46 protein-coding genes and 2 tRNA genes (1 of these 48 running past the window's edge) are annotated in these 57,671 nt (G+C 66.4%); 24 read left to right on the top strand and 24 right to left on the bottom strand.

The genetic code is table 11. The annotated features are described in order from the left end of the window. Window positions 1-344: 344 nt before the first annotated feature. The 4 genes from NQ036_RS10420 to NQ036_RS10435 all read right to left on the bottom strand — a co-directional run bounded on the left by NQ036_RS10420 (window position 345) and on the right by NQ036_RS10435 (window position 4,398). On the bottom strand, window positions 345-1,178 hold the full coding sequence (locus NQ036_RS10420) for an L-threonylcarbamoyladenylate synthase (RefSeq protein ID WP_257049266.1): 834 nt from the start codon (window positions 1,176-1,178) through the stop codon (window positions 345-347). A 128-nt stretch (window positions 1,179-1,306) separates the two neighbouring features. Beyond that, entirely contained in the window at window positions 1,307-2,668 is a 1,362-nt protein-coding gene (locus NQ036_RS10425; RefSeq protein WP_257049267.1) for an MFS transporter, read from the bottom strand. Between the two features lie 141 nt (window positions 2,669-2,809). After that, on the bottom strand, window positions 2,810-3,235 hold the full coding sequence (locus NQ036_RS10430; RefSeq protein WP_257049268.1) for a helix-turn-helix domain-containing protein: 426 nt from the start codon (window positions 3,233-3,235) through the stop codon (window positions 2,810-2,812). A 65-nt stretch (window positions 3,236-3,300) separates the two neighbouring features. After that, a complete protein-coding gene (locus tag NQ036_RS10435; RefSeq protein WP_257049270.1) occupies window positions 3,301-4,398 on the bottom strand; it encodes a YeiH family protein in 1,098 nt (365 codons plus the stop codon). Between the two features lie 96 nt (window positions 4,399-4,494). On the opposite strand from NQ036_RS10435, the gene NQ036_RS10440 reads away from it, so the two are divergent. From NQ036_RS10440 to NQ036_RS10470, 7 genes are all read left to right on the top strand, one after another. Further along, on the top strand, window positions 4,495-5,400 hold the full coding sequence (locus NQ036_RS10440) for a LysR family transcriptional regulator (protein WP_257058752.1): 906 nt from the start codon (window positions 4,495-4,497) through the stop codon (window positions 5,398-5,400). A gap of 168 nt (window positions 5,401-5,568) precedes the next feature. Then, complete coding sequence (locus NQ036_RS15825; RefSeq protein ID WP_257058755.1) at window positions 5,569-8,979, top strand: DUF4132 domain-containing protein; 3,411 nt, start codon at window positions 5,569-5,571, stop codon at window positions 8,977-8,979. A 46-nt stretch (window positions 8,980-9,025) separates the two neighbouring features. Next, window positions 9,026-10,123, top strand: a complete 1,098-nt coding sequence (locus NQ036_RS10450) for an AAA family ATPase (RefSeq protein WP_257049275.1) — start codon at window positions 9,026-9,028, stop codon at window positions 10,121-10,123. 12 nt (window positions 10,124-10,135) lie between these two features. Continuing rightward, entirely contained in the window at window positions 10,136-12,559 is a 2,424-nt protein-coding gene (locus NQ036_RS10455; protein ID WP_257058758.1) for a DUF5682 family protein, read from the top strand. Next, window positions 12,549-13,694: a VWA domain-containing protein gene (locus tag NQ036_RS10460; protein WP_257058760.1), complete on the top strand. Its 1,146-nt coding sequence runs from the start codon at window positions 12,549-12,551 to the stop codon at window positions 13,692-13,694. The genes NQ036_RS10455 and NQ036_RS10460 overlap by 11 nt, the downstream gene beginning before the upstream one ends. Continuing rightward, window positions 13,691-15,235, top strand: a complete 1,545-nt coding sequence (locus NQ036_RS10465) for a hypothetical protein (protein ID WP_257058762.1) — start codon at window positions 13,691-13,693, stop codon at window positions 15,233-15,235. The genes NQ036_RS10460 and NQ036_RS10465 overlap by 4 nt, the downstream gene beginning before the upstream one ends. Next, window positions 15,172-15,738 (top strand): hypothetical protein, encoded by a 567-nt coding sequence (locus NQ036_RS10470; RefSeq protein WP_257049280.1) that lies wholly within the window; start codon window positions 15,172-15,174, stop codon window positions 15,736-15,738. Before NQ036_RS10465 ends, NQ036_RS10470 begins: the two co-directional genes overlap by 64 nt. An 8-nt stretch (window positions 15,739-15,746) precedes the next feature. Here the strand turns inward: NQ036_RS10470 and NQ036_RS10475 are convergent, their stop codons facing one another. Continuing rightward, window positions 15,747-16,187: a hypothetical protein gene (locus tag NQ036_RS10475; protein ID WP_257049282.1), complete on the bottom strand. Its 441-nt coding sequence runs from the start codon at window positions 16,185-16,187 to the stop codon at window positions 15,747-15,749. A gap of 156 nt (window positions 16,188-16,343) precedes the next feature. Between NQ036_RS10475 and NQ036_RS10480 the strand changes: the two genes are divergently transcribed. From NQ036_RS10480 to NQ036_RS10510, 7 genes are all read left to right on the top strand, one after another. After that, window positions 16,344-17,582: a sensor histidine kinase gene (locus NQ036_RS10480; RefSeq protein ID WP_257049284.1), complete on the top strand. Its 1,239-nt coding sequence runs from the start codon at window positions 16,344-16,346 to the stop codon at window positions 17,580-17,582. After that, window positions 17,579-18,238 carry a response regulator transcription factor gene (locus NQ036_RS10485; RefSeq protein WP_257058764.1) on the top strand — a complete coding sequence of 220 codons (660 nt, stop codon included), beginning with the start codon at window positions 17,579-17,581 and terminating at the stop codon, window positions 18,236-18,238. Before NQ036_RS10480 ends, NQ036_RS10485 begins: the two co-directional genes overlap by 4 nt. Window positions 18,239-18,367: 129 nt before the next feature. Then, window positions 18,368-19,885 (top strand): AbgT family transporter, encoded by a 1,518-nt coding sequence (locus NQ036_RS10490; protein ID WP_257058767.1) that lies wholly within the window; start codon window positions 18,368-18,370, stop codon window positions 19,883-19,885. A gap of 217 nt (window positions 19,886-20,102) precedes the next feature. Beyond that, a complete protein-coding gene (locus NQ036_RS10495; RefSeq protein WP_257058771.1) occupies window positions 20,103-20,594 on the top strand; it encodes a DUF3592 domain-containing protein in 492 nt (163 codons plus the stop codon). A gap of 4 nt (window positions 20,595-20,598) precedes the next feature. Further along, entirely contained in the window at window positions 20,599-21,534 is a 936-nt protein-coding gene (locus NQ036_RS10500) for an AEC family transporter (RefSeq protein WP_257058775.1), read from the top strand. Window positions 21,535-21,846: 312 nt separating this feature from the next. After that, window positions 21,847-22,410 (top strand): hypothetical protein, encoded by a 564-nt coding sequence (locus tag NQ036_RS10505; protein ID WP_257058777.1) that lies wholly within the window; start codon window positions 21,847-21,849, stop codon window positions 22,408-22,410. A 137-nt stretch (window positions 22,411-22,547) separates the two neighbouring features. Beyond that, window positions 22,548-22,697: a hypothetical protein gene (locus tag NQ036_RS10510; protein WP_257058779.1), complete on the top strand. Its 150-nt coding sequence runs from the start codon at window positions 22,548-22,550 to the stop codon at window positions 22,695-22,697. A 247-nt stretch (window positions 22,698-22,944) separates the two neighbouring features. On the opposite strand, the gene NQ036_RS10515 is transcribed toward NQ036_RS10510, so the two are convergent. From NQ036_RS10515 to dnaA, 12 genes are all read right to left on the bottom strand, one after another. Then, entirely contained in the window at window positions 22,945-23,469 is a 525-nt protein-coding gene (locus NQ036_RS10515; RefSeq protein ID WP_257058781.1) for a DUF3592 domain-containing protein, read from the bottom strand. A 50-nt stretch (window positions 23,470-23,519) separates the two neighbouring features. Next, entirely contained in the window at window positions 23,520-24,539 is a 1,020-nt protein-coding gene (locus NQ036_RS10520) for a hypothetical protein (protein WP_257058784.1), read from the bottom strand. 157 nt (window positions 24,540-24,696) lie between these two features. Beyond that, window positions 24,697-24,769, bottom strand: a tRNA-Ala gene (locus NQ036_RS10525). A gap of 159 nt (window positions 24,770-24,928) precedes the next feature. Beyond that, a tRNA-Ile gene (locus NQ036_RS10530) sits at window positions 24,929-25,002 on the bottom strand. A 190-nt stretch (window positions 25,003-25,192) separates the two neighbouring features. Continuing rightward, window positions 25,193-26,350, bottom strand: coding sequence for a DUF3566 domain-containing protein (locus tag NQ036_RS10535; protein WP_257049308.1), 1,158 nt, complete (start codon window positions 26,348-26,350; stop codon window positions 25,193-25,195). Then, on the bottom strand, window positions 26,347-29,052 hold the full coding sequence (gene gyrA, locus NQ036_RS10540) for a DNA gyrase subunit A (protein ID WP_373456824.1): 2,706 nt from the start codon (window positions 29,050-29,052) through the stop codon (window positions 26,347-26,349). The genes NQ036_RS10535 and gyrA overlap by 4 nt, the downstream gene beginning before the upstream one ends. 52 nt (window positions 29,053-29,104) lie before the next feature. Further along, window positions 29,105-31,105, bottom strand: a complete 2,001-nt coding sequence (gene gyrB / locus NQ036_RS10545; protein ID WP_257049309.1) for a DNA topoisomerase (ATP-hydrolyzing) subunit B — start codon at window positions 31,103-31,105, stop codon at window positions 29,105-29,107. Window positions 31,106-31,302: 197 nt separating this feature from the next. After that, entirely contained in the window at window positions 31,303-32,019 is a 717-nt protein-coding gene (locus NQ036_RS10550; protein ID WP_257049310.1) for a M50 family metallopeptidase, read from the bottom strand. Window positions 32,020-32,089: 70 nt separating this feature from the next. Then, on the bottom strand, window positions 32,090-32,599 hold the full coding sequence (locus NQ036_RS10555) for a DUF721 domain-containing protein (RefSeq protein WP_257049311.1): 510 nt from the start codon (window positions 32,597-32,599) through the stop codon (window positions 32,090-32,092). Beyond that, entirely contained in the window at window positions 32,596-33,729 is a 1,134-nt protein-coding gene (gene recF / locus NQ036_RS10560) for a DNA replication/repair protein RecF (protein ID WP_257049313.1), read from the bottom strand. The genes NQ036_RS10555 and recF overlap by 4 nt, the downstream gene beginning before the upstream one ends. A gap of 33 nt (window positions 33,730-33,762) precedes the next feature. Beyond that, window positions 33,763-34,926 (bottom strand): DNA polymerase III subunit beta, encoded by a 1,164-nt coding sequence (gene dnaN, locus NQ036_RS10565; RefSeq protein WP_257058786.1) that lies wholly within the window; start codon window positions 34,924-34,926, stop codon window positions 33,763-33,765. 623 nt (window positions 34,927-35,549) lie between these two features. Further along, window positions 35,550-37,070 (bottom strand): chromosomal replication initiator protein DnaA, encoded by a 1,521-nt coding sequence (gene dnaA / locus NQ036_RS10570; protein WP_257058790.1) that lies wholly within the window; start codon window positions 37,068-37,070, stop codon window positions 35,550-35,552. Between the two features lie 809 nt (window positions 37,071-37,879). Between dnaA and rpmH the strand changes: the two genes are divergently transcribed. The 8 genes from rpmH (at window position 37,880) to NQ036_RS10610 (ending at window position 43,334) form a co-directional block, all read left to right on the top strand. After that, window positions 37,880-38,017 carry a 50S ribosomal protein L34 gene (gene rpmH / locus NQ036_RS10575; RefSeq protein WP_257049317.1) on the top strand — a complete coding sequence of 46 codons (138 nt, stop codon included), beginning with the start codon at window positions 37,880-37,882 and terminating at the stop codon, window positions 38,015-38,017. Between the two features lie 6 nt (window positions 38,018-38,023). Continuing rightward, the gene (rnpA, locus tag NQ036_RS10580) at window positions 38,024-38,368 is read left to right on the top strand and encodes a ribonuclease P protein component (protein ID WP_257049318.1); all 345 of its coding nucleotides are present in this window, start codon (window positions 38,024-38,026) and stop codon (window positions 38,366-38,368) included. A gap of 9 nt (window positions 38,369-38,377) precedes the next feature. Beyond that, the gene (yidD, locus tag NQ036_RS10585) at window positions 38,378-38,728 is read left to right on the top strand and encodes a membrane protein insertion efficiency factor YidD (RefSeq protein ID WP_257049319.1); all 351 of its coding nucleotides are present in this window, start codon (window positions 38,378-38,380) and stop codon (window positions 38,726-38,728) included. Between the two features lie 66 nt (window positions 38,729-38,794). Continuing rightward, window positions 38,795-39,760 carry a membrane protein insertase YidC gene (yidC, locus tag NQ036_RS10590; RefSeq protein WP_257049320.1) on the top strand — a complete coding sequence of 322 codons (966 nt, stop codon included), beginning with the start codon at window positions 38,795-38,797 and terminating at the stop codon, window positions 39,758-39,760. A 13-nt stretch (window positions 39,761-39,773) separates the two neighbouring features. Beyond that, window positions 39,774-40,337, top strand: coding sequence for a R3H domain-containing nucleic acid-binding protein (locus NQ036_RS10595; protein ID WP_257049321.1), 564 nt, complete (start codon window positions 39,774-39,776; stop codon window positions 40,335-40,337). Further along, entirely contained in the window at window positions 40,334-40,996 is a 663-nt protein-coding gene (gene rsmG, locus NQ036_RS10600; RefSeq protein ID WP_257049323.1) for a 16S rRNA (guanine(527)-N(7))-methyltransferase RsmG, read from the top strand. The genes NQ036_RS10595 and rsmG overlap by 4 nt, the downstream gene beginning before the upstream one ends. Window positions 40,997-41,163: 167 nt before the next feature. Continuing rightward, a complete protein-coding gene (locus NQ036_RS10605) occupies window positions 41,164-42,057 on the top strand; it encodes a ParA family protein (protein ID WP_257049324.1) in 894 nt (297 codons plus the stop codon). Next, entirely contained in the window at window positions 42,057-43,334 is a 1,278-nt protein-coding gene (locus NQ036_RS10610) for a ParB/RepB/Spo0J family partition protein (protein WP_257049325.1), read from the top strand. The genes NQ036_RS10605 and NQ036_RS10610 overlap by 1 nt, the downstream gene beginning before the upstream one ends. Window positions 43,335-43,494: 160 nt before the next feature. Here the strand turns inward: NQ036_RS10610 and NQ036_RS10615 are convergent, their stop codons facing one another. The 7 genes from NQ036_RS10615 to NQ036_RS10645 form a co-directional block, all read right to left on the bottom strand. Further along, entirely contained in the window at window positions 43,495-44,643 is a 1,149-nt protein-coding gene (locus NQ036_RS10615) for an N-acetylmuramoyl-L-alanine amidase (RefSeq protein WP_257049326.1), read from the bottom strand. Between the two features lie 114 nt (window positions 44,644-44,757). After that, window positions 44,758-45,078, bottom strand: coding sequence for a thioredoxin (gene trxA / locus NQ036_RS10620; protein WP_257049327.1), 321 nt, complete (start codon window positions 45,076-45,078; stop codon window positions 44,758-44,760). Window positions 45,079-45,119: 41 nt separating this feature from the next. After that, window positions 45,120-46,052, bottom strand: a complete 933-nt coding sequence (gene trxB, locus NQ036_RS10625) for a thioredoxin-disulfide reductase (protein ID WP_257049328.1) — start codon at window positions 46,050-46,052, stop codon at window positions 45,120-45,122. An 81-nt stretch (window positions 46,053-46,133) separates the two neighbouring features. After that, window positions 46,134-48,833, bottom strand: a complete 2,700-nt coding sequence (locus NQ036_RS10630) for a hypothetical protein (protein ID WP_257049329.1) — start codon at window positions 48,831-48,833, stop codon at window positions 46,134-46,136. Window positions 48,834-48,968: 135 nt separating this feature from the next. Continuing rightward, a complete protein-coding gene (gene murJ, locus NQ036_RS10635; protein WP_257058795.1) occupies window positions 48,969-50,852 on the bottom strand; it encodes a murein biosynthesis integral membrane protein MurJ in 1,884 nt (627 codons plus the stop codon). A gap of 14 nt (window positions 50,853-50,866) precedes the next feature. Further along, on the bottom strand, window positions 50,867-53,539 hold the full coding sequence (locus tag NQ036_RS10640; RefSeq protein ID WP_257058799.1) for a DUF6049 family protein: 2,673 nt from the start codon (window positions 53,537-53,539) through the stop codon (window positions 50,867-50,869). A gap of 1 nt (window position 53,540) precedes the next feature. After that, window positions 53,541-54,041, bottom strand: a complete 501-nt coding sequence (locus NQ036_RS10645; protein ID WP_257049332.1) for an NUDIX hydrolase — start codon at window positions 54,039-54,041, stop codon at window positions 53,541-53,543. A gap of 230 nt (window positions 54,042-54,271) precedes the next feature. Between NQ036_RS10645 and NQ036_RS10650 the strand changes: the two genes are divergently transcribed. Together NQ036_RS10650 and NQ036_RS10655 are read left to right on the top strand one after the other, a co-directional pair. Continuing rightward, window positions 54,272-55,834 carry a CCA tRNA nucleotidyltransferase gene (locus NQ036_RS10650; protein WP_257058801.1) on the top strand — a complete coding sequence of 521 codons (1,563 nt, stop codon included), beginning with the start codon at window positions 54,272-54,274 and terminating at the stop codon, window positions 55,832-55,834. A 133-nt stretch (window positions 55,835-55,967) separates the two neighbouring features. Continuing rightward, on the top strand, window positions 55,968-57,671 hold the 5' portion of the coding sequence (locus tag NQ036_RS10655; RefSeq protein WP_257049334.1) for an AMP-binding protein. Its footprint extends 72 nt past the window's final position; only the first 1,704 of its 1,776 coding nucleotides appear in the window; its start codon is at window positions 55,968-55,970; the stop codon falls past the right edge of the window.

Here is a 57,671-nt window from a genome sequence, read left to right on the forward strand (position 1 = left end):
ATTGTTCTTCGTATCATCCATCATTATTATTTTCAGCCAGAAAATATGTACTACTTAGTTCTGGCATCACGAAAAAAACTATTCAAGTACGCTATTGAGTTCTCAAACAACAGGCACACACCCACACAAGTAATCCCAACCGCCTGCACAAGACAGACAATGATAGGGACACCGCGAAGGGATGCTCAATCTGATTGTATCACCAGGCCGCGGTTCTAAAACCTAACCCTCAACAGTCCGGGAAGGACTGGCGGTTACTTCAGTGTTTTCCGCCTGGCAACACAGTTAACTATACACACGCTTGGTGGGGCCCACAAACCGAACAGACATGACACGCACCACAGTCAGTAGTACTGCCCCTGCCGGTAGTCCCAGCTGGGGAATGCGGCGGCCAGATTGGCCATGATCGAGCCCAAGTCCAGCCCCTTGCGGATCAGGGTGGGCACAGGCTCCACTCCCCTCTGACCGTGTTGCTCAGGAACCAGCTGGCCGGCCTCGTCGACGAAGGACACCATGACCCCCTGTTCATACCGGGTATCCGCTGTTTCATTCGGCTGGATCGAACGGACATAGTCATCGGCCTCGATCACCAGATCGGCCTTTTCCGCGATCGCCGGCCCGATCCCCTCGATCCGCCCACGGTTGCCCTTGCCGGACGGATTGGCACTGCTGGCGAACACCAGCCGGCCATCCTTCTCCCACAGGGTCCGCACGATGTTCTCCGCGGGCCGGCCGAACCGGACGACGAAGCAGCTGGTCGCGCGCTCATCCGTGACGAACTCGCCGACCCGCCCCAGGTGGCGTTCTGCGGCTTCGGGACGCCAGGGCAGAATGCAGCCCATCAGAACATCCTGATCCCAGTGGGTCCGATAGAAGGCCTCTGCCTCCCCGGTCAGCTGCGCCAGCTCGCGCAGCTGGTCCATGGATGAGCACAGAACGACGCCCGGCTTGTTCCGGGCCCGGTTCTTCACCGTGAACTTCCGTTCCAAGCCGATCCTGTCGCTGGTCAAAATGATGTATCCGACCTTGGTCGGGCTGACCACGATGCACCCTTCCCGGCGCAGTAGCTCAACGGCCAGAGCCTCGGCCGCCGCGTCCCAGTGGACCGGCACCCCGGTATCCGCATCCGGAACCTCTGCACTCTGCGAATCCGACCTCGGCGCGCTTGTCTGCGTCATCTCACCCTCACTCAATCATTAGGTTACCGTTACCTTATTTGCCTGAGAAGGTGTGTCTCAAGGCCTGTCCACTTAGTGGACGCCTGATGCCGCCGGGCATTGGGCCGCGGCGCGCCGAGCGCAGCGATTCAGGGTCTGAGCGCCACGTTCCGACCACGCAGTGCCGCGACCAGCAGGAGCCCGCACATCAGAACGGCCAAGAGCAGAATTCCCATGAGGATCTGCGACAGGGCGATGTACTGTCCCAGCATCGCAATCGGCAGGGGAGCCAGGAATCCCACATAGCTCAGGGCCTGGAACACCGCGGTATTGCGGCCCAGCCGAGTCTGCTGACTGATCTGGGCCACGATGCGCAGTCCGGCGGTCTGGCACAAGCCGTGAGCCAGACCGAAGACGAAACAGGTAACCAGGAGCAGCGACAGGGATTGCGCACGGACGGCCAGAACGGCAAGTCCCAGGGCACAGGCCGCGATGGCCAGTGCCACCGGTGCCTGCACGCGCGGTGAGACCTTCGCATGTCCAGCCACGGGCTGCACACACAATCCACCCAGGGCCGGTAACGGGGTGAGGAATGCGCTGAACAACAGAGGATCGATCCCGGCACCGCCTCCCACCGCGCTGGGCAGGACGGCCAGGGGGACGCCGGTGCACAGCAGTGTCCATGGGGCCAGCGGGACGACGATCCGCCAGAACCGGCCATCGCGCAGCCCCCGCTGCCCCTCCGCGCCGGCGAGTGCGCCGGCGACCGCACCGGTTGGCGGCCCGGGAACCGACCCACCCGGACCAGCCCCCGGCGCCGTTCCGCCGGACATCTGCACTGCGCCAGGTGCGGCCTCGGCCACGGCGTCCCCGACCGGCAGGGTCACCATGGCTCCGCGGAGCCGACGCCGATGCCACACGAGCAGAGCCAGCGCCACCAGGGCCAGGCACAGGTGGGGGAGCATGACCCAGATCTGCGGGCCGGGCACGTGGGCGGCCAGCAGCCGGGAGGCCAGGATGCCGATGAACAGCGGTCCCACACCCATTCCGGAGGTCATGAGGATCATCGACAGGCGGGAACCGCGCGGCGCCGGCAGAAGCTCGGTGGCCCAGGCAGTCGCCGAGCTGAAACCAATCCCACAGCCGACACCGGTCAGGATGCGTGCACAGACGATCGCAGCCGGCCCTGTGCCGCCGGCCAGCAGCACTGCGGAGGACAGCGCGCACAGCAACACCGCGATGGTGAGGACTCCCGCGCGGCCCAGCCGGTCCGACAGCCACCCGCCCACCACCAGCATCGGGATGAGGCTGAGGCCGTAGAGGACGAAGAGGATCTGCACCTCGACGGGCCCCAACGGCATGATCCGCGGGTAGAACAGGAGGAGCGGTGCGAACTGGTTCGAGCCCCAGCCCAGGATGAACAAACAGAACAGTGGAACGAACGCCCGGGCGTCGGACGAGGTGGCGCTGGGTAGGGCGGCGTCGGACAGGGGCCGGGGGACTTCACTCACCCGACAATTCTGGCTGCTTTTCCGGATGGGTCGAGATACCGGAAACGATGAATATCACCAGTCCAGTATTCACTGGGTGCGTCGATTGCCCGGGGCCATCGCCACGAAGACATCCCAGAGAGAGTCCGCCGGCCAGGCGGATCATGTGCCGGGAATGAGAATGAGCAGTGCCAGAAAATGCGCGGCGGCCACTGCGATGAACTGTTCCACTGTGCTCCCGGCTCCGTGGCATTCGCTCGATGCCCGCCACACTGGCGGGACCGGAAACGAGTATTCACCCCGGGGGTGGAATCGGCCTTGTATGTTTGTGCAGCGGAAGCGGGGGAGCGGGCCGAGGCGGCTCGAAGTGGGCATACCGTGGTCCAGCATGTGCCGAGCGCGCACGATCCGGGCGTTCTGCCGCCATGCCAGCTGGCTGAGCCCAGTGGCGCGTTTGACCGCCCGACTCAGGCCGTACCCGTCCATTCCCACCAGCGCGGCGAGGTCCGCCGCGGGGGCCGCGGCGAAGAACAGATCACCCAGGTCCGCGATCGAACGGGTCAGATCCGGCCGGAATGACGATGACATCGCCTTCGCACAGCTCGATCGGGCCACTCAAGGGACCGGTGAGGACAGAAACGCCACGACCTTGCCTACACCAGCACCCAGATGCCCAGTGCGGCCACGCCGGCGACCAGGCAGGTCGCCAGGGCTGCCAGGGCCACCGGTTTCAACCCCAGGCCGATGAGCGACTTGATGTGCACCCCGCAGCCCAGACCGAACATCGCTGCGGTCAGCAGAACCGTCTGGCCTGTGGCGGCGCCGTGCTGGAACCAGACCGGTAGCAGGCCGGTGGTGGCGATGAGCGCCGCGACGATGAAGCCGACCACCCACATGGGCACCAGAGGCGGCCGCTTGCCGGGGGCCTCGGCCCCGAGGCCATCGCCGGCCGGCGACTGGGCGCGGGCCCTGGCTGCGGCGCGGGCGACCACGGTGCCCAGCACCATCATCAGCGGGGCGAGCAGGACCACGCGGCCCAGTTTCATCAGCGTCGCGGTGGTCAGGGCCTCGGGGCCGAGGATGCCGCCGATCGCGGCGACCTGTGCGACCTCATGGGTCGAGGCCCCCGCCCACATGCCAGCGGTGTGCTGGTCCAGGTGCAGCAGCCCGGTGACGCTGGGCACGATCGCGATCATCAGGGTGCCGAACAGGACGACCAGGGCGACGGCCGCCGTGACGTGTTCCTTCTTCGCCTTGATCGTGGATTCCGCGCCGGCCACGGCCGCGGCCCCGCAGATCGAGAAGCCGGCGGCGATGAGCATGCCCAGTTCGTTGTTCACACCCAGCAGACGGCCCATCGCCACGGTGCCGGTGAAGCCGATCGCGACGACGGCCACGATGACGATGATCGCACCCCAGCCCAGGCCCAGCACATCGCCGAGGACCAGGCGGAAGCCCAGCAGCACGATACCCAGGCGCAGCAGGGTCTTGGCGGTGAAGTCGATGCCGGGCTGGAGCACCGCGGGGATCGCCGGCAGCACATTGCGCACCAGCACGCCCAGCACGATCGCGATGAGCACCGCGCCCACATAGGGGATGAGGGTGGCGAGCCACATGGCCACGCCCATCGCCGCTGCACACACCACCAGTCCGGGGATGCGCGATCCGTAGAGCCGCATGCGGGCGGCGAGCGCGGACGTGGTCTGTGGGTTCGACCCGGGTGCGGGCGGGGGAGTGGTCTGCGTACTCATAGGGTTCAGTCTGCGCCGCCCGTGCTCACTCCGCTAGCCGGGTATCACGCATTGGGACATGCGCAATTGATATGGGGCATATGAGACGATGGGCGCGTGCACGATCCCGATCCCGCAGTTCTGCGCATCCTGGTCGACTTGGCCCGCCAGGAGGACGAGTCCGGGCATGCCTCTCTGGGTACCGCCGCCCGGAATCTGCAGATGGCCCAGCCCAATGTGAGCAGGGCGGTGAAGGCCTTCGAAGCCGAATGGGGTGTGCACATCGTGCAGCGTTCACCCAGCGGCTCGCGGCTGGGACCCGATGGCCGGGTCGTCGCCGGCCTGGCGGCCCAGGTGCTGGCCGATTACCGCAACCTCACCGAGACCCTGTCCGCCCTGCACCGGCGGACCAGTTCCACGTTGCGGATCAGTGCGTCCCTGACCATCGCCGAATACGTCCTGCCGCCCATTCTGCTGCGGTTCCGGCAGCACCATCCCACCACCCGCCCGACGCTGCGCATGCAGAACTCCCGCCAGGTGCTGGACGCGGTGCGCGGGGAGCGGGCCGATCTGGGCTTCGTGGAGACCAGGACGCGCCCGCGCGGGGTGCACTACCGGTCCTTCGACCGGGACGATCTGGTCATCGTGGCGCTGCCGGACCACCCCCTGGCCATGGGTCCCGCGCTCAGCGCTGCGGATCTGGCCGGGCTGCCGCTGATCGTGCGGGAGAGGGGTTCTGGCACACGCGAGGTGATCGATGCCGCGGTGCCGGGCGGGGCCTCGGTCGCGGCGGAACTGACGAGTTCTTCGGCGGTGAAGACGGCCGCGGCCACGGGAGCCGCGCCGGCGGCCATTTCACGCCGGGCGGTGGCCGAACAGCTGCGCACCGGCGCGCTGGTGGTGGTGCCGACCGCGCCCGAGGTCGCGCTCACCCGGCCGCTGCGCGTCGTGTGGGCGCGCGGGCGGCGACCGACGGAGGCCGCGCAGGCCTTCCTGCAGGAGGTGCTGGGCGTGCCCGTCTAAGGGCCCGGGGTCCGCACTCGCGCGGCCGACCCCGGTGCGGTTCTGTGACCGTGCGCTTCGGGCCGAACCTGTTGGCCGACAGGCCATGTCAGGGCCTACCGGTAGTGTGGATCACACCTGCTGCACAGCTCGCAGCAGTCGCCAGTCGTCTACCCCATAGGAGCCATCGTGGACACCATCGGTTCGGACTCCCCCGTAGCGTCTTCGAGCAAGTCGCAGGCACAGCCGGCGCCCACCTCACCGCGTCTTGAACTCCCGGATTCCTGGGTCAAGCGCATGCCCCGGGACCGCACCCTCCACCGGCCGGCGCGGGCCATGACCATCAAACGGGAACACGTCGACGCAACCCTGAATACCTTCGCACATATGGCCGACCAGGTCTCCGACGACATCGCGGCCAGCCCGGATCCGGACATTGTGTCGTCCGACCCGGATTCCGCTCTGGGAATCGCAGCGCGGATCATCTCATTGGACTCCCATCTGGGCTATTCCCTGCGAGGCCGCTTCCCCACGTACTTCGTCGAATACCTGGTCGGCGAATATCCCCTGCCCCTGGCCACCGCCGCATTGGTCGAAACGCTGAGCATGTACGAGAGCTACGGCACTCAGTTCGGGGTACCGGCGGGACTTATCCGGGAGTCGCCCGGCACGGGCTTCTTCCAGTCTCAACAGGACCTGAGAGCAGAGTTGTTGAAGGGCTTCCGCACGTACGTGGCCGGCGTATCGGAGGAGGACCATGCGGTCATCATCGCGGCACTGGCACCCTATATCGAATCGCCCAGGTTCCTCCAGGTGCTCGTCGCCGCCTATTTGGTTCCCGAACGCACCGATTGGGCGGATGTGGCCCTGACCCGCTCGCACGACTGCAAACATCTGGCTCCCCATGCCCTGCAGTTCGCGGACACCGGTGCCCGGCTGATAGAGCTGATCGAACACATACCGGTCTGGCAGTTCAAACATCAGCCGGAGGAATTGGCCGCCGCAGTCGAACGACTGGGGGAGGACGCACTGCCCGCACTCCTGCGGGTCATCGATGCCGAGCACGGCTGGGCCGAAGTCATCAAGACCTGCTGCGACCTTGTGGCACTCATTCCGACGGAAGCCGCAGCGCTCGCACTGCTGGACCGCAGGTCGGGGGAGAACACCGCCAGAGCCGCCACTGCTGCGCTCTTGGACTTCGCCGCTCGTTTCCCCACCCTGGCACTGGGGGCCTTGGCACGGCGGGCTGGACAGGACTCGTTCGCAGCCCAGCTCCTGGGGGTCAGGGTCCCGGCGGATCCCGAGGTCGCGGCCCAGGTGGCGGCCGAACTCACCGATGATTCCTCCGCCGCACGCATCCGGGCGATCTTGGAACGCCCACGGCTCCCGGAGGCGGACCCCGCGGACCTGCCGCGTGTCCTGGCCGCCCCACCGTGGACGGTCAAGCGCAAACGCGTCAAGGCCACGGTCATCAAGGATCTACACGTTCCCCAGGACATGCACCTGGACTGGCTCCCGGGTGAACAGGAGGACTGGCTCCGCTCCAGCCACTACCTGGTCGGTCAGGACTATGACGAAAGCTGGCAGCATCTACTGGACGACTGCATGTCCGGGAGCGGTTGGTACGATGCCATTCCCATGTTCCTGCTCAACGGGCCGGTCGAACTACTGTTGCCGGTCATCGACTCCCTGCCCCAGCCCCGGAACCTGTCCTATGCGGCGGACTATATGGGTGTCGCACTGTCACGTTTCGGGGATCCGATCGTGCCCTTCGTCTTCACCGCGGCACAGGACACACCCACAACACTGGCGCAGGTGCTCATGCCGGTCGGTGGCGCGCGCATCGCCTCGTTCATGGTCACCACCGCGGCCCGGGCGAAATCGGTTCGGCCGGTGGCCGCCGCCTGGTTCGCCCGGCACCCACAGGATGCGGCCGCAGGCCTCATCCCCCATGCTCTGGAAAAGGCGGGAAAAGTCCGCAAACAGGCAGAGGATTCCCTACTCCGGCTGCTGCGGGACACTGCACCTACCGACTCCGCCACCACAGACACCCAGGAGAACCGCCGGGCCATCATCCTGGCCGCCGCGGACTCCTACGGTCCGGAGGCCAGGGCCGCGATCGAAACCCTGTTGGACTCCGACCCCTTGGAGGCTCTACCGACCCGGATGCCGGAACTGCCGGATTGGTTGGCACCGGCTTCGCTGCCACAGCTGACGACCCGCGCCGGGACCTCTATCCCACTAGATCTGATCCCTCATGTGTTCACGATTTTCGCCCTGTCCACTCTGGACGAACCCTATGTGGGCCTGGGCGATCTGCGGGAGACCACCGACCCCGCGTCCCTGGCGGCTTTCGCCCGCGGCATGTTCGAGCTGTGGAAACTGGCCGGGTATCCGTCCAAACAGGGGTGGATCCTCGATGCTCAGGGTCTGGCCGGCGACGATGAGACGGTCCACATGTTGTCCCCGCTGATCCGTGCCTGGCCGGGGGAGTCCGCCCACAAACGAGCGGTGACGGGCCTCCGGGTGCTCACCGCGATCGGCACCGACACCGCTCTGACCCATCTGAATAGGATCGCGCAGAAGGTCAAGTTCAAGGCGCTGCGGGAGACCGCGCGGGACATGATCGACCAGATCGCCGATCGTCTGGGGCTGAGCACGGATGAGCTGGCTGACAGGCTGGTGCCCGACTTCGATCTGGGCCCCGATGGTTCCCGTGTCCTGGACTACGGGCCCCGGCAGTTCACCGTGGGCTTCGACGAGGCGCTCAAGCCCTTCGTCTCCCAGGACGGACAGCGCCGCAAGACCCTGCCCAAACCCGGTGTCAAGGATGACGAGGAGCTGGCCGAACCGGCCTATGAGTGGTTCAAGACCCTGAAGAAGGAGGTGCGTGCCACGGCCGGGGAACAAATCGAACGCCTGGAGCGCGCCATGGTCGAACAGCGCTCATGGACTGCCGAACTGTTCACCACCCTGTTCCTCGAACATCCCTTCATGGTCCATCTGGCCCGCCGTCTGGTGTGGGTCACCGCTGCGGACCCGCAGGATGCCGCCCACACGGCATTCCGCGTCGCCGAGGACGGCACCCTGGCCGACGCCGAGGACGATGAGTTCGTCCTCCCCGAGCAGGCCACTGTGCGGCTGGCCCATCCGCTGACCCTGGACTCCGGGACGCAGGATCAGATGGCCGAACTCTTCGCCGACTATGAGATCCTCCAGCCCTTCGAACAGCTGGGCCGCGAAGTCTACGAACTCACCGCACAGAACAAGTCGACCGGCATCATCGAGGCCTTCGCCGGCTCCACCGTGGCGACGACGAAGATTCTGGCCATGGAGAAGCGGGGCTGGGCCAGGGTCGCACCGGAAGACGGTGGCATCCAGCCCGCATTCCTCCGGGACCTGCCCGACGGCTCCTCGCTCTATGTGAACTTGGACCCGGGCATCGTCGTGGGGGAGCCCTTAGCAGACGGTTTCAACGAACAGCCCTGGCACCGGCAGTCGCCACCGGGTCCACCCAGTCCTGGTACAAACCGGAACCGCGCCCGGCGGCCCTGGCGGGCCTGGACCCGGTGTTCGCCTCGGAAATGCTGCGCGACCTGAGCTGGTTGATTTCATGACCGGCGGCGGAAGGACAGACGAGACAGACGTGGCGGGGAAGACGGCGGCCGACATCCAGCGGCCACCCGCCGAGGTGCGCTTCGCGGACGAACTGGCACAGCTGCGCGCAGAGGACTCCGCTCCCAGACCACCGGGCTGGACGATGAGCCTGGCCGCGGCCAGGGACTTCATCTGCGGGGACACCGCACGCGGGATCTCACCCAAGTTCGTCGGCGATGTGGCCCTGGTCGAACGCTGCCTGGTGACGCTGGCGACCAGTCGCGGACTGTTGTTGGTGGGGGAGCCGGGCACCGCCAAGTCCCTGTTGAGCGAACTCATCGCGGCCGCCGTCAGTGGGGACTCGACCCTGACCATCCAGGGTGGGGCGGCGACCACGGAGGACCAGATCTCCTATTCCTGGAACTACGCCCTGTTGGTCTCCGAAGGGCCCACCGACCGTGCCCTGGTCCCCGGCCCGGTGCTGCGCGGTATGCGCACCGGTGCCCTGGTCCGGTTCGAGGAGATCACCCGCTGTCCCCTGGAAGTACAGGATTCGCTGCTGTCCTTACTGTCGGAGCGGGTCGTGGCGATTCCGGAGCTGGTGGGCGCTCCCACGATGACCTATGCACACGAGGGCTTCAACATCATCGCCACCGCCAATACCCGCGATCGGGGCGTCAACGAGATGTCGGCGGCGCTCAAACGCCGGTTCACCTTCGAAACGGTTTTCCCGATCGCCGATCCGGCCGTGGAATTGGCCCTGGTCGAACAAGAGGCCGGGCGGCTGCTGGCCGAATCAGGGGTACCCCAGGTACCCGATCACGATGTGCTCGACGTGCTGGTCACGGCATTTCGCGAACTGCGCACGGGTTTGAGCGAACGCGGCGAGGCGATGGAACCGATGTCCACAGTACTCAGCACCGCGGAGGCCGTGTCGGTGGCCCATGCTGCCGGCGTCAGTGCCTGGTATCTGCACGGACGCACCCCGAACGCCTCCGATGTCGTGGTGTCCCTGGCCGGTGCCGCGGTCAAGGACGAGCCCGAGGACATGGCCCGGTTGCGCCGTTATCTGGAACAGCAGGTGCCCCGGAAGTCCGGGCCGCAGTGGAAGGCACTCCACGCGGCCCGGGGCCTGCTGCCGGGCTGAGCCGGAGGACTTATGGGCGTCGTCTTCGTGCCGGTCCGCCATCATTCCCCGGCTTGTGCCGGGGAAGCCGAGGCCGTGATCCGCCGGCTGCGGCCTCGCCACGTCCTGGTGGAGGGCCCAGCGGACTTCAACGACCGGATCGACGAGTTGTTCCTCGACCACGAACTGCCGATCGCCGTCTACACGGGTTTTCACACCGCGGACCGGCTGCACGCCAGCTGGGCGCCGCTGTGCGAGTACTCCCCGGAATGGGTGGCGTTGAACACCGGACGTGCGTGCGGGGCACAGCTGCGCTTCATCGACCTACCGGTGTGGCACCCGGCGCTCTTCGAGGAAACGGAGGCACACGATTCCGAACCGGCGCCGGCCGATCGACGCTACGCGCGGGTCCGGCAACACCTGGCCGAACGCTTCCACACCGATGACGTCGACGCCCTGTGGGACCACGTCTTCGAACTGCCGGACTTCACCGCTCCCGAAGCCGCTCCCGATACCGCTTCCGAAGCCGGCGCCGATTCCCTGGCTCTGCGGCTGGACACGTGGTTCACCGGGCTGCGCGGCGATACCGCGGCAGACCCCGCCGATACCGCGCGCGAGGCCTATATGGCCGAATGGATCCGCGCCGCCCGGGCCGAAGCTGCCCAGGCGAAGGATGCCCAGGGGCAATCCGCCACAGGCGATGACATCGTCGTCGTCACCGGGGGCTTCCACATGCCGGCCCTGCGCCGTCTCATCGCCGAACCGGCGCCGCAAGCCGAAGGGGAGCTCGCCTGGCCCGAAATCCCATCCCCGCCGGCGGATGTCGATCCGCCGCGCAGTTACCTGGTGCCCTTCTCCTTCCGCCGGCTGGACTCCCTGGCCGGATACCGGTCCGGCATGCCGTCGCCCGCGTACTATCAGCGGCTCTTCGAATCGGGACCCCGGGCCGCCGCCGAATACCTGCAGATCCAGGTGGCCGCGCGGCTGCGCGAGAGGCATCAGGCCGTGTCCACCCCGGATCTGACAGCGGCCAGGGTAATGGCGGAATCCCTGGCCCGGCTGCGCGGCAATCCGGTGCCGGCGCGTGTCGACGTGCTCGACGGACTGGCCTCGGCCCTGCTCAAGACGGCCTTGGACGCACCTCTGCCCTGGGCACGCAGGTCCTCCCTGGCCCCGGCCACGGATCCTGTGGTCGTGGAGATGGTGGCCGCACTCAGCGGGGACCGGGTGGGCCGGCTGGATCCGCATACGCCTCTGCCCCCTCTCTGGCATGATGTCGAGGCTCAACTGCAGGCTCTGCATCTATCGCCCGGCACTCATTCACTGTCCCTGGTGGATTCGGATGATCTGGAGCGCTCCCGCCTGCTGCACCGCCTGCGGATTCTGCACATCGCGCAGATCGACCGCGTCGACGGCCCGCTAACGGCCCTGGATCCAGAACTCACGGAGGTCTGGGAGCTGGGCGAACGGGTGTTGGCGGGACCGTCCGTGATCGAGGCCTCGGGCTTCGGTCCCAGCGTGGCCGACGCCTCGCTGGCCGCTCTGAGCGCGCGACTCGGCGAGGCCTCGGCGGAGGCCGGCCCCGACCTGAGCCGCACCGCCGAGGTGCTGTTCGACGCGGTGCCGTGCGGACACGCCGGACTCACCGATGAACTCCTCGAACTGGTCTCCCGTGCCATCGGGACCAGCGCGGACCTGCAGGGGCTCGCCCGAATGCTGGAAACGGCCCTGGGCCTGTGGCGCAACGGCGGGTACCTGGGCGCGGCAGGCTCCGTGCGCCTGGCCGGCACCGCTCGGGCGTGCGTGCCGCGGATCCTGTGGCTGGCCGAGGCCGTGCGAGGTGACGATGGTGCGGAACCCGCCGTGCGCGCCCTGGCCGGCGTCCGCGATGTTGTGCTGACCGCAGGACGGCTGAACCATGGGGCGCAGGAGGAGCAGGCCGCGAGCAGGGAGGCCGTCTTGGCGGTCGCCCACCGTTTGGCGGCCTCGCCCGCAGCCCCCATCCGCGTGCGCGGTGCCGGACTGGGCCTGGCCTGGGCGCTGGGCCAGGCGCCGGAGGACCCGGCACGGATGATTCGCGGCGCCGGGCTGCCGCAGGAACTGGGCGATTTCCTGTCCGGCCTGTTCGCTCTGGCCCGTGATGAGTCCCTGGCCTCGCCGGAGGTGGTGAGGGTGGTCGACCAGGTGGTCTGCGGCTTCGATGCGCAGGCCTTCCTGATCGCCCTGCCCGCCCTGCGAGAGGCCTTCGCCCTGTTCCCGCCCCGCGAGCGCGAGCGCATCGGCCGACTGGCCGCACGCCTGCACGGCCGCGACGATCCCCGGGCGGTAGCGCTCGGCGCGGACAGTGGGATCTCACCGGAACTACGGGCGCGGGCCGCTGCCGTGCAGGAACGCGCCCGCGCCTTGCTGGGCGCGGCGGGGCTGCTGGGCGAAGGGGAGGCCGGCGATGGACGCTGAGTTGGAGCGCTGGCGACTGATCCTGGGCGAGGCCGCATCCGAGTTGGGGGACTTGGGGGAGCGGGCGGCCGCGCGCGATGCCGCCCTGGACTGGCTCTACGGCCGCGACGAGTCCCTGGGCCGGCGCGGGATCAGACGCGCGGGCAGTAGAACCCACGGCGGTGCGGGCCGGACCGGGGGAGCCGGCGCATCCACCCTGTCCACCCCGGAGTGGATCGGTGCGGTCCATCGCCTGTTCCCCACCCCCACGATCGAACGCCTGGAGCGCGACGCGGTGGAGCGCTTCCGAATCGACGACCTGGTGACGAATCCGGAGGTGCTGCGGCGCATCGAGCCCAATCAGGCGATGCTGCGTGCCGTGCTGACCACCAAGCACCTGATGAACCAGGAGGTGCTGGCCCTGGCCAGGCAGCTGGTCAACCGGGTGATCCGGGATCTGATGGAGCGTCTGGCCACCGAGGTGCGACAGGCCTTCACAGGACCGCGCAGCAGAACGCCCACCCGGGTCCCGAACTCGCGGAATCTGGACATCCGCAGGACGCTGCGGGCGAATCTGCGCCATTTTCAGCCCGATACCGGCAAGGTCGTGATCGAGCGCCCCTACTTCACCACACGCTCGGCCAAGCGGATGCGGCCCTGGCAGGTGGTGCTGTTGGTCGATCAGTCCGGCTCCATGCTCGATTCCGTCATCCATTCGGCCGTCACGGCCGCCTGCCTGTGGGGTCTGCCGGGCATCCGCACCCACCTGGTCGCCTTCGACACGACGGTCGTCGACCTGACCCGCGACGTCGAGGACCCCGTCGAGCTGCTCATGAAGGTCCAGTTGGGCGGGGGCACGGACATCGCCCAGGCGGTGCAGTACGCAGCAGGGCTGATCGACAATCCGCGGCAGGCCATCGTCGTGCTCATCAGCGATCTCTACGAGGGCGGCAACGACTTCACACTGCGCCGCGAGGTCGCCTCCCTGGTGGGGCAGGGCACCGAGGTGGTGGCCCTGGCAGCCCTGAACGACGAATCCGGGGCCGTCTTCAATCCGTTCATGGGGCAGCAGTTGGCGGATCTGGGCGCCCACGTCGGCGCGATGACTCCCGGGGAGCTCGCCGGTTTCCTGGCCGATACGATCGGACGCTCATGAGCCCGGACGCACAGGCAGGCTCCCCGGCGCGGGAATCTCCGGCGGGGCAGCCGGCAGCACGGCTGACAGCACGCCGTCCCGATCTCCTGGCGCTGACCGATGACGCCCTGGCCGCCCTGGCCAACCGCGGCCTGGTCAAACGCGCGGCCAAGGACCTTGCCAAGTCGGCCCCACAGGTGGCCATCGACGAGGCGGACACGGTCACCGCGGACTTCGCCGACGGCACCCACACGGTCTTGGGCTCCGGCGGGCTGGAGGCCGGCACCTGCTCGTGCTCGGCATCCGGGGTGTGCCGTCACCTGGTGGGCACCGTGCTGGCAGTGCGCGCCCTGGCCGCGGAGGCCTCGGACGAGCAGGCCCCGCAGTGGTCGCCCGCGGACGTCGACGATGCCGAACTGCTCCGTGTCCTGGGCAAGCCCGCGGTGGACGCCGCACACCGTCGGGTGCGCGCGGGGCTGCGCGCCACAGTCCTCGTCCCCGATCCCGCCAGGCCTGCCACCGGGGACAACGCCGCCGCGGTGGATCTGCCGACGACCACCGTGCGCTTCCTGGTGCCCGGCGCCCTGGGCTATGCGCATACGGATGTGGTCGCGACCGAGCGCGGTGAACAGGTGGCGCTCGCGGTCCTGGCCTTCCGGGCGGCCCAGGCCGAAACACAGGCCGATGCCCCACCCGGCCCGGGCAAGCGCGAGGTGGTCCTGGGAACCCCACAGGTGGCCACCGATCTGCGCACCCCCTTCGAACCCGCCCTGGAGTTCGTGACCGAACTGGTGGATCAGGGCGTGCGGATGCTGGCCGGGCACGTGGGCCCGCGGATCGCCGCGGCCCGTGCACCCCTGGCCGCCCGCGGTTTCCAGTGGCCACTCGACGTGCTCGACGAACTCGCCGAACAGCTCGAGGCCTATGCCGGCGACCATGCCGGATACGCGCCGGGGAGGATCGCGGAGCTGACGGCCGAGCTGGTCGCCAGGGCCACTGCCGGCCCAGCCAGGCCCACCGAGGCCGACCGGATCCTGGGCACCCGGCAGCCCGCGCGCACCGCCATGCGCCGCGCCCGGTTCTTAGGACTCGGTGCCAGGGTGAGCCGCACAGACGACCCGGCGGGGACCTCGGCGAGCATCACCACCCGGGTGTATCTGGCCGATGCGGACGCCGGTGCCGTGCTGGTGCTCAGCACCTCCTCGACCCATCAGACGGACCAGGTGCCGGCCCCTGATGTCCTGGCCCGGCGCCGGGTCGGCGGGCTGCGATTGGGGGAGGTCTCCCGCGGCTCCCTGACCACCGAATCGGCTACCCGCACGGCGGGGCTGCGCCTGCAGTTGTCTGCCGGGCGGGCCGGCAGATCCACGGTGACGACGGGGCCTCGGCCTGGGATGCCATGCCGGGCGGGCTCGTGGTGGAGCGCGCCGAGGACGCCGCCCGGGAGCTGGCGGACCGCCCCTTCCGACTGGTCGCGCCCCGCTTCGCGGCTCCCGCCGTGCGCCTGCTGCGCGTGGCCCGCGTGGTGGATCTGGGTTACCGACCCGGTGTCCAACTGTTGACCGCACAGCTGGAAGACGTAACGGGCGCCCCGATTGAACTATCGTGCCCCTATCGCGCGGCCGCACCCGGCGCCCTGGACGCCGTCGCCTCCGCGCTGACGGAAGCCGCCGAGGCCGAACGCGGTTTGGAGATCAGCGGGGTCCTCGGGTTCGTGGGAGGGCGACTGCGCATCGATCCCCTGGCCCTGCGCACCCCGCAGGGGATCGTGGTCCCGGATCTGCAAGGGGTTTCAGGGGCGGACCCCGGGCGGGGGAGTGCGGTGGCCGGCGATGCCCTGGACCGGGTGCTCGATGCCGTGGGGGATTTCCTCGCCGAAATACTGCACGCCGGTCTGCACCGGATGACAGGGAGCCACGTGGCACGGATCGACCGGCTGGCCGGGGACCTGGACCAGGTGGGGCTGAGCGATCTGGCGCGGGCATTGCGGATCCTGCAGGCGCCCCGCGCGCGGGCCTGGTTGGATGCGCAGCTGCTGTACCTGGCGACGGTGGCCGCACTATAGGGGATGTCTCAGCGCGCCCGCCGCACCAGCAGGGCCAGTGCACCGGCGAGCAGACCCCAGATCGCATTGGTCGCCAGCATCGGCACGATCGCCAGTGGATTGGCCAGCGGCCCCTGCAGCCTGCCGTCGAGGATCGGGGAGAGCACCCCGCTGAGCACAATCGCGAAGACCGCATAGGCCAGCCCGGTGAACACCAGGGTGAGCAGGGGATGGGCCACCCGGCTCAGGCCCACCACCGCGATCCACACCGCGGAGATCACCAGGGTCGCAAGGATCGGGACCACGGGGGTGACGGAAACGCCGAGCTGTTCGGCGACGATCCGCAGGACCGGCCTGAGCAGGGCCAGGGCCCCGAGTCCGATGATGAGCGGCCAGTGCAGGGAGGCGATGACATTGTTCGAGCTGGTGGCATTCGAACCGTTGGCATTCGAACCATTGGCAGTGTTCATGCCACCGACTCTAGGAACACCGCACCGGCGAGCGCATCGGCCCTGCAGCTCGATTCCGCACGTCCGGCCGCGCACCCGCTATACGTCACGAAGCGACCCTGATCGTCGCCTCTGGGCCCATGCCGATACGCGCCCGAAGTCCCTATGCTGGACAGCATGGGCAGAAGAACCGGTGATGCGCTGCTGGGAGCGGCAACGGCCATTGCGCTGGCACTTATCATCGCACTCGGTCCCGGTGGCACCCGTTCGCCGGACGTCCTGGCCTATCTGTTCGCCGGCGGCCTCGGCGCCCTCCTGCTGTGCCGCCGCCAGTACCCACGAACCGTGCTGGTGCTCAGCATCCTGGGCATGTTCGGCTATTACATCCTGGATTATCCACCGATCGGCGTAGCGGTGCCCGTGGTGGCCGCGCTGTTCTCCGTGGCCGAGGCCGGACGGCCGGGCTGGGCCTGTGGCGCGGCCGCGCTGGTCTTCGCCGTCTCCCTGTACTTCCGCATCCGTGACGGGGGAGAGGCCCTCGGGTTCCTCCTCGGCTACGAATCGGTATCGAACCTGGCCCTGTTCGCTGCAGCGATTGCACTGGGATCGGGGCTGCGCTCCGCGCGGATTCGCGCTACCCAGCAGGAGCAGATCGCCCGGCTGACCCGGGAACGGGTCCTGCGCGAGTCGCAGCTGCGGATGCGCACGGAACGCGAGGACATCTCGCGCGAACTGCACGACACCGTGGGCCACAGCCTGTCCATCATCTCCCTGCACACCGGCGTTGCCGCCGAGGCGATCGGCCACGACGATACCGCCGCGGCACGCGCACTCGAACAGGTCCGGGCCACCTGCCGCCGCTCCCTGCAGGAACTGCGCGCCATGGTCCGCATTCTGCGCACCGACGAGGCCGAGGCCAGGAGCCCCCGATCGCTGTCGAACATCGCCGAGTTGATGGAGACCGCCAGGGCATCCGGCCTGCAGGTGACGGCCGACATCGAAGTCACCCCCGCCGAGCTATCCGAATCGGTGGATGCCGCCGCCTTTCGAGTCATTCAGGAGTCGATCACGAATATCATCCGCCACGCCCATGCCTCCCGGGCGCACATCGGCGCCGCACTCAACGGGCCCGCACTGTGCCTGAGCATCACCGACGACGGCCGCGGAAGGTCGGGGGCCTCGGCCGCTGCCGGGCTGGGCGGTGCCGTGGCCAACGATGCTGTGTCCGGCGATGCTGAGTCGGGCAGTGCCCGGCCCGCGGACGGTCGTCCCGCCGATACTCAACCGGAGCCTCGGCCGGGCTATGGCATCGCCGGGATGACCGAGCGGGTCGAACTACTCGGTGGGACCCTGTCCGCGAGCGCCACAGCCACGGGTTTCTCGGTCGCGGCTACGATTCCCGCGCGGCTGCCATGATCGATCTGGTACTGGTCGACGATCAGGAACTCGTCCGGATGGGGCTGCGCGCCCTGGCCGAGCACGACGGTGACATCCGCATCGTCGCCGAGGCCGCCGATGGGCGCGCCGGGCTGAGGGCGGTCAAGGAGTATCGGCCCGATGTCGTGCTCATGGACATCCGGATGCCGGGGCTCGACGGGATCAGTGCCACCGCGCAGATCATGGCCGATCCGGAACTGGCCGGGGTCCATGTGGTCGTGTTGACCACCTTCGACGAGGACGAGAACGTGCTCGCGGCGATTCGCGCGGGGGCCGGCGGATACCTGCTCAAGGACATCGCGCCGGCCGAACTGCGCGCGGCCGTCCGCGCGGCCGCCCAGGGCGATGCACTGCTGTCGCCTTCGATCACCGGGAAGGTCATGGGGATGCTGGCCGCACGACCGGATGTTGTGAACCGCCCGGACCTGCTGGCCGAGCTGACCGAGCGCGAGCGCCAGGTCCTCCTGCACGTGGGGATGGGCGAGTCCAATGCCGAGATCGGCGCGAGCCTGTACATCAGCCCGGCCACCGCGCGCACCTATGTCAGTCGGCTGTTGAACAAGCTGGCCGCCCGCGATCGCGCACAGCTGGTCATTCGCGCCTACGAGTCCGGCCTCATCACCCCGGGACGCTGAGGGGCCCGGTGAGGGGCATTTCATATGAGCCCGCTCCCGTGATCTAGGGTTGTTTCGACCCCTCCTCAACTTTTTTGGAAGTAGGCAGTAGTGAGCAGCGCGAACGCGTCAGCCCCCGAAACATCGCGGATGAAGGGGATGTTGAAGACCTTCGACGTGATCGAACGCGTCGGCAACAAGATCCCCCACCCGTTCTGGCTGTTCTGGATCCTGGCCGCCTGCGTCATCGTGCTCAGCGCGATCCTGGCCGGCATCGGGGTCTCCGCGGTCAATCCGGCCACCGGTAAGACCGTGGCCGTGCAGTCCCTGATCAGTGCCGACGGTCTGCAGACGATCATCGGCGATGCGGTGACGAACTATGCCACGTTCCCGCCCCTGGCCACCATCATCACCGTGCTGTTGGGCATTTCGGTGGCGCAGCGCTCCGGTCTGATCGACTCCCTGCTCCACCGCATGGTCGCCCGGGTCCCCGCCCGCTTCCTGACGTTCGCACTGGTCATTGCGGCGATGGTCAGCCACGTGGCCGGTGATGCCGCCTACGTCACGATGATCCCGTTAGGCGCGTTGATCTTCCGGGCAGCCGGGCGCAGTCCGCTGTTGGGCATCGTCGTCACCTATGTCGCCATCTCCGCCGGCTATGACGCATCGCCGTCACTGACCTCGACCGATGTGCTGCTCTCGGGCATTTCCACGGCCGCGGCGCATACGATCGACCCGGACTACTTCGTTTCGCCGGTCTCGAACTACTTCTTCGGGCTCGCATCCTCGATCCTCATCGCCGTGGTCATCACACTCGTCACCGAAACCGTCCTGGCCCGGCACCCACACCTGACCACCGACGATGATCTGGCCGAACTGAGCTCCGACGACCGGGCCAAGCTGGAGGGCACGGCCAAGGACCGGAAGGCGCTGAACGTGACGGGGATCGTCGCCGTGCTGTTCATCCTGGGTCTGATCGCGGCTCTGATCCCGCACACCTCGCCCCTGCGCGGCGAGGACGCGGGCATCCTCAATTCCGTGGTGTTCACCGGTATGGCGTTCATTCTGGGCTTCTTCTTCGCCCTGTTGGGTGCCGTCTACGGGTTCGTCAGCGGCAACTTCACCAAGCCCACGGAAATCATCACCGGCATGATCGAGGGCGTGAAGTCCCTCGCCCCGATCCTGGTGTTGTTCTTCGCCATCTCACAGTTCCTGGCCTACTTCAAGTGGACCAAGATGGGCGAGGTCCTGGCCATTTCGGGTTCCGACATGTTGGCCAAGATCAACGCTCCGGCCTGGGCGATCCTGCTGGGCATCATCGTGATCGTCACGATTATGAACTTCTTCATCACCAGCGGTTCGGCACTGTGGGCATTGGCCGCTCCCGTGTTCATCCCGATGCTCATGCTGCTGCACATCAGTCCCGAGGTCACGCAGGCCGCCTACCGCATCGCGGATTCGGTGACGAACTGTGTGACTCCGATGAGCCCGTACTTCGTCATGGCCCTGGGCTTCATGCAGCAGTACAAGAAGAAGGCGGGAATCGGCACCCTGGCGTCCTTCACGATCCCCCTGTCGGTCGTCATCTGGGTCGTCTGGGTCGCGTTCTTCCTCATCTGGTACCTCATCGGAATCCCGGTGGGCCCCGGCGCCCCGGCCGCGGTCTGAAAACCGACGAACCGATAGGCCGACACATGTAGGAGTCCGTTCACTCGCGGGGTCGAGGCCACCGCGAGTGAGCGCCCACCGCACGAAATCGTGCCCCGGGGCCCCGTGAGGTTACACTCGCGGGGCCCTTCTTCGCGCAACTGGACAAACACCTACATGTGTACCAGCATGAGCACTGACCCGAATTGCATAAACAGGTAATCCAAAAGGGGTGTCGATGTCTCCAAAGGCCGCAGGTCTGGGGTTGCCGATCATGTGGCTGTGTGTGGGCTTGGCACTGCTGCTACCCGGACTGTTGATGCAATCCATAGCCCGGCAGGACGCATCGCACCGCAACACCCAGACCACCGCCATTGTCCTGGACGGGGCGCAGGAGGAGAAAACAACCAGTGGACACTGCAAACGGGGTTCGTGCAATACCAAGTACGAGTGCCATTTCGACTATCAGTTCACACCCATCGGGTCCGATGACGTCATAACCGGCAATGCCTCCGACCGCAATGAATGCGATACCGCAGATGTGGCGGGCGCCCAACGGACCATCTTCTACGATCCACACGATCCCGGCGACAACGGCATCAATGATCCCAATGCCGGTTCCAACCGCTGGCTGGGCCTGTGGATGTTCGTCATTCCGGGTGCAGCGCTGAGCATCTACGGCCTGGTCACCGGAGCCATCGCACTGCGTCGCCGGCGGGGGAGAGGATGAACCCATGAATGGTGTTCTCACAGGGTTCGCGATCGTCGGCAGCATTATCGCGGCCGGCTATATCGTGGATCGGATCGGCTTCCTGGGCGAACAGGGCGAGCGGGTCCTGTCCCGCACCGCCTTCAACCTGGCCTTCCCCGCCTTCATGTTCTCCACCCTGGCCACCTCCCACTTAGCCGAGCTGGTGAGGCCCGATGTGCTGGTCGTCGTCATCGCCTCGCTGACGGTGATGACGATCTTCATTCTGGTGTCGGCCCTCGCCCGCTGGGGAGTGCAGCGGGCCCTGATCGGCGCACTGGCCTCCAGCTACGTCAACGCCGCCAATCTGGGACTGCCAATCGCGACCTATGTATTGGGCAGCGCGGACATCATCCCGCCCGTTCTGCTGTTCCAGCTGGTCTTTGTCGCCCCACTGACTCTGGCGGTCCTCGACGTGTGCACCGGCACCGGCCGGGGCCTGTGGGGCAGGGTGCTGCGGCCATTGCGCAATCCGGTGGTCGTCGCCTCGCTGGCGGGAGTGGTGGTCAGTGCCACCGGGCTCGGAGCCCGCCTGCCGGACCCTGTGCTGGAACCGTTCCACCTGGTGGGGCAGGCGACGGTACCGCTCATGCTGCTGGCCTTCGGCATGTCCCTGCGCGGGAACGGTCGGCCCTTCACCGGGGGCGACACCGCCGGGATCCTGACCGCGGTGATACTCAAGGCTGTGATCGCACCGACGGTGGCGGCGCTGACCGCCCTGTTCGTCTTCGGCCTGTCCGGGCCCGAAGCCCTGGCCCCGGTGCTCTGTTCGGCCCTGCCGACGGCGCAGAACGTCTACGTCTACTCCCAGCGCTACCCGCAGGCCACGGTGTTGGCCCGTGACACCGTCTTCCTCACCCTGTTGGTGGCCGTGCCGGTGTTGGTGGTGCTGTCCTTGGTGTTGGCGGTTCGGCCCGGATGACCCGGGATCATCGTTCCCATCATAGGGCTGTAGGCGATCCGGACCCGAGCCGCGACCGGCGATACGATGATGGTGCCGGCCAATGAAGATATGCCGGCTGAGTCGCCACGGTGTCATCTCCTCCCACACTGCAACCTGAGGCCCATTGTGCCCAGGGCCCGGCGACCGAGTGCCGAACCGGAGTCAAAAGGGAAGAAGATAGCGACCACCATGAGGAACCGATTCGTTTTAGGTCCGGCCCTGGTAGTGGCGTTGTCCACTCTGTCGACCTCCTGCACGGGTGCCGATCATGAGGCGGAATCGAAAACCATCGTGGCAACAGACGCGCCGTCGCCGTACCCGGGGCGGTGTCCGGGGGCTCAGGCCGAGGACCTTAAAACTGCCGATGCTGGGGATGTCAACGTAGCGCTCATCCCCACATTCCAAGGCAACCCCGATATGGACACCGTGGCTCATCCCAACTACAACGTGCCCTTCGATACGAAGCGCGCACTGCTTGTACTGACGACGAACAAAACCGGCTACCACTTCAGCGCACAGGACGTCTCCGATGTCACCGTCCTAGCTCAGAAGATCGAGGACGTTGATTCCGGCCAAAGCAATGCGTGTTCGACTGTGAAAACCATGGTGTCCTTCATCGGCACTGTGCCTGGCGACGCAGTGCACGATCCGGCAGGTCTATGGGAAGTCCGGGCCGTGGGCAAACCTCTTTACAAACCTTCAGCCAGCCGCTTGGTCCGGCTGAAGGTGCTGCAGACCTATACGAACCGTGCCGCTGATTTCTACTATGCCGCTACAGTTGCGAAAGTCGGCGACGATAGGGTCCAGAACACTGCCGGTTTCCGCCTCCTCGACTACTACTACGCGCATCGGTGAGTGTGTCCCTGGCGCTATTATCCCGGTCCTGATCTGGGTTGGGCACGGCGGAAATGGTCCCTGCCGTGGTCAAGTCCATACTCACAGGTGTAGGACGATAGACGAACGCCATTGCCCCTGTCGATGAGACGATTCGTTTGAAGCTGGTCGACGGTGCAGACAAGGTGCGGTATAAGAGTGCCGTGGAAGCGTTCCGTCTCACGAAGAACAACGGGGAAATCAAGTATCTCGGCGCAGCCTCCTCCGCCAAGCCGGCGATCTTCGAGCTCACGCGCGAAAGATCATGAACCTGGCTGACGAGAATTCGGCACGATGCCGCACGGGGGCTTTTTATGCCGGATTCAGCTTGGTTAGGCTGGATCGTATGACAGATGCAACGAACAATCCCACCCGGTTCCATCTCGACGTCGATCTGTCCGAGTAGGCCACCGCCCGGTCATAACACCACGTGTCCGCGTCCTCGGGCGAGTACACCCGACACCGGTCGTCGACCCGTTCCACCAGGCCACGGGAGCATCGTCATGAAGCCACGGTCTATTTGGACTCATCGGTTTTCCGGCGCCTCGGGAGGCTCTTCACCCCCACGCCAAGAACAAAGATCCCGAGGAAGACGAAGAGGATCCACCCATACCTGTCCATCAGGGAACTCGGGTCACGCAACGAGGATTCGGTTATATCCTCCGGGTTGAAGAAGACCTGGCGCTGCGCTCCGTTGGCCTGTTCATCCCCGCATTCGTCGTCATCCTCGTACTCTCCGTGGCCTTCTCCACCCATCGGCGCAGGGAAGACGTACTGGAACGAGCAGTAGTATTTCCTACTGCAGCTGTGCCCACTACCATTGCAGTCCGACACAGACCTTTCGTGCGGATCGCCCTTCACCGTAGCGGTGGCCGTGGCGGTCAGGGTCGCGGCATCATGTTGGCCGTAGTAGCCGAAAAGCGCCCCGAACACGAACATGATGGCGCTGAAGCCAAACGCGATGATCGGCAGAATCCACTTACCGCCGGGGGACTCCTCTTCGAAGTCCGACATCTTCCCGAACGGATTCTCATCAGCCATCCGCGATGTCCCCGAGCAGCACACTACTTAACTTGATCATGTAATTTACGCTACCATCCGGACGTACCGTGGTCACGGGCAAATTGTTCAAGTTCATCAACAGCGTCGCTGAAAGCGTTCGCCTGATCGGACAGCTTGGTGAAGAACACGAACGTCGTGAAGATGGTGCGCCGGTCCAGCACCGCCAGTCGGTCATGTGCCGTGTTCAGAAGCCGCTCACGCTGTGTCGGCAGCTCATGATCGGATGGTTCAGCGCGGGATAGTTGTAACTCGATACTCCGCAGTCTTTGGCGATCGCCTCGGACGGATTTACCCAGGGTAGCCAGGAGCAGCAGGGGGAGTGCCCCGAGAATCGGCCAGATGATGCCCACCGTCAAGAACGGAGTGGCAACGTGATCTCTAAACGTCTGCAGTTTCGGCCTGTCGATCAGCCACGATGCCGCCTCGACGATGCCGGCGACACCATCACCCCATTCGCCCTTGTCCAGCCGTTCAAGAGACCCAGCATACGGCGCAGAACTCCTCGAACCGGACTTCCCCGAATGTGCGGACGTCTCATGGAGGATCGAACTCTGGTGATACGCCAGCTGGTTGTAGTCCAGATTGCCACCGAACACGGTGCCGGCAGCATACCGCGTATGTTTCGAATCCATTGAACCCTCTTTGCCCTTCTGCGCAGAGAGGCTCACGAGTATGAAGTCATCGGCCCAGCGCGGCTCTGCCGATTCGTCCGCTCTATCCGTCAGATGGAGTTCGGGATGTGCCTGCGCCCATTTCCAGGTCTCGTCGAGAAGCCGATCATCCTTGACACCATGCTGGTCCCAGTGTGTCCAGACCACCAGACGAAGCCCCGGATGGTAGAAGCGAGCAGTGGCCAACTCTTTGGAGAGATCCTCGTGATTCAGGATCTCTGCTTCGTCGTGTAGTTCAATGGAGGCTGCAGCATGCGGCGGTGGATGCGGACGGAGTGCGCCCCAGATTCCTCCGGCAAGCAGCACCACCACCATGACGATCGTCAAGGCGATATGGCACCGGATCGTCCACTCCAACCGAACCCTGAAGACATTCATATAAATAAGCTATCATTTTCAAATCACCACACCCCGGGTTATCGGCAGGAACGTGTGTACACGATCAGCCCCGGCCGCTCATACTGGACAGCGAAGAGGCCCGGAATCTCAATGATTCCGGGCCTCTTCTTACGAGTGCTGTCTCAATGTACTCGAGTGGAGGTAAGGGGACTCGAACCCCTAACCCCCTGCTTGCAAAGCAGGTGCGCTACCAATTGCGCCATACCCCCAGGGATGTCCATTCTACACAGAATCAGTGTAGTCGGACCATCTTCGATGATCGCGTTGCCGGCGATTTCTCAAACCGAGCACCGTTCCGACGACGACTGTCAGAACTCCTGCAATCGAAAACCACTTCTTCAACGAGACTCCGTTCACCGTGGTTTCCGTGGGCCTTGGAGGACTTGAACCTCCGACCTCTTCGTTATCAGCGAAGCGCTCTAACCGCCTGAGCTAAAGGCCCTTATCGGGTCAACCGAGATATAACTCTATACGACAGGACAGCACATGCAAAATCGACTCGATGAGTCTTCCATCACACGATGGAACGCCGCTTCAGAAGCCGCTCCGCGACTGCGCACACGACTCGACAGCACCCCACCCTAATGCGCCGCGGGCCCCGATCCACGATCGGGGCCCTCGGCGGAATGGAATCAGTCGTCGGTCAGCGTCAAATGGAAGCCGCCCACGATCGATGCCGCAAGGTTGTACAGGAAGGCGAACAGCGTCGCCAGCGCGGTCAACAGCACGATGTTGATCACGGAGATGATCACGGCGAACGACATCACGCGCCCCAGCCCGAACAGTGCGATGAGCGAATCGGCCGATTCTGAACCGGCGATCTCGCTCAGTGCGCCCTGCAGACTGTCCAGCGTGCCGGTGGCCGACAGGACGAACCACAGCACCAACGACGCCACGACGACCACGATGCCGATCGCCAGCGACAGCAGGAAGCTCATCTTCATGACCGACCACGGATCGACGTTCGCCACCGTCAGTCGCACGGTCCGCGGGCCCTTGCGCTTCTTGCCCTTCTTCCCCGATCCCTTGCCGGAGTCCCGCGCGGGTGCGCCGGTGCCAACCGTCGAAGACGGGGTCCCGGCACCGGTTGCGAACACATCCTCACGGGGGCTGCTGGTCTGGGTCGCGCTGCTCGTCGCAGCCCCGGGCGAGGCCACCGCGGGGGCCGCGACCGTAGCCGTTGCCGGCGCGGCACTTCCCGTGGCGGGGAGCACCGAGGTCGCGTCGGCCCCGCCGGCCGCCTGCGGTGCCGAGCCCTGCCCGTTCCCGGTCTGGCCGTATCCGGCGGAATTCGCCGGCGTCCCGCTCGCGGAACCACCGGTGCTCTGCCCGGGGCGCGCCTTATCAGGGCTGCCCAGGCGCACACCGGAGCTGGCCTTCCTACCCGTTGCCGAATCGGATGCCGAGGCCCCGGAATTCCCCTGCGCTTGGCTGCCGGCGGCTTGTCCTCCCGCGGTCTGGGCGCCGGAGGCCGCGCCCCCGGATGACTGTGCATCGGACGTTGAGGCCCCTGACGACTGCGAGGTGGCCGCCTGCGCCGTGGGTGCATTGCCTGTTGATGCCGCGGCGGCGCCGGCGGAACCGGCCGCGGAGCCAGGGGCCGTAGAGCCGGAGGCGGCAGGAGCCCCGGACTTGGACTCGGACTTCGCGCCGTCAGGGGCGGCGGGGGAGGCACCTGCAGAGGCGTCCGGTGCGGGCTTGTCCGAATCTCCGGAGCCCGCGGTCAATCGCGTCCCCTTGCCGGACGAGGTCCGGATGATCTTGCCCGGTTTGGTTTCGCCTTCGCTCACTGCTCTTCACCCTCCGCGGTCTCGTCGGCGGTCTCTCCGCTGGTCGGGTCCAAGGCTACCCGATCGGCCTGGACCGCTTCGGGAGCCTCCTCGGACACTGCTGCGGAGCCCTCGACACCGGCTGCGGCCTCGGCCCCTTCGACTTCTTCGGCCCCTTCGACTTCGCCGTCGACCTCGGGCCCACGGGTGACTGCCAGGATCCGGTCCTTCTTGCCCGGCTTGGCGAAGACCACGCCCATCGTGTTGCGGCCCTTGGCGGGGACCTCGTCGATGGACGAGCGCACGACCTTGCCGCGCTCCATCACGACCAGAACCTCCTCGCCGTCCTCGACGATCAGACCGCCGGCCAGGCCGCCGCGTTCGTCGTTGAGCTTGGCGACCTTGATGCCGTAACCGCCGCGGCCCTGCACCCGGTACTCCTCGACCGGGGTGCGCTTGGCGTATCCGCCCTCGGTCACCACGAACACATAGGTGCCCGGCGTGATGACGTCCATCGCCAACAGCGCATCGTCGTCCTTGAACTTCATACCCGTCACGCCCGAGGTGGCACGGCCGGTGGGCCGGATCGCCTCGTCGTCTGCGGCGAAGCGGATCGACATCCCGCCACGGCTGATCAACAGCAGGTGGTCGGTGGGTTCGACGATCCGCGCGGAGACCAGCTCGTCGGGATTGCCGTCGGCGTCCTCGCGCAGATTGATGCCGATCACACCGCCGGAGCGGTTCGAATCGTATTCGCTCAGGCGCGTCTTCTTCACCAGGCCGGACTTGGTGGCCAGCACCAGATAGGCCGCGGCCTCGTAGTCCGGGATGGACAGCACCTGGGCGATCGTCTCGCCGGGCTGCAGTGCCAACAGATTAGCCACGTGCTGGCCCTTGGCGTCGCGCGAGCCCTCCGGCAGCTCATAGGCCTTGGCACGGTAGACCCGGCCGGTGTTGGTGAAGAACAGCAGCCAGTTGTGCGTGCTGGTGACGAAGAAGTGCTCGATCACATCGTCACCGCGCAGCTTGGCGCCCGTGATGCCCTTGCCGCCGCGGTGCTGGGCGCGGTAGAGCGCCGACTGCGTGCGCTTGGCGTAGCCACCGCGGGAGATCGTGACGACGACCTCCTCCTCAGGGATCAGGTCCTCCATCGACATATCACCGTCGAAGCCCGCGATGATGCGGGTGCGGCGGTCGTCGCCGTACTTGTCGACGATCGTGGCGAGCTCTTCGGAGACGATCTCGCGCTGCCGGGCGGGGGTGCCCAGAATGTAGTTGTACTCGCGGATCTGCTCCTCGATCCGGGCGGCCTCCTCCTCGATCTTCTGACGCTCGAGGGCCGCCAGGCGGCGCAGCTGCAGGTCCAGGATCGCATTGGCCTGGACCTCGTCGACCTCCAGCAGCTCCATCAGGCCGGTGCGCGCCTCCTCGGACGACGGCGAGCGCCTGATCAGGGCGATCACCGCGTCCAGGGCGGACAGCGCCTTGAGGTAGCCGCGCAGGATGTGGGCGCGTTCCTCTGCCTTGCGCAGGCGGAACCGGGTGCGGCGCACGATGACGTCGATCTGGTGCTTGACCCACAGGCGCAGGAAGGCGTCGATCGACAGGGTGCGCGGCACATTGTCGACCAGGGCCAGCATGTTCGCGGAGAAGTTCTGCTGCAGATCGGTGTGCTTGTACAGGTTGTTCAGCACGACCTTGGCCACGGCGTCGCGCTTGAGCACGATGACCAGGCGCTGGCCGGTGCGGCCGGAGGACTCATCGCGCAGATCGGCGATCCCGCCGACCTTGCCGTCCTTGACGTAGCCGGCGATCTTCGCGGCCAGCCGGTCGGGGTTGACCATATACGGCAGCTCGGTCACGACCAGGCAGGTCCGCCCCTGGATCTCCTCGACGTTGACCACCGCGCGCTGGGTGATGGAGCCGCGGCCGGTCCGGTAGGCGTCCTCGATGCCCTTGCGGCCCAGAATGGTCGCGCCGCCGGGGAAGTCGGGGCCCTTGATGATGCCCAACAGGGCCTCGAGCGTTTCGTCCTTCGTGGCCTCGGGGTGGCTCAGCAGCCACTGCGCACCGGCGGAGACCTCCCGCAGATTGTGCGGCGGGATGTTCGTTGCCATGCCCACGGCGATGCCGTTGGAGCCGTTGACCAGCAGGTTCGGGAACCGGCTGGGCAGGTAGACGGGCTCCTGGTTGCGCCCGTCGTAGTTGTCCTGGAAGTCGACGGTCTCCTCTTCGATGTCCCTGACCATCTCCAGGGCCAGGGGCGCCATCTTGCACTCTGTGTACCGGGGTGCGGCAGCGCCGTCGTCGCCGGCGGAACCGAAGTTGCCCTGCCCGGACACCAGCGGGTAGCGCATGGTCCACGGCTGGACCAGGCGGACCAGGGCGTCGTAGATCGCCGAGTCGCCGTGCGGGTGGTACTGGCCCATCACATCGCCGACCACGCGCGAGCACTTGTTGAAGCTGCGGTCGGGGCGGTAGCCGCCGTCGTACATCGCGTAGAGCACGCGCCGGTGCACGGGCTTGAGACCGTCGCGCACGTCCGGCAGCGCACGGCCCACGATGACGCTCATCGCATAGTCCAGATAGGACCGCTGCATCTCCAGGTTCAGATCGACCTGGTCGATCCGCTGGGCGATGGCGCCGGCCGCCACCTCCTCCGCGGTCGGTTCGGCCGCGCCGTCGAGCGGATCGGTCTGATTGTTATCGGTTTCGTCAGCCACGTGTGCCTGGTCCCCTTCGTGAAGTAGGAAAGTCTAAGAAGTCGGATATCCGTCAGATGTCCAGGAAGCGGACGTCCTTCGCGTTCTGCTGGATGAAGCGCTTGCGCGAATCCACGTCGTCGCCCATGAGCACGGTGAAGATCTCGTCGGCGGCCATCGCATCGTCCAGGGTGACCTGTTTGAGCAGCCGGTGTTCGGGATCCATCGTCGTCTCCCACAGTTCGTGGTAGTTCATCTCGCCCAGACCCTTGTAGCGCTGGATCGCCTGGTCCTTCGGCAGCCGCTTGCCCGCCGCGCGGCCCTCGGCCAGCATCCGGTCGCGTTCGGCATCGGTGTAGGCGTAGTCGTGCGGGGCATTCGACCACTTCAGGCGGTACAGCGGCGGGGTCGCCAGGTAGACGTAGCCGTGTTCGATCAGCGGCTTCATGTACCGGAAGATCAGCGTCAGCAGCAGGGTCGTGATGTGCTGGCCGTCGACATCGGCATCGGCCATCAGCACGATCTTGTGGTAGCGCAGCTTGGATTCGTCGTATTCCTCGCCGATCCCCGTGCCGAAGGCCGTGATCATCGACTGGACCTCCATATTGGACAGGGCCCGGTCCAGGCGCGCCTTCTCCACGTTGAGGATCTTGCCGCGCAGCGGCAGGATCGCCTGCGTGATCGGATTGCGGCCCTGCACGGCCGAACCACCGGCCGAGTCGCCCTCGACCATGAAGATCTCGGAGATCGTCGGGTCCTTGGACTGGCAGTCCTTGAGCTTGCCCGGCATGCCCGAGGACTCCAGCAGGCCCTTGCGGCGGGTCGCCTCGCGCGCCTTGCGGGCCGCCATCCTGGCCTGCGAGGCCTGGATCGCCTTGCGCACGACCTCCTTGGCCTGGTTCGGATTGGATTCCAGCCAGTGGCCCAGTTCGTCGCGCACGACCTTCTGCACATAGCCCTTGGCCTCGGAGTTGCCCAGCTTGGTCTTCGTCTGGCCCTCGAACTGGGGTTCGCCCAGTTTGATGGAGATGACGGCGGTCAGGCCCTCGCGCACGTCCTCGCCCGTGAGGTTCTGGTCCTTCTCCCGCAGCAGCTTCTGATCGCGGGCGTAGGAGTTCAGCAGGCTGGTCAGCGCGGTGCGGAAGCCCTCCTCGTGGGTGCCGCCCTCGTGCGTGTTGACCGAGTTGGCGTAGCTGTGCACGGACTCGCTGTAGGAGGTGGTCCACTGCATCGCGACTTCCAGCGCGATCATCTGGTCGGTGTCCTCGGCCTCGAAGGCGATGATGTCGTCGTTGACGATCTCCGTCTTCTTGGTGCTGTTGAGGTACTTGACGTAGTCCAGCAGGCCGTTCTCGTAGTGGTACTTGACCTCGCGCGGTTTGAACGGCGCGTCCTCGTCCGCATCGGTCACCTGCACGTCGTCGTCGTCGATCTCCGGCTTGCGCTCATCGCGCAGGGTGATCATCAGGCCCTTGTTCAGGAAGGCCGTCTGCTGCATCCGCTGGCGCACGGTCTCGAAGTTGAAGACGACCGTTTCGAAGATCTCCGGGTCCGGCCAGAAGGTGATGACGGTACCCGAGGTGTCCGTCGCCTCGCCCTTTTCAACCGGTGCCGTGGGTGCGCCGCGGCGGTAGCTCTGCCGCCACACATAGCCGTCGCGGTGGATCTCCGCGTCCAGGCGTTCGGACAGGGCGTTGACCACGGAGGAACCGACACCGTGCAGACCACCGGAGACCGCATAGCCGCCACCGCCGAACTTGCCACCGGCGTGCAGCACGGTCAGCACGACCTCCAGGGTGGACTTGCCCTCCTTCGGGTGCATCTCCACGGGGATGCCACGGCCGTGGTCGACCACCCGCAGGCCACCGTCGGCCAGGATCGTCACCTCGATGGTGTCGTTGTAGCCGGCGAGTGCCTCGTCGACCGAGTTGTCGACGATCTCGTAGACCAGGTGGTGCAGACCGCGTTCGGAGGTCGAACCGATGTACATGCCGGGGCGTTTGCGGACCGCCTCCAGTCCTTCCAGGACGGTGATATCACTGGCGTCGTAATGCTGGGATTCCTCGGCAGCCATGGAACTCCTCGTTAGAATGCGGACAAACTGGCACAATCACGTTCAATTCTACCAAGTCCTGCCCTGGAATTCGCCTTCAGCACGCCCTGGAAGCCGTTTTTCGCGACTTTTCCGTCCTCGGACGTACCCCAGCTCATCCGACGGGAGGAAAATGGCGCCTGTGGCGGTTTCCGCAGTTCCGACTCCCGGGCTCGGAATCAGATGGTGAGCATATTCCACACGAGTCGGGCCGAAACCGAGGTCGCCGCCAGCAGGACCAGGGCCATGAGCACGATCCACAGCCAGGCGGGCACCCCGGTGGCCTGTGCCAGGATCGCCGCGTCCGAGGATGCCAGGTCCCGGCGCCGGTGCGCTGCCAGCAGGTTCCCCAGTCCCCGGTAGGCGCCCACCAACAGGAACAGTCCCAGGCCTCCCACCACGTACCCCAGCAGGACGCCGGGCACGTAAAGCGCTGCCAGACAGGCCGCGGCCACGACCAGCACGTCGAGCGCGATGGCCAGGAAGCCGCGCATGAACACCAGGCAGACCAGGAGCAGTGCGCCGCCGAGCACCAGGGCCAGGCCGGCACGCCCGAAGCAGGCGGCGGTGATGAACAGCGCGCCCACCACGGCCGGCGCCGGATAGCCCCAGAAGGTGGAGAACGGTGCGCTGGCCGCGGTGCCGCGCGAGCTGGTCAGGCCCGAATGGTCACCGGAGACCCGGATCGCCACCCGGCGCCGCCCGCGCAGCAGGCCCGTGAGCCCGTGGCCCAGTTCGTGGACCACCGTGACCACGAGCCCCGCATAGCGCCACAGCGGGGGCACCACCACCAGCGCCAGGACTATCCCGGCGGTCACCAGGAGCGCCTGCGGAGCGGCCGGGGCGGGGGTGGGGGAGGTCAGGACGGTCAGCAGACGGCCGGGGATCTCTTCCATGAACACCATCTTCACAGCCGGGCCTGGCAGGAGGCCGAGGAGGCCACCCGGGGGAGTTGGGTGCAGGGGACTAGCCATAGGTGTCGCGGGGCCCCCGGCCCTTGATGGAACGGCGCCCATGACTCCACGACTTCTGCTTCGGCCCCAGGATCTCGATATCGTCGATCACCCGGTGTCCCAGTTCGCGTTCGAGGCGGTCCAACAGGGAGAACGTCATGATCTTCAGCTGGGTGGCCCAGGTCGTCGAGCTCGCGCGCACCGTCAGCTTGGGCGGGTCGATCTTCACCGGTTCGCAGTGCTCGGCCACCTCGGGGCCCACCAGGCGCGGCCAGGAGCCCAGCAGCATCCCCACATCCAACTGGGTCCGCCAACCGTAATCGCGGGTCAGCACGGCCAGGTCGTCCGCCAGTTTCCGCGGATCCCTGGCATCGGCGCCCGCCCCGGAGTACTGGGGTTCGCGGATGCCGCGCGGAGTCCGGCGGAAACTGCCGGAGTAACCGGGGCGCGAACCCTCACCCATCCGCCTGACCCGGTCGAGGGCCTCGAGCGCGGCCAGGGGCGGTTCGTCCTGTGCGGTCATGCCGTCCCCGCATCCGCGGCGGACAGGTCGATCCGGGCGCCGGCCAGGTTCTCCGGGATGTCGGCGGCCACCGCGGCGGTGATGAGCACCTGCTGGGCACCGGCGACCATCTGGGCCAGCCGGGTGCGCCGACCCGCATCCAGTTCGGCGAACACATCGTCGAGCACCAGCACCGGTTGCCCGTCCTCGTCGCCGGCGTCATCGCGCAGCACCTGCCACCCGGCCAGCCGCAGGGCCAGGGCCAGGGACCAGCTCTCGCCGTGGCTGGCATAGCCCTTGGCCGGCACGCCGCCGATGAGTAGTTCGACATCGTCGCGCTGCGGTCCCACCAGAGTCAGGCCCCGGTCGATCTCCTTGCTCCGCCGGGAGGCCACGGCCTCGACGATCGCGTCCTCGTACCCGGCGGTGGTGTCCAGCCCCGTGTAGTCGATCCGGCTGGTGTAGCGCGCCGCAGCGTCCTGGCGCTCGGGCCGGGCGTCCAGGGCCACGGCCTTGAAGTCCCTGGTCAGGGGCGCAGCCAGGCGCTCCACCAGGTTCCGCCGCCCCATCACCAATTGTGCGGCGGCCTGGGCGAAGGCCCTATCCCAGATGTCCAGGGTCGATTCCAGTGCGGGGTCGGGCCGGTTCTTCAGGCTTTTGAGCAGGGCGTTGCGCTGTTTGAGGGCCCGGTCGAAATCGCTGAGCACAGCGGCATAGCGCGGCGCTCCCTGGACCAGCAGGGTGTCGAGGAAGTCGCGCCGCCCTGCCGGATCCCCCTTGACCAGGTCCAGATCCTCCGGGGCGAAGACGACGGTGGGCAGCAGGCCCAGGACGTCGCGGGTGCGCACGGGCTGCCGGTTGATCCTGGCCCGGTTGGCGCCCTTGGCCTTGATCGTGATGTCGAGGGTGACCGAACGCGGGCCGCGGTGGGCCAGCAGCGACACGACACCGGATTCGCATCCGACGCGCACCAGCGGCACATCATTGGCCACCCGATGGGAGCGCAGGGTCGAGACATAGCCCAGCGCCTCGACGAGATTGGTCTTGCCCCAGCCGTTGGGCGCGACGAACGTCGTCACGCCGGGGCGCAGATCGAGTTCGAGGTGCTCATACGACCGGAAGTCGTGCAGGGCCAGTTTGGATACCCACATAGCGCTAGCGACCCTACCCGGGTCAGTGCCCGGTCAGAAGCGGATGATCGGCATGAGCAGGTACCGATAGGTGGAATCGTATTCGCCGTCGAGCTCCTGCTGGCCGGTGATGACGACGGGCTTCTTCGGTTCCGTCAACGAGAACCGCACGAAGGGCGTATCGATCTGGGCCAGTCCGTCGGCGATGAAGTGCGGGTTGAAGCCTGTGGTGATGTTCTCCCCGTCGATCGTCGCCGGCAGCGCCTCCGAGGCCTGGGCGTCATCGCCCTGGCCGGCCCGCAGGGTCAGCGCGCCGTCGGCGAATTCGAAGCGGATGGGGGTGTTGCGCTCGGCGACCAGGGAGACGCGCCGCACGGCCTCGCGCAGGGCGGAGGTCTCCAGGATCGCGGAGATCGAGGCCTCTTTGGGGAACAGTGAGCGCACCTTCGGGTAATCGCCCTCGACCAGCAGTGAGGTCATGACCCGGCCGTTCGAGGAAATCGCCAGCATGTCCTTGCCACCGGATTCCGCCAGCGCGATCTGGATGTCCCCGCCCATGGCCTTGGCGGCATCCGTCAGCGTCTTCCCGCGCACCAGGGCGTTGGCCTCGAAATCAGCGGCCTTGGGATTCCACATGAATTCGCGGACCGCCAGGCGGTAGCGGTCGGTCGCCAGCAGGGTCACGGTGTTGCCGGTGATCTCCATCCGCACGCTGGTCAGGATCGGCAGGGTGTCGTCCTTGCTCGTGGCCACGCCGACCTGGTTGACCGCGTGCTGGAAGGCCTCGGCGCCGACCACGCCGGTGGTCGCGGGGACCTGTGGCAGAGCCGGGTACTCGTCGACGGGCATCGTCATCAGGGTGAAGCGGGAGGAGCCGCAGTTGACCGTGACCTTGTTCTCCTGCAGTTCCAGGGTCACCGGCTGTGCCGGCAGCGCTCGGGAGATCTCGGCGAGCAACTTGCCGGAGACCAGGAAGGTACCCGGCACCTCGACCTCGGCGGCGATTTCGGCGCGGGCCGATACTTCGTAGTCGAAAACGGCCAGGTGCACGGAACCCGCGGGATCGGCGGTGATGAGGATGCCGGTGAGCACGGGAACGGCGGGACGCTGGGGGAGTGTCTTGGTGGTCCAGGTGACCGCTTCGGCCAGAATGTCCCGTTCCACCTTGAACTTCACAGTCGGTGCGGCCTCAGCGTTCACGTCTCTCCCGAAATCCATCGTCTACAGGGTTGTGCGCCGCCCATGCGCTGCAGCGGCAGACGCACTCATGCGCGCGGACTCCCCATCCTATCGCACCGGGGAATCGGCAAAAGCCCTGGTTTCTCAGGTGCGTGCAAAAACGCACACCCTATTTCGCTCCAGCCGACAGTACGACGATTCCCGACCCCCTAGTCATCGGACAACTTTCGGGTTGGTTTGCGGAGGTCATCCGATGAATCTCCCTGATTCATCCAAAGACTCACAGGTGGATACACATGTGCAAAACTGCGCATTCCTGCTCCTCAGAGCTTTTCACTCTCCTCGAGGAGCCCTGGTGGCCTTGGCTCCCGGGGCAATGCGCGGCGGGCCCTCTTGAATGTCGAGTTGGAATATCAGTAGTAGTCGTAGCCGGTGTGGAACTTGTGGAGAAGAGCTCTCCTGCCCAGTAATGACGCGGGATAGCGGCCTTCTTCCCACGGTGGGAAACCTGTGGAGGATCTCAGGACGGGGTGTGGACGCCTGTGGACGGTTGAATCGTTCTTCCACAGTCATCCACAGGCCGGTCTGGAACTGTTCATTCACCCCTACCCAGGCTTGGACGGGTTAACCACAGGTTTATCCACACCTGTTGACTACCGGTTCTACAGATGATGATGCTGTTTGAGGCGGTTTGTCAGTTCCGTGACCTGCGTGTAGATGGCCCTCCGTTCCGTCATCTGTGTGCGGATCTTCTTGTTCGCGTGCATCACCGTCGTGTGGTCGCGGCCTCCGAATTCCTGGCCGATCTTCGGCAGGGACAGGTCGGTCAGTTCCCGGCACAGGTACATGGCGATCTGCCTGGCGGTGGTCAGGGTGCGTGAGCGGCTGCTGCCCTTGAGATCGTCGATCGTCAGGTGGAAGTAACCCGCCACCTGGCCCATGATGTCCGCCGGGGTGATCTCCGGAGTGTCGTCCTGGCTGATGAAGTCCTTGAGCACCGTTTCGGCCAGGCTCACGTCGATCGTCTGCGAATTGAGGTTCGCGAAGGCGGTGACGCGGATCAGGGCGCCCTCGAGCTCGCGGATGTTCGAGGAGATCCGCGATGCGATGTACTCCAGCACGTCGTCGGGCACCTTGAGGTTCTCGCCCAGGGCCTTGTTGCGCAGGATGGCGAAGCGGGTCTCCAAGTCCGGCGGCTGCACATCCGTCAGCAGACCCCATTCGAAGCGGGACCGCAGACGCTCCTCGAAGCCCTTGAGCATCTTGGGCGGCTGATCCGAGGAGATCACGACCTGTTTGTGTTCGTTGTGCAGTGCATTGAACGTATGGAAGAACTCCTCGACCGTGGCGTCCTTGCCCTGTAGGAACTGAATGTCGTCGATCATCAGGATGTCGACTTCACGGTAGCGGCGCTGGAAGGCCGGGCGCAGCGAGTTCGAGGTCGTCGACGAGCCGATCGTGTTGATGAAGTCGTTGACGAATTCCTCGCTGGACACGTAGCGGACCCGGATATTGGGGTACAGCTGGGCTGCGTAATGGCCGATCGCATGCAGCAGGTGGGTCTTGCCCAGTCCCGAATCGCCGTAGATGAACAGCGGGTTGTATGCCTTGGCCGGCTGTTCTGCCACCGCGAAGGCCGCAGCATGGGCGAACCGGTTGGACGCGCCGATGACGAAGGAGTCGAAGGTGTACTTGGGGTTGAGCTGGTCAACCCCGTTCCCGTCGATGGCGGGTGCCCGCCCCAGAGCGGGATCGCGGGCCGGTGCCGGCTCCGGGACCGTTGCGGTGGCGGGACCCCCGTATTCGTCACCGTGGATCTCCACCTGCCAGTAGTCCTCGGGACGGCCGGGGAAGGCGGGGGAGGGCGCCTGGCGACCCCCGTAGGAGCCGGGGCCGAACTGGGCCGGCTGCACGTGTTCCACGGTGTGGCTGCCCGAGGCGGATTCCGGGACATTCAGATCGGGTTCGACCGCGATCGCGAACGACACCTGGTGGCCCAGCACCCGTTCGAACTCGCGGGCCAGAGGTTCGCGCAGGCTGGTCTCCAGGGTGGTCCTGGTCAGGTCGTTGCGCACCGCCAGAACCACCAGTTGGTCACCCGCGAAGGCCTTGGGCTGTGCCAGGGACAGGAATCCCTTCTGGTGTGCGGTGATCGATTCGTCCTTGAAGAGGTTGCTGCGCACCTCCTGCCAGACGGCCGCTAGGTCGGGTTCGGACGGTGGGACGGACAAAGGACCTCCAAGTGGAATAGGGTTGTGCAGATCCTGTGGACAACTGCGTGGACGTTCTTCCACATAGTTTTCCACACTTTGTGGAGAGATCCACACCCGGAACCGGATTTCCACACCGGTGGACAAGTCTGTGGAAATCACATCCATGTGATTGTTCCCCTCACTGCGGAACTAGCCCGGAAAACCGGGGCTCTGCGGCTTGGCCATCGGTGAACAGGGTGTTGACCGGTTCGGATCATGGTTGTGGACGATGGTCCCGGAGGGGCTGAATCCACAGGTGAGATGCCTCTCGTGTGGACAAGACAATCACAGCATGGACACTCCGCTGTGTACGGTTTGTGGGTAACCCGTCCCGGTTTCCCCAGACGGGGAAGTTTTTCTCCACAATCTGGGGATAAACCGGTGGAAGAACGGCTGTAACCCGCTTTCCACAAGGGAATGCGACGTGTGGACAGGATGCCGGGGAAGTCCTCGCAGTGGCAGCAAAAGGACCCGAAAAGGGTGCGATCGGCGCGGATCCGTGTGGAAAACCCGGTTGGAAGGTGAATCACATGGCAGCCGACCCTGTGGGAATTGACCGGCCCCCGCGCTACCGCCTAATATGGAGTGTCCTGTGTTGCGGGCCCGTTGAGTGTTGTCATCTTCCTTTTGGCCCTTCCTGCGCAGGGATGGAACCAGGTGGCCGACCTCGTGTCGGTCCCGCGGATCCTATCGAACCTGTGCGCCGCGCAGGGCAGACGTTCATACCACAAGGGAGAATCATGACGAAGCGTACTTTCCAGCCGAACAACCGCAAGCGCTCCAAGACGCACGGCTTCCGCCTGCGCATGCGCACGCGTGCCGGCCGTTCGATCCTGGCCGCGCGCCGCCGTAAGGGCCGCAACAGCCTGTCGGCCTGACCGGCTTTGCTGCCCGCCGCGAATCGCGTCAGGTCCGGTGAGGATTTCCGCCGGACCTTCAAGCGCGGGACCGCCTCCGGTTCCCCGTTCGTGGTGCTGCACTATCTAGCAGACGAATCCCACGCTGTGCGCGTGGGATTCGTCGTATCCAAGGCCGTGGGAAACGCGGTGGTCCGCAACCGGACCAAGCGCCGCCTGCGGGAGATCATGCACGCCCGCCTGGACTCCCTACCCGCGGGCCTGTACGTCCTCCGGGTCAAACCGGCGGCCGCCGGCGCGGGCTTCGCGCAGCTCGATGCCACGGTCGACGGGCTGCTGGCCCGTGCCCGGCGCAAGAACCGGCGTGACTGAGGTCCTTCTATGAAGGCATACGAGTCCACCCCATCGTCCTTGCCACCCTATCCGCGGGGCGCCGCGGGCCCGGTCCGGTTGGGCTATGTCCTGCGGATCGCACCGCGGATGCCCTTCGTCTGGTTCATGCGGGCCTACCGCCGCCTCGTATCGCCGTTGTACGGGGATGTGTGCAAGTACTACCCCAGCTGTTCCAAATACGCCCTGGACGCGTTCGAGGTGACCGGCGCGATCCGCGGTACCGGGCTGACCGTCTGGCGTCTGCTGCGCTGCAATCCGTTCTCGCACGGCGGGGTCGACCATGTGCACGGTTCCTATGCGGACCGGCAGAGCGCCCGAATATGGGGTGGCGGCGCGTGATGGCAGAATATAGCGAGATGTTCGAGCACAAGACCCCGGCACCACCGGTGGTTAAGGAGAGAATGAATGGATAAGATCCTCTTCCCCATCGAGTGGGTGGTGGCATGGATCATGACGATCTTCCACCAGATCTTCACCGCCATGGGCATGCCGGCCGATGGTGGCTGGACCTGGGTGTTGGCGATCGCCTTCCTGACGATCGTCGTGCGCGCGATCCTCATCCCGCTGTTCGTCTATCAGATCAAGGCCCAGCGCAAAATGCAGCTGATGCAGCCGGAGATCCAGAAGCTGCAGGCGAAGTACAAGGGCAAGAAGGACCAGTTCTCCCGCCAGCAGATGGCGGAGGAACAGCAGGCCCTGTTCAAGAAGCACGGGACCAATCCCTTCGCCTCCTGTCTGCCCCTGCTAGTGCAGATGCCGATCTTCTTCTCGCTGTTCCGCGTCATCCGCTATACCAAGGACATCGCCGAGGGCCACCACGCCCCGATCGGCGGTCTGACCCACGAACTGGCGCAGCAGGCGGAGAACTCCACCCTGTTCGGCATCTTCCACCTGTCGGACACCTTCATGTCCGATGGCGTGCTGATCAAGATCTTCACCGCCATCCTCATCGTCGCGATGTCGGCCATGCAGTTCTTCACGCAGAAGCAGATGATGTCGAAGAACATGTCCGAGGCCGCGCTGAACAATCCGTTCATGCAGCAGCAGAAGATGCTGCTGTATTTGATGCCCGTCATCTTCGCAGTGGGCGGCATCTACTTCCCGCTGGGTGTGCTGGTCTACTGGGTCGTGTCCAACGGTTGGACGATGGGTCAGCAGATGATGGTGCTGCGCACCATGCCGACCCCCGGGTCCAAAGCGGAGAAGGAACTGCTGGCCCGCCGTGCCAAGAAGGGCAAGGGAATCGTCCCCGGTGTCACCTCGGGCGATGCTGCCACGGGTGGGGACCAGGACGCAGAGGACAGTCACAAGCCATCGGGTCAGCGGCAACAGCCCATGAGCAAGGCCCGTCAGAAGAAGAACAAGAAGTGAGGGGTCGTTCGTCATGACCGAGGATCAGAGCACCCAGGACAAGAACATCGACCGGGATCCGGCGGCGGATACGACCGCTGCTGAGTCAAAGCCGGCCCGGCCCACCCGCTCCCAGCTGTTGGTGGAGGAGGGGGACATCGCCGCGGACTACTTGGAGGAGTTCCTCGATATCGCCGATATCGACGGCGATATCGACATCGATGTGGCCGACAACCGGCCCGAGGTCGCGATCGTGTGCGAGGACGACGATCACAATCTGTCCACCCTGGTGGGCCGGAACGGCCAGGTGCTCTCCGCCCTGCAGGAACTGACCAGGCTGGCCGTGCAGGCCTCGACCGGTCAGCGTTCGTGGCTGATGCTCGACATCGACGGCTACCGTGATTCGCGTAAGGTCGAATTGCGCCGTCGGGCCGATGAGGTCATCGAACAGGTCAGGGAATCGGGGGAGTCCTACAGCTTCCAGCCGATGAACTCCTTCGAGCGCAAGATCATCCACGACCGGGTGTCCAAGGCCGGTCTGGCCTCGGACTCGGCGGGCGAGGGCGATGCCCGCCACGTCGTGGTGAGCCTGCCGTGAGCGATTCCGGATCTCTTCCAACAGGGCCCGACCAGGTCCTCGAGGCCGAACCCGAGGCGGCGCGCGCGGTCTTCGGCGATCGTCTGCCGTTGGCCAGCGCCTATGCCGAACACCTGGCGACCACGGGGGTGGAATGGGGCCTGATCGGTCCCCGCGAACTGCCCCGGCTGTGGAGCCGGCATATCCTCAACTGCGCTGTTGCAGCCGAGCTGCTCGACGATGACGATGTGGTCGGCGATATCGGCACCGGTGCCGGGCTGCCCGGGATCCCGCTGGCGATCGCCCGGCCCGCCACCCGGTTCGTGCTGGTCGATGCGATGGAGCGCCGAGTCGATTGGCTGCACATGGTGATCGACGATCTGGGCCTGGACAATGTGCGGATCGTGCGCTCGCGGGTCGAGGACCTCGTCGATGAGGAGATCTTCACCGTCGCGACATCGCGGGCGGTCAAGGCCCTGCCCGTGCTCTTGGAATGGTGTGTTCCCGTGCTCGGCCCCGAGGGCAGGGTGCTGGCCCTGAAGGGGGAGCGGGCCGAGGAGGAGATCCTCAAGGCCAAGAAGCAGCTCAAGCGCTTCAAAATGCGCGAACCGGTCATCCACACGGTGGGCGATGGGCTGCTGGCCACGCCGACCCGAGTGGTCGAGGTGCAGCGTCGCTGATCGGGCGCATCGGCTGTGCCAAATAATACGTGAATCGTATATAAATATCCGCAAGCCCCCGTTTACACATGTGTTTCACGTGAAACGGGGGTTTCGCGCGTCCCGTGGATTTTTTCGGACACGCATTCGGATACCATTGACATAACGACTATTTGGACGGAGTGAGTATGCCGATTCTGGACGAGTCGACTCCACTCGGCGCTGAGATCATCCGGGACAACCGGCGCGCCGAACGCTTGGAATCGACTATCTTCCCGGCTCCGCGTGAGACCCGAATCTTTACCGTGGCCAACCAGAAGGGTGGCGTGGGGAAGACCACCACCACGGTGAATATCGCGGCGGCCATGGCCAGGCAGGGGCTGCATGTGCTGGTCATCGACATCGATCCGCAGGGCAATGCCTCCACGGCCCTGGGGATCGATCATTCGACCGATGTGGCCAGTATCTACGATGTCCTCATCGAGGACATGCCGATGCGCGAGACCATCGCCCAGTGCCCGGATCTGGAGAATCTCAGCGTGGTGCCCGCGACCATCGATCTGGCCGGTGCCGAAATCGAATTGGTATCCCTGGTGGCGCGCGAACAGCGTCTGACCGGCGCCCTGCAGACCTATCTGCGGGAGTGCGAGGATGCCGGGCGACGTGTCGACTACGTCTTCATCGACTGCCCTCCGTCGCTGGGCCTGCTGACCGTCAACGCCTTCGTGGCCGCCAATGAGGTCCTCATTCCGATTCAGTGCGAGTACTATGCACTGGAGGGCCTGAGCCAGCTGTTGAGCAACATTCAGCTGATCCAGAAGCATCTGAACCCGCGCCTGCGGGTCTCCACCATCCTGTTGACGATGTACGATGCGCGGACCAATCTGTCCGCGCAGGTGGCCGAGGATGTGCGCGCACACTTCCCGACCCAGGTCATCGGCCACCCGATTCCCCGGAATGTCCGCATCTCCGAGGCTCCCAGTTACCGGCAGACGGTCATCACCTATGACCCCAATTCGTCCGGAGCGCTGTCCTACCGTGAGGCAGCCGAAGAGATCGCCATCCGAGGAGGCGCCAGATAATGGCCGAACGCAAGCGTGGACTGGGCAGAGGGCTGGGGGCCCTCATTCCCGATGTGGTCACAGAGGAGCGTCCAGTCGATGTCTTCTTCCCGGAGTCCCGTGAGGTTTCACGTGAAACCAAGCACAAGGAACACCTCGACCCCGCCGCCAGCATGGCCAAATCCCGACGCGCCAAGCGTGCCGGCCGGGGGCGCGGGAACGGACTTGTGGGTGAGGACGGAAAGCTCAACGTCCCCGCCGAGGTGCTGGGTGGTCCGGCGCCGATCGAGCGCCTGAGCGAGGAGGGCCGGTCTCTGGAGCCGTCCCCGGCTCCGGCCGCCAAGCGGCGCCATGCTGCGAAGACTCCGGTGGAACGCGCAGTGGAGTCCGCCTATGAGGAGGGCTCCAAACCGGAAACGGGTTCCGCTGCGCAGACCTCCGCGGGTGATTCGACTCCGGCGGAGGATGCCACCGAGTCCGAACTTCTGACGGTGCCCGGAACGGCTTTCGGCCTGCTGCCCGTCACTCAGATCAAGCCCAATCCACGGCAGCCGCGTACGGTCTTCGACGAGGACGCACTGGCCGAACTGGTCGAATCGATCAAGGCGGTCGGAGTCCTGCAGCCCGTGGTGGTCCGCGTGGTCGACAAGCAGGCTCCATCCTATGAGCTCATCATGGGTGAGCGGCGTTTCCGCGCATCGCAGGAGGCGGGACTCACGGAGATCCCCGCGATCATCCGCGAGGTCAAGGAAGACGATCTACTGCGCGATGCCCTGCTGGAGAACCTGCATCGTTCGGATCTGAACCCGTTGGAAGAGGCCGCGGCATACCAGCAGTTGCTGGAGGACTTCAAATGCACGCAGGAGGAATTGTCGGTCCGGATCGGTCGTTCCCGTCCGCAGATCTCGAATACCCTGCGCCTGCTCAAGTTGCCCTCGCTGGTCCAGCGCCGGGTGGCCGCCGGGGTCATCTCGCAGGGTCATGCCAGGGCCTTGCTGGGCCTGGCCGACGGTGCCGGAATGGAGGCGCTGGCGCAGCGCATCGTGGCCGAGGGGCTGTCGGTGCGCGCCACGGAGGAAGCTGTGGTGCTGCTCAACCGTGGAGAGAAGCCCAAGGCGAAGCGTTCCGTGCAGCAGGAACATCCGGAACTGGATTCGCTGGCCGCCAGCCTGGGGGACCGCCTGGACACGCGCGTGAATATCTCGATGGGTAAGCGCAAGGGCAAGCTCAGCGTGGAATTCGCCAACCAGGATGACCTGGAACGGATCCTCAAGGCCCTGGGGATCACTCAGGACTGACCGCGCAGCGCAGTACCGACCGCGCAGCGCACCCGGACGTTCCGTGGGCGAACAGGGGCGGTCGCCATCGTGTACGAAACACGATGGCGACCGCCCCTGTGGCGTTGGAGTGGGGTCGCCCCTGCAGGGGCGACCCGGGTGGGTCCGGGAGACCGGCGGGTCAGGACCTGTGCGGATCCAATAGCCGGTGGATGTCTGCCACGCGCAGTGTGCCGGTGGTCGGATCCGATTCCTGCTTGAGGTAGATGCGCTGCAGGGCGATGACGACGCCCTCGGCAATCGCGTCGCGGAAGGCCGCCGTCTCCAAATCCGCCCGGTCCTTCGGATTGGTCAGATAGCCGGCCATCAGGAAGACCTTGGGTGTGCGTGTGACACGCAGGGTCTGCCAGGTCTTGGCATGTGTATGGCAGTCGGTCATCCCCGTCCTGGCCACGACTTCCTTCTGGACCAGATCGGCGGCGAGTTCGCCCACCGGCGAACTGTGGGTCGGATCCCCGTCGACCCCGAAGTAGTAGGTGGCCACACCATTGGGATCCGGCGTGGGATAGAAGTCCTGGTTGACCGTGATGATCAACGAGGCCCCGAGTTCATCGGCCAGGGTCGCGGAGGAATCCGCCCGGGCGAACACCACGGCGGCGCCCAGGGCGGATAAACGGCCCTCGATGCGGCGGGCGATGTCCTGGGAGATCTCCTGTTCCAGTTGTGCGTGGGTTGCGCTGAGCGGAATGGCACGGAAGTCCCGACCGGTGGTCGCAGCCTCGACGACGAAGGTCCGGCCGGCCAGGGACGGGCCCTCGGCGGCGCGGCGGACGCGCTCCCGCAGGGCGAAGAGATTACCGGTCGCGGAGCCACGGCGCACATCATCGAGCGCCCGATAGGTGGCGGGCCCGGCGATCCCGTCTGGTTTGAGTCCCAGGTCCTGCTGGGCCTCGCGCAGAGCGGAGTCGGTGAGCGGCCCGAAGTAGTAGTCGATGCTCTCCGTGTAGATGCCCAGGGTCGCCAGACGCTGCTGGAGCTCTACGACGTCGTCCCCGGCCATCATCCTCGAGGGGTCGTAGCGCAGCACCCGATCGCCCAACCGGTACCGCGCCAGTTCGACCTGGGCGAAGGTCTCGCCATTGAGCACGCCATCGCAGAAGATCCCACGGTCCTGCTGGAACTGACGGATCGCGGAATCGAAGGCGGCGTCGAACACAGGTGACTCTATATCGCCGACGTTGATGTTCAAGCGCGCCAGCTGAGCCTTCGTCGTTGCGATGACAGGGTCTGTGTCACCGCGGCGGAATCGTGGCAGAGGAGTGTTCGACATGATGCTCCCATTGTCCCATGAGTTCCTGGAGAACTCTGAATGGAGTAGAGCACCGGCCCAGGGCCGGTGCTCTACTCGGATGCTCCACCGGATACCGGTGGGGCGCAAAGCGGATCAGCCGATGAACTCGGCCAGCTCCTGCTCCAGTGCCGGCTTGGGCCGTGCACCGATGATGGTCTTGGCGACTTCGCCGCCCTTGAAGACGTACAGCGCCGGGATCGAGGTGATGCCGTAGGCCGCTGCGGTCTGCATATTGTCGTCGGTATTCACCTTGACGACCTTGATCTTATCGGCCTGCTCCTCGGCGATCTGGTCGACGATCGGGCTGACCATGCGGCACGGGCCGCACCAGGGAGCCCAGAAATCCACTACGACGGGCTGATCGTTGTCCAGGACCTCGGCCTTGAACGTAGCATCGGTTACTTCGGTTGCCATGTCATCCTCCTTCAAGATGGTCAGGCTGGGTGTTAGACGAGTCAGTCGTCCAACGCTGTCAGGTAGTGTTCCGCATCGGTGGCGGCAACGCAGCCGGAACCGGCTGCGGTGATGGCCTGGCGGTAGACGGGGTCGATGACGTCGCCGGCGGCGAACACGCCCTCCATGCTGGTCTTGGAACTGCGCCCGTCGACTGCCAGGTAGCCGTCTTCGCGCATGTCGAGGACGTCCTTGAACAGTGCGGTCCGCGGATCCGACCCGATGGCCACGAACATGCCGGTCACGGGCAGCTGTGATTCCTCATCGGTTACGGTGTTGCGGATCCGCAGACCGGTGACCGAATCCTCGCCCTCGATGCCGACGACCTGCGAATCGAGCAGGAACTCCAGTTTCGGATCGTTCTCGGCGCGCTGGAGCATGGCCTGGGAGGCGCGGAAGCCCTCGCGGCGGTGGATCAGCGTGACCTTGTCGGCGAACCTGGTCAGGAAGGTGGCCTCCTCCATTGCGGAGTCGCCTCCACCGACCACGGCGATGTTCTGTCCCTTGAAGAAGAAGCCGTCGCAGGTGGCGCACCAGCTCACACCGTGGCCTGACAGGCGCTTCTCATCCGGCAGCCCCAGTTCCCGGTAGGCGGAACCCGTGGCGAGGATGAGGGCCCGCGCAGTGTATTCGGCGCCGAGCTCGGTGGTCAGCCGGTGTGCGCCCGGCTCGAAGTCGATGGTGGCGACATCGTCGTAGACGACCTCGGCCCCGAACTTCTCCGCCTGCTGGCGCATGTTCTCCATTAGGTCAGGTCCCTGGACGCCCTCGGGGAATCCGGGGTAGTTCTCGACCTCTGTGGTGTTCATCAGCTCACCGCCGGCGGTCACGGATCCGGCGATGATCAACGGCTGCAGTCCTGCCCGCGCCGCATAGACCGCGGCGGTGTAACCGGCGGGTCCCGACCCGACGATAACCAGCTTCTTCTCTGTCATCTTTCTCCTTGTTCGTGCGGCACAACGTGTGGGATGCCGCGGTTATTCCGTCGGGGTGCGCGGTGTCCGGTCACACGGCGGTCAGCCGTATAGCTTGACGGTGTCGATATCGGCTCGGAAGTCGCCGTCGGTCTTGGGCAGCTCGGTGATCCACAGGAATACATGGGTACTCTTCCTGGGCTTGTCGATGTCGACCTTGACGGTGCCCTTCTCGAAGGTTCCCCTGCCCACCGTTGCGGCATCCGTCGGGTCGTCGCCCGATGCCACCCGGATCTCGAACGAGCCACCGGACCCGGCGGACTTGAAGCTGAAGCGCTTGAGCGAGGCGGATTCGGTCAGCCGCAGATCCAGTCCCAGGCCGTCCTTGAGCCCACCGAATTCCGCGCTGTTGTAGCGATCGGTGCGCCAGCTGCCCGAATTGCCCGGCAGCACATTGTCCGCCTTGGCGTTGTTCTCCGTGCCGTCGCCGCCCGGGTCACGCGGGGTGACTGCGTCGATGTCGAGGCGCTTGAGCTTGGCCGAGGTGCTGGACCCCTGGGTCTGCTGCGAGCCTGCGGCGGACGATTCGTCGGGCGAGGGCATCGCCGTGGGAGTGGCACGCTTGCCGATCATCATGCCGACGACCACCACGAGCGCGACGACCACCAGGGCACATAGAACGCCCACGAGTGCCTTGACCGCCGTGGACCCGGACTTCTTGCGCTGCTGTGGTGACGCCTTCCCCTCCGGAGTCGGCGCCATCGCTGCTGCGGCGGTGGTCCCCGCCGAAGCCGCGACGGGGGTTTCCGGTCCCGCCTGCGCCGCTGTGGCGGGCGCTGCACCCTGTGCCCGTTGCGCCGGGACCGGTGCGGGAGTGGCCTGTCCGGTCGGCAGGGCGCCATTTCCGGTTCCCGTCTGCCCTGCACCGGTCCTGCCGGCAGTGGCCCCTGCAGCGGCCCGGGCCGTAGTGGATGCGGGTCGCGCGGTCGTATAGCCGGGCCGTGGCCGCGGGGACTCTGGTCGATTGCTCAACGGCCGCGAGGCATCCGGTTGGGCGTGCTTGATCCGAGGCGTTTCCGAGGTCGCGGGCTGTTTGTCCGCATTGTCCGCAGCGGTTCCGTGCTGCGCGGATTCGCTCTGCGCCGCCGTGCCCGCCGCTGTTCCTGCGGAGGGCGCGGTCGCAGGTTCCACGTCTCGCAGGGCCGCGGGAGCCGGGCCGTCCGTGGCCAGTCTGCTCTGCGCCCGGCGAGCCGCCTGGGCCTCGGCCGCCCTTGCCCTGGCCGTCGCCCGTTCCTCCTGCAGGCGCACGCGTTCGGCGGCCTGTCGCTGGAGTTCGCGCTCCCGTTCGAATTCGGCGCGCTGAGCGGCGTATTCCTCTTCCCTGGTGCGGAACATCCCGCCGAGGAACCACGAGGATTCGTCATCCGCGTCGGTCTGGTCGCCGGTGGGTGCTGCGGCCGGTGTCGCGGGCGGGTCCTGTTCGACGGGGCCCGCCGGAGTGACCGAGGGGTCGGGGATGACGTCCAGGGCCTCCGTGGGCGGTTCCGGTTCGTCCGTGTCGTAGCCGGGTTCGCGGATCGTGCCGTCGGCCCTGCGCATGATGGGCCGGGTCTGATTGGCGTCATGGGACTGCGGGGCATAGGACCGGTAGTCCTCGATGGTTTCGTGTGGGTCCCATTCGACGATGTCGTCGGCACCGGCGCCGGCCAGTGGGAAGGTCGAGGCCTTGCGCATGGCCATCCGGTCGTCGAACCGGCCCTGCCCGCCGCCGGACACCCCGGCCTGGGAGCCGTGCATGCCGGGCCGGGTCATCCCGATGCGGTCCAGTGCGGCCTGCAGCTGTTCGCTCGAGGCCCTGCCCGGATGCCGTCCGGCGGCCTCCTCTTCCGCTGCCAGCGGTTCGGAGGTCACCCGCGGAGTGCGGCTGGTGGTGGCCGATGGCATGGCCGACTTCGCGCCGAAGGGGTCGGGGGAGTCCTGCGGCTCCACCCGGGGGATGTCCTTGAGGGTCGTCGCATCCCAGGGTTCGAGGAACCGGACGATCTCACTGGGGGAGCGGGGACCGGGGTCGACTCCGGACACGACGTCGGAGACGAAGGCGGCGGTGGCCGCGGGCACCGAATCGACGAAGGAGTTCAGCGGGGCGACCCGGTTGTTCTTCAGGCCCGCGGCCTCGATCCCCGCATGGTCGGCCTTCCCCGGCCAGCGGCCGGACAGGCAGGCATAGTAGATGTCGATGAGCGCCAGGGCATCCGCCCGGCGGGCGTCGGCCTGGCTCATATCCTCCGTGTGGAGATTGAAGGGCCTGTTCGCCACGGGGGCGTCGAGGCCCAATCCGTAGAGGACCACATCGTTGTCCTCCGTCAGCCCCACGCATTCGGGGCCCAGGCACAGATGGTGCAGACCGCGGGTGGCGGCGTGGGCCAGTACCGTGGCCAGTTCGCCCACCAGGGCCTTGGCGGATTCGGCGGAGATCGGCCCACGTGCGAGCACAGCGGCCAGTGAGGATGTGCTGCGGTCCTCCGTGACGACCACGTCCATGTGTTCGGTGTGCAGCACATCGAGCACATGGGGCACCCGCGGATCGCTCAGCAGGGCGGCGCGCCTGGCCGAATCGACCAGATCACCGGAGTTCTCATGGCCGGCGATGCGCAGGACGACGGGTGTGTCGAGGATCGCGTCGACCCCCATGCAGACGATGCCGACGGCCGGGTGCTGTGCGAGCCAGGGCCGAAGCAGGTCCGACACCACGTACCTGTCGGCGATCACCTGGCCGCGTTCGACGCTGGGCAGTTCCCTCACCTCCGAAGAATCGGGTCCGGGTGGGCCCGGACCTGCGCACCAGTCTATCCACCACCCCTGACACGGACCTGTATAACAGGGGCCGGGGTGCCGGTTCTTGACGAACTCGTTATCCGCCGGCTGTGTGCCGGTTGTTCAGCGCCCCAGCTTGGTGCGCACCGCCTGGGTCAGGGCTGTGACCTCGCGCACGCGCAGCAGGCGGCAGGCCACCAGGTAGACCAGCAGCATGACGACGCCCATCCAGGCCACGGAGATGAACGAGTGGACCCGGCCGGCGTAGGCGGATTCACCCACGGCGATGAGCAGTACCCGGCCCACCACCAGCGCCACCATCCCGGCGATGGCGAAGCGCACGTGCGACCAGACGATCCGCCACAGGTCGATGCTGCCGATCTTGCGGTGCAGCAGCCATAGGGAGAGCACACAGGCGACCGTATAGCCCAGCGCCATCGCGGCCCCGATGCCGGCGACCACGTACTGCGTGCCGAACCGTTCGACCACCAGCAGGCCCAGCGTGGTGACCGCGACCTGCACCAGCTGGATCCAGAACGGGGTGCGGGCGTCCTCGTAGGCGTAGAAGACACGCTGGGTCAGATAGTTCGCGGAGAATGGGACCAGCCCCAGGATCATCACCGCGACGATCAGACCCAGGGTCCTGGCCTGCGCAGTGGAGCCGCCGGCGATCAGCGCCGCGGTGGGGGTGCCAAGTGCCACCAGGGCGGAGGTGAAGAACACGTTGACCAGCCCCACCAGGCGCATGCCCTGGGAGTAGGAGCCGCGCACCGCGGCGACGTCCCGGTCAGCGGCATAGCGGCTGAGCGAGGTGAACAGTGCGGTGGCCAGGGATACCGCGACGAGCGAATGCGGCAGCATGAAGATGGTGTAGGAACTGGTGTAGGCGGCATTGCCCGCCGACATCTGCCCGCCGACCGAAGTTGCACCGGCGGCGGTGCGGCTGATGAACACGAAGCCCAGCTGGCCGATCAACACGGCCGCGAAGGTCCAGCCGGCGACCTTGCCCGCGGTGCCCAGACCAACCCCGCGAAAACCCCAGGTGGGCCGGAATCGGAAGCCGATCCGCTTGAGGGGGAAGACCAGGATCAGCGCCTGCGCCACGACGCCCAGGGTGGCCGAGCCCGCCAGCAGGGCGATCTTGCCCGCATTCCAGGTTCCCACGGCGTGCTGCCCGGCCTCGCCGGGGCCGAAGAACAGGATGAACAGGCCCAGTCCGGCGATCGCCACGACGTTGTTGAGTACGGGAGCCCACATGTACGGGCCGAAGGAGCCCTTGGCGTTGAGCACCTGGCCCAGCAGCGTGTAGAGGCCGTAGAAGAAGATCTGCGGCAGGCACCAGTAGCCGAAGGCCACGGCCAGCGCGGTCTGCTCGGCCGGCCAGCCACCGGAGTACAGCCAGATGAGGGCCGGAGCGCACAGGGTCGCCAGACCCGTGAAGATCAGCAGCAGCGTGATCGACAGCGTCAGCAGTCGGTTCGTGAAGTCCCGACCGCCATCGGGCTGTTTGGTCGCGCGCACGATCTGCGGGACCAACACGGCGTTGAGCACACCGCCGGCCAAGAGCATGTAGAGGTTGTTGGGGATCTTATTGGCCACGTCGAAGGCATCGGCGGTGCCACCGACGGTCACGCCGATCGCCGTGAGCAACAGCATCGTCTTGACCAGGCCCAGCACGCGGGACACCAGAGTGCCGGCGGCCATGATCGCCGATGACTTCGCCAGGCTCTTCGTCTGCGCCGCCGCCGGATCCGCGGTCGCGGCCTGCGCGGTTCCCGCCGCCGAGGCCCCCACCGGATCGGTGGCGTCGGCCGGCTGTGCGGGCGCAGTGCTCGGACGCGCAGGCACATCCTCCCGGCGCGGCGGTGCCGCATGGCCGGACAGATGTCGCCCCGTGGAGTGCCTGGGCACCACCGGATCGCGATCGGCCGAGCCCTCTGCGGCCTCGGCCCTGCGCCGCTGGGCGCGCGTCCGGTACTGCGGTCCCTGTTCTCCGTCCTCGTGCACGGAAGTCCGTCCTCTCAACCCTTGTCGTGTTCCTGGCCGCGGGCCAGCGCGGCGTCCAACTGGTCCTCGGGCAGCTTGCGCTTGCCCTTCCTGACCGCGCGGACCAGACCGAAGACGAACACGGCCAGCAGACCCGCGCCGATCACGGCCGTACCGATATTCTCCCAGTCGGCGCGGACCCGGACGTTGATGGCGGGGCGCTGCCCCACCTCGGTGCCGTCGGTGGCCAGAATCCTGACATCGGCCATGACATCGGCATTCGCGATGCCCTCGACCGGGACCTCGACGCGGGCGGTCTCATCCGGGTCCAGGTGCGTGGGCTCGGAGCGGTCCGTCTGCAGTGCCGGACCCTGCCCCGTCAACGCCACCATGAACTCAATCGGCAGATCGGTGGAGTTCTCCACCCGCACCGGAATCGTCGTCTTGTCCCCGGTGACCAACAGCACCGAGGAGCTCTTCTCAACGTGCAGCCCGTCCTCCAGACCGCGCAGGCGCTCCTGCGCGGCGGTGACGCAGGAGTCTCGGTCCTGCGGCTGGGCCGCCGGCGCGTCCTCGGCACCCGGGGTGGTCTGGGCGGTGGCCGCTCCCTCGACTCCGCCGGCCGCACCCTCAGTCGCCTGGCCCGCAGGGCGCGCAGCCGCCGCCTGCCTGGCCGCGACGCGGGTCGATGCCGCATCCCAGCCGACCGCCGCACACCCCAAGACGATCCGGTCGTTGCGGGTCCGCGCGGTGGAGGGGTCGACGAACAGGGCGGAGAAGGTCCTGCTGCGCGCCACGGTGGCGCGCAGCGGGGCCAGGCGCTCGCCCTCCTGTTTCACGGTGTCGAGAGGGCTCGTATCGGTCCCGGTCGCGGCGTCCGTGGCATCGGCATCCGTGTCTGCGTCCGCGGCGTCTGCGGCGTCCTCGGCCGCAGCACCGTCCTTCGCCGCAGCGGTGTCTGCAGAGCGCGCCGGCACAGCAGTCCGCTCTGCCGGATCCGCCTTGGCCACATCCGCCAGTCCGGTGTGCTCGAGCCAGGGCAGATTCGCCATCAGCGTTCCGACCTCGGCCCAGGAGGTCGTCGCGGCGGTCCGCGGCATGCTCATCAACACGGTGCGCCGACTGAACGGGCGCTCGCCGGCCAGGGCCGCGGTCTCGGCGGCCAGCCGGGCACGGCTCAGCGCGGGACTCGCCCCACCGGCCACCTGCTCGGCCAGTCCGTCGAGTTCGGTGTCGAGTGCCAACACGTTCTTCCGGGTTATCGGGTCGGCGCCGCGGGACACCGACTGCCCAGGATGGAGGGTGACGGTCGAGCGGGCGTTGACGGTGTAGGGCTCATCGGCCGCTGCCTGTGTTCCGTCGACGATCGGCAGGCCCTTGGTGCGCAGCAGACCGTGCAGGCCCTCATAGTCCAGGGACCCGGCCCGCGGCCAGGTGACGTCGGTGCGCGCACCGGGGAGGAAATCGGTGACCAGCTTGCGTTCGTGTGCGGCGACCTCGGACTGCTTCCGCAGGCCGGCCCGGTCCAGGACCTGGGAATCGGCGTCGGCCCAGGGCAGGGCGATGACCTCATGGCCGGCGGTGGCCTGGGTGAACTGGCGCCACCAGCTGCGCAGCCGCGGGTACGGATCGTCCTTGGGCACCTGGGTCAGGGATTTGACGGTAATGGGGTTGACGGTCTCTGCTCCGCCGAGCGCCGAGGTGCCGGCCTTCGCATCGGCCGCTCCGGCTGCGGTCTTGGCCTCCATGGCCGGTCGCAGTGCCGCGTAGACGCTCAGCAGGAGCCGCGGATCGGCGGCGAGGACGGCAGAGGGGTTCGTCTTCATCCCGGCCAGCAGCGAGGCCAGATTGCCGGAATCCGCGGCCTGGGCCTCGAGCTCGGCGGGATCGATCAGTCCGTTCCGGCCGAACCTGGGCAGGGTGACCGGCAGGATCGTGCCCAGCCGGGTCGCATCGATCTTGGGCCGGGGATACCAGGTGGTGAAGGTGCGCAGCCGCTGCACCCCGTCCGCGTCGAGGCCCTCGTCCGCGGAGTCCTCTGTACCGGTGTCGTCCGCTTGGCCCTGGGAATCAGCGGAATCGGTGGAGCCCTGGGAACTCAGATCCAGGCTCAGGCCGCGCACGCCCCATTCGCGCAGCGGATCGGTCGCACTCAGGGGCAGGGCGCCGGCGGGCAGGCTGAAGGAGAACGGGACGCTCCGTCCCGCGGGCAGCTCGGCGGGCAGCTGGGCGACTTCGGCCTTGGGCTTCTTCTTCGCACTCTTCTTCTTGGAATCGTCGGCCGTGGTGTCCACCTTCGGTACGACGGGTTTGGCAGCCGCCTGGGCCAGTGAGGTGGAGGAGCCCGAGCCGTTCGTCCAACTGCTCAGCGCCTCGCGGGAATCGTAATGGCGCTGTGACATCCGCAGGTCCAGCCGCGGCTTCTCGAGGTCGCGCGCGGCCGTCAGTGTGCCGGAGACGGTGAGAGTGCCGTCCGCATCGAGCCAGGGCGTCAGCGTGGTCACGTTCAGGGTGCCCAGGGCACCGGACCCCTCGGCGGGAGTGGCCGAGGCCTCGGGTGCGGCCGTGGCGGGTGCGGCGGGTGCCGCCGCGGTGCCGGGTGCCGCTGCGGCCTCGGACCCGGGAGCGGCGAGAGCGGGTGCTGCCACGGGTGCCAGGGCCAGGGCCGCCGAGGCCAGCGCGGCAACGGTCTGCAGGAGTCTGTTCACATCAACTTCCGGGTCGCTGGATGTACCGGGGCAGGACATAGGCGCTGGCCAGGGCGATCCTGCGCTCATTGGCGAACGACAGGCGGTCCTGCAATTGGGCGAAGGGTATCCACATGGCGTCGATCGCCTCGTGGTCGGGATCGTTGTCGACTGTCAGCCGGCCACCGGTGGCGCGCAGCAGGAAATGGTGGACGACCTTGTGAATGCGCAGGCCGGACGCGGAGAACCAGTAGTCGACGCTGCCCAGGGTGGTGATGACGGCTCCTTCGATTCCCGTTTCCTCGCCGACCTCGCGGCGGGCGGCCTGGGCCGCGGTCTCATCGCCCTCCAGGTGGCCCTTGGGCAGGCACCACTCGATCCGGCCGGCCCGGTTGATCCGCGCGATCACGGCCACGCGCAGGTCCGGCGAGGCGAAGTCGACCACGATGCCACCGGCAGACACTTCCTCCACCTGACGGCGGGGCGCCGGAAAAGGGCGCGGCTTGGGAAGCGGTCGTGACATGGGGACAGTCTACCGAGCAGGCTTGACGGTTCATGGATGCCGGAGTTTCCGGTGCTGGCGCGGTGACGACGTGCCGACGACGCTGTGACGACGCGCCGATGACCCGAAACCGGAGGAATGACCCGGTATCCGGGGGCATATCCCCGGTTTCGGGTCAGCGGGAGGCATCGGCGCTGCGGACTCGGCGACACTGTAGGCTTGTCCCTGCTGTTTATCAACTTGGAGGTTCGGTGTTTCCAGCGGGCGCGCACACACGATTGCAGGATGTCCTCGACACCCTGGACGATGTTCTGGGACCGCTGGGGCGCCTGTTCGCCGATGCCGGATTCGAACTGGCACTGGTGGGTGGCAGTGTGCGCGATGCACTGCTGGGCCGCGATATGCCGGACCTGGATTTCACCACGGACGCCGGCCCCGATGAGATCGAACGGCTGATCAAGCCCTGGGCCGACACGCACTGGGACATCGGCCGGAAGTTCGGCACCATCGGCATGCTCAAGCGCGGCTATCAGATCGAGATCACCACCTACCGGGCGGAGAAGTACGATCCGGACTCCCGCAAGCCCCAGGTGGCCTTCGGCGACAATCTGGATGACGATCTGATCCGCCGCGACTTCACGATCGGCGCCATGGCCGTGCGCCTGCCCGGCCGCGTGTTCGTCGACCCCTTCAACGGTCTGCAGGACCTGGAGAACAAGGTCATCCGGACCCCCGCCAGTGCCACCATGAGCTTCAACGACGATCCGCTGCGGATGATGCGCGCGGCGCGCTTCACCTCCCAGCTGGGCTTCACCGTCTCCGACGAGGTCAAGACGGCGATGACGGACATGGCCGAGCGCATCACGATCATCTCCGCCGAACGCGTGCGCGATGAGCTGGTCAAACTGATGAAGGGCATCGACCCGGCGGCCGGCATCGACCTGCTGGTGTCCACCGGGATCGCCGACCATGTGCTGCCCGAGGTCGCCGGCCTGCGGCTCGAACGCGATGAGCACCACCGCCACAAAGACGTCTACCAGCACACCCTGACGGTGGTGCGCCAGGCGGTCGACCTCGAGGCCGCGTATATGAAGCGGATCCATGCGGCCGAAGAAGCCAAGGGTGCCGAGGGCACGGAGCCGACTGCCGCGTCCTCGGAGTCGAAGGCCCCGGAACCGGTGCTGTCCGCGCCGGATTTCATCGTCCGCTTCGCCGCTCTCATGCACGATATCGGCAAGCCCTCCACCCGCCGGTTCGAGGCGGGGGGAGCCGTGACCTTCTACCATCACGATGTGGTGGGCGCGAAGCTCACGCGCAAGCGGATGCGCGCACTGCACTTCGACAAGGACACCATCTCCAAGGTGTCCCGCCTGGTGGAGCTGCACCTGCGCTTCTACGGCTACGGCGATGCCGGATGGAGCGATTCCGCGGTGCGCCGCTATGTCACGGACGCCGGTGAGCTGTTGACCCGGCTGCACATCCTCACGCGCGCCGACGTCACGACCCGCAATCGTAAGAAGGCCGACCGCCTGGCCTTCGCCTATGACGACCTGGAGGAGCGGATCACCCGGCTGGCCGAACGCGAGCGCCTGGATGCGATCCGGCCCGATCTGGACGGCAAGCAGATCATGGAGATCCTACAGATCGCCCCGGGGCCGGTGGTGGGCCGGGCGTACAGGTTCCTGCTGGAGACCAGAATGGAGCAGGGGCCCCTGGACGCCGAGGCCGCGCGGGCGGCACTGCTGGACTGGTGGTCCCAGCAGCCCGAGTCGGGTGCCGCGGAGAACCAGCCCACAGGCCCTGCCTCCCATTGATTTGCATAAAATATCAACTACATATGCGGTAAATCCCGAGTTCTACACCGTGTAGCGGATAAAATCACCTTTGCAGCGTCGCAGCTGATTTGCGACGATTCAGTTATACGCGACGCTTCCCAAAGGAGAGAATGTGAGCGATGTGACCGAGCGGTTCCGTGCCGCCAGAGACCAGTTGATCGAACTTCGCGAGGATCTGGACGCCGCGCGTGATTCCTTCTCCTGGCCGCACTTCGAGCACTTCAACTTCGCCCTGGATTGGTTCGACGTCGTGGCGGACGGCAATGACGAGCCGGCCCTGCACATCGTCGAGGAGGACGGTTCACAGCGGACCTGGTCCTATTCCGACCTGTCGCTGCGATCCAACCGGGTGGCCAATCTGCTGGCCGCATCCGGGGTGCGCCGGGGCAGTCATGTGATGATCATGCTGGGCAACCGGGTCGAACTGTGGGAGTCGATGCTGGCCTGCACCAAGCTGGGTGCGGTCATGCTGCCCACCGCGGTTCAACTGGGCCCGGTCGATCTGCACGATCGGGCCGAGCGCGGCGAGGTGGACTTCGCCATCGTCGGCGCCGCGGATGCCGCCAAATTCGATTCCGTCGAGGCACCCCTGACCCGGATCGTGGTGGGTGCCCCGGCACAGCGTCCCGGGGATGTGGCCTATGCGGCGGCGGCCGAACAGTCGGCTGCCTTCACCCCCGACGGCCCCACCGCGGCGGACGACCCACTGCTGCTCTACTTCACCTCGGGCACCACGTCGAAGGCCAAGATGGTCGTCCACACGCACGTGTCCTATCCGGTGGGACACCTGGCGACCCTCTACTGGATGGGTCTGGAACCGGGCGATGTGCACTTGAACATCGCCTCGCCCGGCTGGGCCAAGCACGCCTGGTCGAATATCTTCACGCCCTGGATCGCCGGGGCCTGCGTGTTCGTCTACAACTACTCGCGCTTCGATGCGGCGGCGCTCATGCGGGTGATGGACACCGTCGGAGTGACCAGCTTCTGCGCTCCTCCCACCGTCTGGCGGATGCTGGTCCAGGAGGGTCTGGAAAACCTGTCCGCGCCGCCGGCCAAGGCGCTGTCGGCGGGGGAGCCGTTGAACCCCGATGTCATCGCCAGGGTCGAACGGGACTGGCACACCACGGTACGCGATGGCTACGGCCAGACCGAGACCGTACTGGTCATCGGCAATACACCGGGGCAGGACACCGCGCCCGGCACGATGGGGCGCGCCCTGCCCGGTTTCGACGTGGTGCTGCGGGATCCCGCGACCGGTGAGATGACCGACGAGGGGGAGATCTGCCTGCGCCTGGACCCCCGTCCTGTGGGCCTGACCACGGGCTACTGGCACGATGAGGCACGCACCGACGCCGTTTTCGCCGATGATGTTTATCACACCGGTGACGTCGCGGCGCGCGACGAAACCGGCTGTTTCACGTACGTTGGCCGGGCTGACGACGTGTTCAAGGCCAGCGACTACCGGCTCTCGCCCTTCGAATTGGAGTCGGTCCTGATCGAGCACGAGGCGGTACTCGAGGCCGCCGTCGTGCCCTCCCCGGACCCGGTGCGCCTGGCGGTTCCCAAGGCCTATGTCGTCCTGGCTCCGGGGTGGGAGCCGAACGCCGGAACGGCCGAGGACATTCTGCGCTTCTGCCGCGAAGAACTGCCGCCCTACAAGCGAATCCGGCGTCTGGAGTTCACCGAACTGCCCAAGACCATGTCGGGGAAGATCCGCCGCGTCGAACTGCGTGTGCGCGAACGCGAACTGCACGGTGTGGGCGGGGAGATCGAGGATCGGGTGCCGGGTGTGGACCCGGCCGGCACCGCTGGTGCC

Origin of the sequence: Brevibacterium sp. 91QC2O2, from assembly GCF_024580695.1 — a bacterium.
In the GTDB taxonomy this organism is placed as follows: domain Bacteria; phylum Actinomycetota; class Actinomycetes; order Actinomycetales; family Brevibacteriaceae; genus Brevibacterium; species Brevibacterium moorei.

Excerpts from the sequence above, each read along its gene's own strand:
- yidD (WP_257049319.1), top strand. The coding sequence starts at position 38,378 with ATGAAGGCATACGAGTCCACCCCATCGTCCTTGCCACCCTATCCGCGG.
- yidC (WP_257049320.1), top strand. The coding sequence starts at position 38,795 with ATGGATAAGATCCTCTTCCCCATCGAGTGGGTGGTGGCATGGATCATG.
- NQ036_RS10605 (WP_257049324.1), top strand. The coding sequence starts at position 41,164 with ATGCCGATTCTGGACGAGTCGACTCCACTCGGCGCTGAGATCATCCGG.
- NQ036_RS10520 (WP_257058784.1), bottom strand. The coding sequence starts at position 24,539 with ATGAATGTCTTCAGGGTTCGGTTGGAGTGGACGATCCGGTGCCATATC.
- trxB (WP_257049328.1), bottom strand. The coding sequence starts at position 46,052 with ATGACAGAGAAGAAGCTGGTTATCGTCGGGTCGGGACCCGCCGGTTAC.
- NQ036_RS10455 (WP_257058758.1), top strand. The coding sequence starts at position 10,136 with ATGGGCGTCGTCTTCGTGCCGGTCCGCCATCATTCCCCGGCTTGTGCC.
- NQ036_RS10500 (WP_257058775.1), top strand. The coding sequence starts at position 20,599 with ATGAATGGTGTTCTCACAGGGTTCGCGATCGTCGGCAGCATTATCGCG.
- NQ036_RS10550 (WP_257049310.1), bottom strand. The coding sequence starts at position 32,019 with ATGGAAGAGATCCCCGGCCGTCTGCTGACCGTCCTGACCTCCCCCACC.
- NQ036_RS10420 (WP_257049266.1), bottom strand. The coding sequence starts at position 1,178 with ATGACGCAGACAAGCGCGCCGAGGTCGGATTCGCAGAGTGCAGAGGTT.
- NQ036_RS10435 (WP_257049270.1), bottom strand. The coding sequence starts at position 4,398 with ATGAGTACGCAGACCACTCCCCCGCCCGCACCCGGGTCGAACCCACAG.
- gyrB (WP_257049309.1), bottom strand. The coding sequence starts at position 31,105 with ATGGCTGCCGAGGAATCCCAGCATTACGACGCCAGTGATATCACCGTC.
- NQ036_RS10595 (WP_257049321.1), top strand. The coding sequence starts at position 39,774 with ATGACCGAGGATCAGAGCACCCAGGACAAGAACATCGACCGGGATCCG.
- NQ036_RS10490 (WP_257058767.1), top strand. The coding sequence starts at position 18,368 with ATGAAGGGGATGTTGAAGACCTTCGACGTGATCGAACGCGTCGGCAAC.
- NQ036_RS10485 (WP_257058764.1), top strand. The coding sequence starts at position 17,579 with ATGATCGATCTGGTACTGGTCGACGATCAGGAACTCGTCCGGATGGGG.
- NQ036_RS10495 (WP_257058771.1), top strand. The coding sequence starts at position 20,103 with ATGTCTCCAAAGGCCGCAGGTCTGGGGTTGCCGATCATGTGGCTGTGT.
- NQ036_RS10615 (WP_257049326.1), bottom strand. The coding sequence starts at position 44,643 with ATGTCGAACACTCCTCTGCCACGATTCCGCCGCGGTGACACAGACCCT.
- recF (WP_257049313.1), bottom strand. The coding sequence starts at position 33,729 with ATGTGGGTATCCAAACTGGCCCTGCACGACTTCCGGTCGTATGAGCAC.
- NQ036_RS10475 (WP_257049282.1), bottom strand. The coding sequence starts at position 16,187 with ATGAACACTGCCAATGGTTCGAATGCCAACGGTTCGAATGCCACCAGC.
- rpmH (WP_257049317.1), top strand. The coding sequence starts at position 37,880 with ATGACGAAGCGTACTTTCCAGCCGAACAACCGCAAGCGCTCCAAGACG.
- NQ036_RS10465 (WP_257058762.1), top strand. The coding sequence starts at position 13,691 with ATGAGCCCGGACGCACAGGCAGGCTCCCCGGCGCGGGAATCTCCGGCG.
- trxA (WP_257049327.1), bottom strand. The coding sequence starts at position 45,078 with ATGGCAACCGAAGTAACCGATGCTACGTTCAAGGCCGAGGTCCTGGAC.
- NQ036_RS10610 (WP_257049325.1), top strand. The coding sequence starts at position 42,057 with ATGGCCGAACGCAAGCGTGGACTGGGCAGAGGGCTGGGGGCCCTCATT.
- NQ036_RS10555 (WP_257049311.1), bottom strand. The coding sequence starts at position 32,599 with ATGACCGCACAGGACGAACCGCCCCTGGCCGCGCTCGAGGCCCTCGAC.
- NQ036_RS10515 (WP_257058781.1), bottom strand. The coding sequence starts at position 23,469 with ATGGCTGATGAGAATCCGTTCGGGAAGATGTCGGACTTCGAAGAGGAG.
- NQ036_RS10460 (WP_257058760.1), top strand. The coding sequence starts at position 12,549 with ATGGACGCTGAGTTGGAGCGCTGGCGACTGATCCTGGGCGAGGCCGCA.
- NQ036_RS10645 (WP_257049332.1), bottom strand. The coding sequence starts at position 54,041 with ATGTCACGACCGCTTCCCAAGCCGCGCCCTTTTCCGGCGCCCCGCCGT.
- NQ036_RS10480 (WP_257049284.1), top strand. The coding sequence starts at position 16,344 with ATGGGCAGAAGAACCGGTGATGCGCTGCTGGGAGCGGCAACGGCCATT.
- dnaN (WP_257058786.1), bottom strand. The coding sequence starts at position 34,926 with ATGGATTTCGGGAGAGACGTGAACGCTGAGGCCGCACCGACTGTGAAG.
- NQ036_RS10430 (WP_257049268.1), bottom strand. The coding sequence starts at position 3,235 with ATGTCATCGTCATTCCGGCCGGATCTGACCCGTTCGATCGCGGACCTG.